This window comes from Streptomyces djakartensis (assembly GCF_014651075.1).
Classification (GTDB): Bacteria; Actinomycetota; Actinomycetes; order Streptomycetales; family Streptomycetaceae; genus Streptomyces; species Streptomyces djakartensis.
In genome coordinates, this window is record NZ_BMWE01000007.1 from 168114 (window position 1) to 224922 (window position 56809).

The following is a 56809-nucleotide window of genomic DNA, read 5'->3' on the forward strand; positions in this document are numbered from 1 at the left end:
TCAGGAGTTGAGTGCCGTGCCGTAGCCCGGTGCGCCGGCCGTGGAGATGCCCGTCGTGCCGGGGCCGAAGCTCGTCGAGCCGGTGGCCGTCGGGCCGGTCGCCGTGGAGCGCAGGGACCAGACCGCGCCGTCGCCGGAGTTCTCGCCCGGCGCGGAGACGGACAGGTCGGCGCGGCGGTCGCCGGTGTGGTCGGTGAGGGTGACGCGCTCGCCGAAACGGTCGCCGTTCTCGGAGGCGCCGGGCACGCCGGCCGTGTTCTGGGTGTACGACGTCGAGCCCTTGGTGGTCAGGCCGGACGCCGAGCCGTACAGCACGGTGACGGCACCGGCGGCGGAGTTCTCGCCCGGGGCGCCGATCGCCAGGTCGGCGTAGCCGTCGCCGTTGACGTCGCCGAGACAGACGCCGCCGCCGAAGCGGTCGCCCTGCTCGGAGGCGCCGGGCACACCGGCGGTGTCCTGGGTGAGGACGAGCGGGGCGCGGCTCGTGTCCCGGCCTCCGGGGCCGCCGTACACGACGGTGACCTTGCCGCCGAGGGCGCCCGCCGGGTCGGCGGAGGTTTCGCGGTCGTTGCCGACGGCGATGTCGGCGTAGCCGTCCTTGTCGATGTCGGCCACGGACGAGACGTATCCGGCTGGCAGGTCCTGGAGCCAGTCGGTGTAGTTGCCGATCTCCAGGTCGGCCAGGACGGTGGTGGCGTCGCCGGTGCCGCCCGCGCGGCCGTGCAGGACCACCCGGGGGTGGCCGTCGCCGGTGACGTCGCCGGAGGAGAGGTGGGTGACGCCGTGCGTGCTGGACCACGAGGAGTTGCGCGAGCCGGAACCGCCGTTGTGCGCACCGGTCTTGGTGATCGGCCCGGCGACGAGGGAGAGGACGATGGGGCCGCTGGAGCCGACCGCCACGTCCACGTCGCCGTCGTTGTCGAAGTCGCCCGCGGCCAGGGACTTGCCGTAGCGGTCGTAGTCGGTGCTGAAGAAGCTGAACAGCGAACGGGCTCCGGACAGGCCGGACTCGGAGCCCCAGACGATGGTGACGGTGCCGTCGTTGGTGTCGCTGCCGTCCTCGCCGGGCGTGCCGATCAGCAGGTCGGCGTAGCCGTCGGTGTTCAGGTCGGCGGAGGCGAGGGCGGAGCCGAAGGCGTCGTCGGCCTCGGCGGCACCGGGCATTGCGGCGGTGTCCTGGGTGAGGAGCGTGCGGGTCGAGCTCTTCGGTCCGTCGGCGCTGCCGTAGACCACGGACACGGCGCCCGCCTTCGCCTTCCCGCCGACCGTCGCGCCCGGCGCGCCGATCGCGAGGTCGGTACGGCCGTCGCCGTTGAAGTCGTACGGGGCGGCTGCGGGCGCCGCCTGGGCGGTGGGCGCGGTGAGGAGGAGGGGGAGCGGGGTGAGGGCCGCGATGAGGAGGGCGGCGCTGCGCAGACGCATGGATGTCCTTGCGGGAAAGGTGATGGGGCGGGGCGTCACTGGGCGATGGCCCAGGCGAAGTCGGCGCCGCCCTTCAGGGAGACGTCGCGGGCCGAGAGGAACGTGGAGCCGTTGGTGGTCAGGCCGGAGGCGGTGCCGCGCAGGACGGTGACCGCGCCGTGGCCGTTCTCGTAGCCGGCGCCGCTGACCAGCTCGGCCTTGCCGTTCTTGTCGAGGTCGACCAGGCGCACGGTCATGCCGAAGGCGTCCATCGTCTCGCTCGTTCCGGGCACGCCCGCGGTGTCCTGCGTGTACGACTTGGAGCCCTTGCCGCTCAGCCCGGAGGCCGAGCCGAACAGGATGGTGACGGACCCGGCGTCCTCCACCGTGCCGACGTCCTCCGCCCAGGCGCCGACCGCGATGTCGGCGTAGCCGTCGCCGTTGACGTCGCCGGCGCCGATCGCCGAGCCGAACAGGTCGCCGTGTTCGCCGGCGCCGGGGACGCCCGCGGTGTCCTGGTGGATCACGGTCGGTGTCTGGGCCGGGTCGGGGCCGGTGGGGCCGCCGTACCAGACGGTGATCTGGCCGCCCTTGTGGCCGCCGGGCTTCTCGGCGCGCGGGTCCTGGTAGTCGCCGAGGACGAGGTCGCCGTAGCCGTCGCCGTTGACGTCGGCGATGGTGCCCTCCTCGCCGTCGGCGTCCGGCAGGTAGGTGCGGGCGTACTTGGTGCCGGTCCAGCCGTGGTAGCTGATCTCGCCGCCCTCGTCGCCGGTGACGAGGAAGGGGTAGACGCGCTCGGCGTCGCCGTCCCCGTTGAGATCGCCCGCGAACACCTCGTACGTCGATCCGAACGCGCTGAGGCTGGTGTGGCCGGCGGGGCCTGTGGTGCGGCTGAAGGGGCCTCTGTAGAGGCGGGTGTGGCTCTGGCCGGTGACCGTTACGTCCGTCGCGCCGTCCCCGTCGAAGTCGCCGGTCGCGACGCCGGAGGAGAAGCCGCCCCACTCGGACAGGTCGGACGGCTGGGGCAGGCCCTTGCCGCCGGACAGGCCGGACGTGCCGCCCCAGATGACGGTGGCCGTGCCGACGCCGTCCCGGTCGCCGATGTCCTCGTACTGGGCGCCCACGACCAGATCGGAGTAGCCGTCGCGGTCCAGGTCGCCGGCGGCGAGGCTGTAGCCGAAGCGGTCGCCCTCCTCGGCGGTGCCCGGAACACCGCTGGAGTTCTGTGTGATCACGGTCTTCCTGGCCGCCGAGACGCCGGACGACGAGCCGTACAGCACGACGACGGCCCCGGCGCTCTGCACCGACCCGACGTCGGCACTCATCGCGCCGATCGCGACGTCCCGGTATCCGTCGCCGTTGAAGTCGCCGCTCAGGCCGGAGGGCGCGGCGGTGGCCGGGGTGGCGGCGGTGAGGAGGCCGGTGGTGAGGGTGGCGGCCAGGAGGAGGGTGCGCTTGCGCAAGGCGGGACTCCGGGTGGGGAAGGGGCCGGACCGGCGGGGGCCGGGTCCGAAGGGATGTGTCCGGGCTGTGGGGTCCGGCCCGCCTCGACGGGAGGGGCCGGACCGGCGGGGGACCGGACCCGAGGGCACGGGATGTGGCGCACCTACGGGAACCGGCCCCGCGGGGAGGCGGGGTGGCTCGCTAGGCGAGATCCGCCCCCGGGACAACTCGGGTGCGTCAGCCGGCGAGGTTCGCGCCGACGGGACGCGGCGGCTGCGTCAGTCGCCGAAGTCCGGGTAGCTTGCCGCTCACGGACGCGCCGGGGGCGGAGAACGCCATGTCGCCGATGCCGTCGCCGTTGAAGTCGGCCTTCGGGGTGTGCGCCGAGTCCGCGGCCGTCGCCGTGCCGGCCGTGGCCGTGAGCAGTGTGCCCGCCAGCGCGGCGGCGGTCGCCAGGGCGAGCCGCAGGCCGGGCCGCCCGAAGGGGCGAGCGCTTGCGTGCGGGCGCCCGGAGCGGCGCTCGTGCTGATGCATGCGGGGTCTCCTGCAGCATGCGGGGATGCCTGGCAGACATCCACAGTCGATGGAGGGCCGAACCGTCGCTTCTCCGCCAGGAGTTGCCCGGACGTTCACGGTGCCGGCGATCAGGAGACCGGTGTGGGGGCGTAAGGGTTGTACGTGAGTTCGGTTAATTGTTGTCAGGGGCCAGGGGTGGGCCTTCCGTAGGTATGGACCTCGTACGAGCCCGGGCTCATGGCCCGGGCTCGTACGAAGAGGCACTCACACGTTCAGCAGCTTCTTCGAAGCACCACGATGCCGGCCGCCGGGCAGAGCCGTCTTCGCCGTCAGGCCCCGGGACTGCCACGCGTTGTCGCGGAGCTTCAACAGGGCCCAGTACCGGGTGGGACACAGCAGCACGATGTTCATGAACACGGCCGTCGGCGTGCCGACGAGCCATGAGCGCCACCGCTGACGTGCCGTCATGTCCGGTCGCATGAGGACGTACAGTCCTGACTGGCCGTACCGGACCACGAGGTACACGGCGAGGTACACGAATGCCACACCGGGGTTGTGGTAGCGGCCGCCCACGGTCAGGAGCGTCATGACGACGATCCAGGCCAGCATCACCGGGGTGATGACGAGCTGGAGCAAGCCGAAGGTCGGCGAGATGAGCTGCTTCAGGGACAGCCGCGAGTACACGAACGGCAGCATCCACCACCACGACCTGGCCCAGCGCAGACGCTGCCGGTAGGTCTTCTTCAGCGTCGTCGGCATGTCGGTGACGACGCCGGCCTCGTTGACGGCCACGACCTCACCGCGCATGAGGGCCCGCAGCGCCAGCCAGCGGTCATCGCCCGTGCCGCACTCGACCTCGTAGGCGTCCAGGTGGTCGTAGAGCAGCTCGGCGCGGTAGAGGGCCAGGGCACCGGAGGTGGTCTCCAGAGCTCCGAGCATGGACCGCGAGGAACGCATCATCACGCACGAGGTGCCGATGTCGATGTCGGCGGCCCGGGAGACCCAGGTCTCCTCGAAGTTGCGGATGTAGATCATGCCGGTGGTGGCCTGGATCTTCGGGTTGCTCATGGCCCGAAGCTGCTGCTCGAGCGCGTCCGGGAAAGGCTCGCCGTCCGAGTCGATGGTGAGCACGTAGTCGAAGTGCTTGCCCTGCTCTTGGAGGTGCCGGAGCACGGTGACCTGGGCCCCTCGCTTGCCCTTGTTCTCCTGCCGGTGCCAGAAGACCCGGGGGTCGTCGAAGGGCACGACGGGGTGCTGCTTCGAGCCGTCGTCGATCACGTGGATCTCGTCGACCGGGTGAGTCTGGGCCAGCAGGGACCGCACGGTGCGGTGCAGGTTCTCGGTGGGTTCCTCGTAGGCCGGGATGATCGCCACGGTCCGGCCCGGGGCCACCGGGAGGTGGGTGAAGGACCGGCCTTTCAGGAACGAGAACAGGCAGAGGACGATCACCGTCATGCCCAGCCACCAGTAGAACGTGAGGATCGGGCTCTTCGACTGGAGGTGCACCACCACGGTGGCGACGGCCAGAGCCGCCACCACCACGGTTGTCACTACGGTGAATCTCACCCGTGACGCGCGGGCGTGCGCGGTGCTCAAGCGGTCACCCGCTTGGAGCGGGTCGCCAGGCGGAAGACCGCCACCCCGCCGATCACGAGAAGCATCGCGGCCAGCACGATCCAACCGAGAGCCGTCCCGCCCGTGGCGGCCAGGGCGGCCCCGCCCGTGGCGGTACCGATCGCGGCGCCCACGCCGTTCTGTCCGTACATGTTGTTCCCTCTTTTCCTCTGTGGCTCTCTCTAGAGCCGTTCGATGTGGGGGGCGGCGGTCATGACGCCACGGGTGTCGAGTACGTACGCGGCCTCCGCGGCGAGCCGGTCGAGGTCGAACTCACTGTGCGGGGTGAGGAGGACGACGGCGTCGAAGTCCGCGACGCGCTCCGTGGTGCTGCCGGCGGCAAAGGGGATGTCACGGCAACTTCCGGCGGCCACCGGAAGGTAGGGATCCACCACGGTGACGTCGGCGCCCATCGCCCGTAGGCGGTCGGTGACTTCGGCGGCCGGCGACTGGCGCGCGTCCGACGTGCCCGGCTTGTACGCCGCACCGAGGGCGAGGATCCGCGCCCCGTGCACACTCCGCCGGAAGCGCCGGCTCAAGGTGTCCTGCAACCGGCGCACCACATAGTCCGGCTGGCTCTCGTTGATGTCCTGGGCCAGCTCGATGAGCCGGAAGGTCTGTCCGTGCCGGGCCTTGACGTGGTGGCTGAGGTAGACGGGGTCGATGGGCAGGCAGTGCCCGCCGACGCCGGGCCCGGGCTGGAACTTGGTGAACCCGAAGGGCTTGGTCGCGGCCAGCTCCAGTGTGTGCCACACGTCCACGCCCAGGGTGTGGGCCATGCGGGACAGTTCGTTGACCAGCGCGATGTTGACGTGCCGGTAGGTGTTCTCGAACACCTTGGCCAGCTCGGCCTCTTCGAGCCCCGAGGCCGGCACGGTGACTTCGGTGACGGTGTCGTAGAAGTCCTTCACGCGCCGCAGGCAGCTCTCGGTCAGCCCGGCGACGATCTTCGGCGTGTTCTCCAGCCGCCAGTCCGCGTTGCCCGGGTCGATGCGCTCAGGGCTGAAGCCGACGTGGAAGTCGCGGCCCGCTGTGAGGCCCGAACCCTCCTCCAGCAGGGGGATCAGCACATCCCGCGTGGTGCCGGGGTATGTGGTCGATTCCAGTACGACGGTGGCGCCCGGCTCGAGCCACTCCGCGAGGGCGCGCCCGGCCGCCCGTACGCAACTCAGGTCCGGGGCCCGGTCGGTCAGCGGCGTCGGCACGGTGATGACCGCGACGTCGAAGCCCTTGAGGTCCTGCGGGTCCGAACTCGCGGTGTAGGCGCCCGAAGCGAGCGCAGACTGAAGCCGGCCGGAGTCGATGTCCTCGACGTAGGACACTCCGGAGGCCAGTGCCTCGCAACGCGTCCGGTCGGGTTCGTAACCGGTCACGGTGTGACCGGCCTCGGCGGCCCTCATGGCCAGGGGCAGTCCGACATAGCCCTGCCCGAGCACACATATGTGCATGGTGGTTCCTCACCCCTGAAATACGGCCGTCTGTTCCTGAAGCAGGCGGCCGTGGCGTGACACTGCGTGAGAAGCGGTGTGTGAACGGCGACGACACCGCATCACCGGCCTGTCCGGGCCCCCTGCCCGCACGTGCGCGAAGCGCAACCGATGATCTTCACAAACCCCCCTTATTTGTGGACCTTCATGGTTCAACAAGTATTCGCCGAACGGAACCGTCTTTACTGTTTCGATACTTGTAAAGTGTCGCGGAGGCGACCTTTGTTGAGGTGGGGCGCCAGCTCAACCGGCCGTTCCCGCTGTGGCAGTGACCTGCCGCGATGGTGTCCGAATGCCGAGATCGCGCGGGGTGATCTTCACAATTGCGAGGCGGGAAGCTGTTCGGATGGCGCGTTCGATTGATGCACTCGCGAATTCCATGCGCTTTCCGTGCGCCGCTGAATGCGCCCCCTGCGCTACCCCTTCAAGCCCCCCGGTTACCTACGGTTAGTGCAGGTCGCGGCGGTCTCGCACTGAGGCGCTTGAGTCTCCAGCGGCTGAAAGGTCCAGGATCTCGCCCATGGACGACGAACGCTCCGACACGCTCACCATCGGTCAGCTCGCGCGCCGCACCGGTCTGCCGGTGCGTACCTTGCGCTTCTGGTCGGACGAGGGGGCCGTGCCGCCTGTGGCCCGCTCCGCGAGCGGCTACCGGCTGTACGACGCCGAGTCCGTGGCTCGCGTCGAACTGGTCCGTACCCTGCGGGAGCTGGGCCTCGGACTCGGCGACGTGTGCCGTGTTCTGAGCGGGCGCACCACGGTCGCCGAGGTCGCCGACGCGCATGTGGCCGCGCTCGACGCGCGGATCCGATCGCTCAAGGTGAGCCGGGCCGTCCTGTCCACCGTGGCGAAACGGGGTTCGACCGCTGAGGAGACAGCACTGATGAACCGGTTGGCGCGGCTTTCCGCCGCCGAACGCAAGCAGATCATCGACGAGTTCAAGGAGGACGTGTTCGGCGGTCTCGACGTCGACCCGCGTCTGCGCGACCGCCTACGCGCCTTCAGCGTCGAACTGCCCGACGATCCCACCCCCGAGCAGGTCGACGCCTGGATCGAACTGGCCGAACTGGTGCGGGACCGCGGCTTTCGCACTCGGTTGCGCACGTGGATGGAGCTCAACACGCCGGCAGCGGGGCAGGACAGTCCCCCCGGGGCGTCCATCTGGTGGGCCAGGCAGGTTGTGCGGACCGTCGCGGACGTCAGAGAACGCGGGATGTCTCCCGTGGGGCCGGCAGCCCGCGAGGTGCTGGCCGAGTTGTTCGGCGACGCCGATCGGGCCGCCGTACTGCGCAGCCTGGAAGCCGGTATCGAGGCGGAGGCGGAGCGCTACCGCAGGCTCGTCGCCCGTGTGCGCGGGCAGGCCTCGTCGCCCGACGCGACCGAGGAACTGGAGTGGCTGGCGCGGGCCCTGCGCGCCGCGGAGCCGGTCTGACTGCCGTGGCCCCGGGTCCGGCGCGCCTGCGTGATCTCGTGGCGACAGGCGGGCTGCGGTTTCCGCACCGGACGGAGTGATGTGAGACGGCCGGATCACACCGGGATGTGGTGCTTCCCCGGGTGCCTCATGGCCAGCAAGGCTATGGACGGCCTTCGAAATCCGTACATGCTCCATTCTGGACGGTGCTGAGCGGCTGATTGTCCGCAACGGAGCACCCGGGAATTCGGCCGGCTCGCTTCTGGGAAGCTGCGATCATGACAACCCCGTCAACTCCGCCCCGTCCGAGACCGGAGGGCGACGGCCTTCCCTACCACCGCATGGGCCACTGCACGGGCCGTCACCGCTGGTGGCGACCCCTGGTCGGCACCGTGCTGATGCTGGGCGCCTGGCTGGTGCTCGTACTCCTGCTGTTCCTGTGCTGGTACGCCATCGGGGCGGTCGCCGGAGCCGATGAACTGCCGGACGGGGGGCCGGACTTGGGTCCGCTCCCCAACACGGTGCTGGACCTGGTGTTCATCGCGGTGGCCCTCCCCCTCGTGCTGCTGGCCGTGTTGTGGCCGGGCCGGCGGCCCATCGGCACGCTGACGTCGGTCAGCGGGCGGCTGCGCTGGCGCTGGCTGGGCTGGTGTCTGCTCGCCGCCCTGCTCTCCACGTCACTGCTGACGGCGGCCGCTTTCCTCCTGCCCGGCGACGACACCGGCCCGGGGAAGTCCGACGAGTGGGTGGGCTGGGGTTCGTTCCTCACGTCCGTCGTCGTGCTGACCGCCTTCGTCCCGTTGCAGGCCGCGGCCGAGGAGTACGTCTTCCGGGGCTGGCTGACACAGGCCGTGGGCGCCTTCGTCCGCTCACCCTGGTTCGCCCTGCTCCCGCAGGCGCCCCTGTTCGCCGCCGCCCACGGCTGGGGCACGAGCTGGGGCTTCGCCAGCCTGCTGTTCTTCGGCCTGGTGGCCGGTTGGCTGACCATCCGGACCGGCGGCCTGGAGGCGGCCATCGCCCTCCACGTCCTGAACAACCTGCTGGCCTTCGGAGCCGCGGCCGCGTTCGTCGACGGCCTCTCCTCCGACGAGACGGCGGCCGACTCCCCGTGGCAACTCGCCCTCGCGGACATGGCGTCGGTCCTGCTCTACGCGGCGATCGTCATATGGCTCACCCGCCGCCACCACCCACAACACGTCTCGCCGCCACCGCCACCGCCGCCACCGACATCGCCACTGCCACCGCCACTGGCTCCGCCCGTCCCGTGGCCCACGCCGTATCCGCAACCACAGGGCGCGACACCACCGCACGACACCCCACGGCCACCCGCCTCCTGACCCGGGCGCCACGTACCCACAGGCTCGGGTCCTCCGGAATGATCGCCGACCAGCGTCGGGGAAGCGCAGGGCATCCGCGGATCTGAGTACCTGTGCTCATGCGCGGTGTCCGCCAGAGCACCATGCTGACCGCGTGCGTTTGACGGAGCGACACCTGAAGACGGGACGGCAAGGGGCATGAGACAGGCGAAGGGTCCGTCGACCGGCCGGGAGATCGGGGTCAGCGTGGTCCTGCTCGTCCTCGACCTGATGGTCATCGCCTGGATGGTGTACGGCTATGGGATGGCGGGATGGGCCGACAGCTACGAAAGCGACAGCGCCAACGCGACGAGGGCGTCGGAGGTGGCGTCGCAGGCGTCGTGGATTCTGGGCGGCGGCGCGGTGCTCACCGGCGGTGGCCTCCTCGCCCTGGGATGGCGTATCCCCGGTGTCGTGCAGCTGGTTGTCCTGGGAGTCGGAGCGGTTCAGTTCTCCTCTGTTGCTGCCGGCGGACAGCACGCGCCGTGAAAGGACATCAGCGGTGACCGTCCGGCACCGGCCGCGATGGAGGCAACTTTCCTCGATATAGAGGAGTGTGAGGCCGTCTGTGGAGACGAACTCATATGGGGCGTAACCAGGTATGCAGTCCGCCATGAGCCGGTCCTTGATCCGGTTCCAGGTCGCGAGCCGGTCGGTTGCGGGCACGTGGCGGAATTCTCCTCCGCCGGCTTCTCCGATGATCAGCGCATCCGCTGGGGTCGCCAGACGCTGGGTGAGCCGCCGGTGGAGCGGGCCTCGGACCTTCCGCCAGAGTTGGCCCTCGTCGTCGACGAACTCCTCACGGCCGGCGGGCGACCGCACCTGCCCAGCACCACTCACGTCGAGATCAACGAGCACCCACGGCCAGCGGCGCGGCAGATCTCAAATGCGCTCTCAGGCACCTGCCGCACACCGCTCACGGTCTCTGAAAATGCGAGGCCCAAGTCCCGAGCATAATATGGAAGATGTTCCGCTCACTGAGAGCGCAATACTGGCTCTGTTATCGCATCGACCTCTGCAGCATCTCGGTTTGCTTCCTTCGGAAAGAGATCTCACTCTGAAACAGAGGGGAAAGCGATGAAGTCTACTGCTTCGCAGACTGTGGACGGCGGCCCGACCTTTACGGTCCTGCCCCCCTTGGAGCCTGACGCGGGGGAAGAAGAAATCATCGATTACACCCGGTTCAGCTTCAGGGGCCGTCAATTCTTCCAGGTGACCTGTCTCTGCGGTCCCACGGTCAACTCCGGAAGCAGGGTGTTTGTTTCGATCTGCGAAATGTTGAACGGAAGGCCGTTTCAGGGCGCGGCCAGCATGGAGGTGTTCAACGTAACTCCCCACGACAATGGAGACCTGATCGTGAGGGGAAGAATCTGGTGGGATTCGGACCTCAATGTTCAGCTCCGAGTTCTTTCGGTGAACTGACCCTCGATCCTGCGTGAGGTCCGCCGACTCGCGAACCTCATCACACGCCGACGCCCCCTGCCCGATGACTCGGAACAGGGGGCGTCGGAACAGTCGGAGCAATCCGAACTACCCGCGGGAACCGCCTACTTCACCGGCTCCGGCTCCGGCGCGTTCGCGGAGTCGGCCGTGCCGGCCGGCGGTTCGCCGCCGCCGTCGTCCTCGTCGTCCTCGCCGTCCGCGGGGACTGGGGTCTTCACCGAGTCCAGCAGCAGCTGGGCCACGTCGACGACCGTGATGGACTCCTTCGCCTTGCCGTCGTTCTTCTTGCCGTTGACCGAGTCGGTCAGCATGACGAGGCAGAACGGGCAGGCGGTGGAGACGATGTCCGGGTTCACGGAGAGGGCCTCGTCGACCCGCTCGTTGTTGATGCGCTTGCCGATGCGCTCTTCCATCCACATCCGGGCACCACCGGCGCCGCAGCAGAAGCCGCGCTCCTTGTGGCGGTGCATCTCCTCGTTGCGGACGCCCGGGACGCTGGCGATGATCTCGCGCGGGGGCGTGTAGATCTTGTTGTGGCGGCCCAGGTAGCACGGGTCGTGGTAGGTGATGATGCCCTCGACCGGGGTCACGGGGATCAGCTTGCCCTCGTCCACCAGGTGCTGCAGCAGCTGCGTGTGGTGGATGACCTCGTAGTCGCCGCCGAGCTGCGGGTACTCGTTGCCGAGGGTGTTGAGGCAGTGCGGGCAGGTGGCGACGATCTTCTTCGCCGACTTGGGCTTCGCCGACTCGGGGACGACCTTGCCCTCGTCGTCCATCTCCTCGCCGAACGCCATGTTCAGAGCCATGACGTTCTCCATGCCGAGCTCCTGGAACAGGGGCTCGTTGCCCAGGCGGCGGGCGGAGTCACCGGTGCACTTCTCGTCGCCGCCCATGATCGCGAACTTGACGCCCGCGATGTGGAGGAGTTCCGCGAAGGCCTTGGTGGTCTTCTTCGCGCGGTCCTCCAGGGCGCCGGCGCAGCCGACCCAGTACAGGTACTCGACCTCGGAGAGGTCCTCGATGTCCTTGCCGACGACCGGGACCTCGAAGTCGACCTCCTTGAGCCATTCCAGGCGCTGCTTCTTCGCCAGGCCCCAGGGGTTGCCCTTCTTCTCCAGGTTCTTGAGCATCGTGCCCGCCTCCGAGGGGAAGCTGGACTCGATCATCACCTGGTAGCGGCGCATGTCGACGATGTGGTCGACGTGCTCGATGTCGACGGGGCACTGCTCGACGCAGGCGCCGCAGGTGGTGCAGGACCACAGGACGTCCGGGTCGATGACGCCGTTCTCCTCGGCCGTGCCGACCAGCGGGCGCTCGGCCTCCGCGAGGGCGGACGCGGGGACGTCCTTCAGCTGCTCCTCGGACGCCTTCTCCTCGCCCTCCATCGTCTTGCCGCCCCCGGCCAGCAGGTACGGCGCCTTGGCGTGCGCGTGGTCCCGCAGGGACATGATCAGCAGCTTGGGGGAGAGGGGCTTGCCCGTGTTCCACGCCGGGCACTGCGACTGGCAGCGGCCGCACTCGGTGCAGGTGGAGAAGTCCAGCAGGCCCTTCCAGGAGAACTGCTCGACCTGGGAGACGCCGAAGACGTCGTCGTCGCCCGGGTCGGTGAAGTCGATCGGCTTGCCGCCGGACGTCATGGGCTGCAGCGCGCCCAGCGCGGTCCCGCCCGTCGCCTCGCGCTTGAACCAGATGTTCGGGAACGCCAGGAAGCGGTGCCAGGCCACGCCCATGTTGGTGTTGAGCGACACCACGATCATCCAGACGAACGAGGTGCCGATCTTGATCATGGCGGTCAGGTAGACCAGGTTCTGCAGCGCGGTGACCGACAGCCCCTTGAAGGCGAGCACCAGCGGGTACGACGCGAAGTACGACGCCTCGTAGTGGTCGACGTGGTGGAGCGCGCCTTCCAGGCCCCGCAGGACGTAGATCGCCAGGCCGATGGTGAGGATGACGTACTCGACGAAGTAGGCCTGGCCGGCCTTGGAGCCCGCGAAGCGGGACTTGCGGCCGGGCCGGTTCGGCAGGTTCGACAGGCGGATCGCGATGAGCACCGCGATGCCCAGGACCGTCATCACGCCGATGAACTCGATGTACATCTCGAACGGCAGGAAGGTGCCGATGACCGGCAGCACCCAGTCGGCCTGGAACAGCTGGCCGAAGGCCTGGGCGAGGGTCGGCGGCAGCGTCAGGAAGCCGATCGCGACGAACCAGTGGGCGACGCCGACGACGCCCCACCGGTTCATGCGCGTGTGGCCGAGGAACTCCTTCACCAGGGTCACGCTGCGCTGGTAGGGGTTGTCGGTCCGGGTACCGGCGGGCACGGGCTGGCCCAGCTTGAAGTACCGGACGAACTGGCCGATCGCGCGTGCGAGCAGCGCGACGCCGACCACGGTCAGTACCAGCGACACGATGATCGCGGCGAGTTGCATGGGGGCTCCTCGGGCCTGCGAGGGTTTCGTCGGGGCGACCTGTCGCTCTCGCAGGTTCCCCGAGATTACTAAGCGGTAACTTATGCAGTCCGTCTGAGACTACCCCTATCTTCCGTCGCACTGTAGCCGGGAGGGGGGTGATCTGAATCGCTGAGGGTTGCCTCAGGCGGGCCGGAAAGACAGTCTCGATCCGGTCGTGTTATTCGTACCGAATTGTCATAGTCACGAATAACTTATATCCGTGCTCTACGGGATCGCCGCCGCCGCAACCGCCCTCATCCTCACCGCCCTGCTCACGGCTCTCCTGCGGACCCCCGCCCGCCGGCTGCGTCTGCTCGACCGGCGGCGGCAGCGGGAGGTTCCGTTGTCGGGGGGTGTGGCCGTCGTGCTCGTCACGGGGCTGGTCGTCGGGGCGGGGGGCTGGGCCGGGGTCGCGCCGCCGGTGGCGGACGGCGCCCGGGAGTTGCTGGTCGCGGGGGGCGTGGTCGCCGTGCTGGGACTCTGCGCCGACGTGTGGCGGCTGCGGCGGCGCGTGCAGGCCGTCGGTACGGCGGTGGCGGCCGCGTGTGTCGTGCCGTACGGCGAGACGGGGGTGGGGCCCGGTCTGCTCGCCGTCGGCTGGGTCGTGTGGGTGACCTTCGGGTTCCGTGGGCTCGATCACGCCGACGGGCTCGCGGGGGGCGTGGGGATGGTCACCGCCTTCGGCGTGGGGGCCTGTGCGGCCATTGAGGTGATGGACGGGATCGCCGTGCTGATGAGCGTGCTGGCCGCCGCGCTGACCGGCTTCCTCATGCACAACTGGCATCCCGCGCGGGCCGGGCTCGGTGCCTGCGGCTCGATGCCCGCCGGGTTCGTGCTGGCCGCGGGGGCCGTGTACGCGCGGGCCGGGCAGGGGCTCGGGGAGAGTGCGGGCGTGTTGTTCGCGCTGACCGCGGTGGTGGGCGCCGACACCGTACTGGTCCTGGTGGCGCGGCGGTTGGCGGGACGGCCCGTCCTGCGCGGCGGGCCGGACCATCTCGCGCACCGGCTGCGGCGGCTCGGGCTGACCGTGCCCGGGGCGACCCTGCTGCTGGGGGCCGTGGCGTTGGCCGGCGTGCTCGCCGGGGTACTCGCGCACGCCGGCCGGGTCGGGGCCGACGTCCTGTGGTGGGTGGCGGGCGGGGCGCTCTTCGTCGTCCTCACGTTGTTCCGGGTCCGCGTGTACGGTCCCCGAAATCCCCGGCAATGTGTATCGTCGCAGGTCAACGGGTCGTTGCGTGTAAGGAGCGGATAAGAGTTGAGTCCGGTCGACTCAGCTCTGTTGACCGCTCGGGAGCCGTCGTGCACACTTGAGTCCGTTCCACTCAAGTCAGCTGGAGGAATCAACCATGGCACGTGCGGTCGGCATCGACCTGGGCACGACTAACTCCGTCGTCAGCGTTCTGGAGGGCGGCGAGCCCACCGTCATCACCAACGCCGAGGGCGCCAGGACCACGCCGTCCGTCGTCGCCTTCGCCAAGAACGGTGAGGTGCTCGTCGGAGAGGTGGCCAAGCGCCAGGCGGTCACGAACGTGGACCGGACCATCCGCTCCGTGAAGCGTCACATGGGCACCGACTGGAAGATCGAGCTCGACGGGAAGCCCTTCAACCCGCAGCAGATCAGCGCCTTCGTGCTCCAGAAGCTGAAGCGGGACGCCGAGGCCTACCTGGGCGAGAAGGTGACCGACGCGGTCATCACCGTCCCGGCGTACTTCAACGACTCCGAGCGCCAGGCCACGAAGGAGGCCGGCGAGATCGCCGGTCTGAACGTGCTGCGCATCGTCAACGAGCCGACCGCCGCCGCCCTGGCGTACGGCCTCGACAAGGACGACCAGACCATCCTGGTCTTCGACCTCGGTGGCGGTACGTTCGACGTCTCGCTGCTGGAGATCGGCGACGGTGTCGTCGAGGTGAAGGCCACCAACGGTGACAACCACCTCGGTGGTGACGACTGGGACCAGCGCGTCGTCGACTACCTGGTCCAGCAGTTCCAGTCCGGCCACGGCGTGGACCTGGGCAAGGACAAGATGGCCCTGCAGCGTCTGCGCGAGGCCGCCGAGAAGGCGAAGATCGAGCTCTCCTCGTCCACCGAGACGTCGATCAACCTGCCCTACATCACCGCCTCCGCCGAGGGCCCCCTGCACCTCGACGAGAAGCTCACCCGCGCCCAGTTCCAGCAGCTGACCGCGGACCTCCTGGAGCGCTGCAAGACGCCGTTCCACAACGTCATCAAGGACGCCGGCATCTCCATCAGCGAGATCGACCACGTCGTCCTGGTCGGCGGCTCCACCCGTATGCCCGCCGTCGCCGAGCTCGTCAAGGAGCTGACCGGCGGCAAGGACGCCAACAAGGGCGTCAACCCGGACGAGGTCGTCGCCATCGGCGCCGCCCTGCAGGCCGGTGTCCTCAAGGGCGAGGTCAAGGACGTCCTGCTCCTCGACGTCACCCCGCTGTCCCTCGGCATCGAGACCAAGGGCGGCATCATGACCAAGCTCATCGAGCGCAACACCACGATCCCGACCAAGCGGTCCGAGATCTTCACCACGGCCGAGGACAACCAGCCGTCCGTGCAGATCCAGGTCTACCAGGGCGAGCGCGAGATCGCGGCGTACAACAAGAAGCTCGGGATGTTCGAGCTGACCGGTCTGCCCCCGGCGCCCCGCGGCGTCCCGCAGATCGAGGTGTCCTTCGACATCGACGCCAACGGCATCATGCACGTGACCGCCAAGGACCTGGGCACGGGCAAGGAGCAGAAGATGACCGTCACCGGCGGCTCCTCGCTGCCGAAGGACGAGGTCGACCGCATGCGCCAGGAGGCCGAGCAGTACGCGGAGGAGGACCACAAGCGCCGCGAGGCCGCCGAGACCCGCAACCAGGGCGAGCAGCTCGTCTACCAGACCGAGAAGTTCCTCAAGGACAACGAGGACAAGGTCCCGGGCGAGATCAAGACCGAGGTCGAGGAAGCCGTGGGTGAGCTGAAGGAGAAGCTCAAGGGCGAGGACACGGCCGAGATCCGCACCGCCACGGAGAAGGTCGCGGCCGTCTCCCAGAAGCTCGGCCAGGCCATGTACGCCGACGCGAACGCAGCGCAGGCGGACGGCGGCGCCGCCGGAGCCGGCGCGGGTGCCGGTGACGCCAAGGCCGACGACGACGTCGTCGACGCCGAGATCGTCGACGAGGACCGGAAGGACGGTGCCGCGTGACGGAGGAGACCCCGGGCTTCGACGAGCAGCAGCCCGACGTCCCTTCCGGCGCCACCTCCGATGACGCCGAGCCGAAGGCCGCCTCCCCCTCCGCGGAGGAGGGGGCGGCCCCGGCCGGGGACACGGGCCAGGACGCGGCTCTGGTGGCCCAGCTGGACCAGGCCCGCACGGCGCTCAGCGAGCGCACGGCGGACCTCCAGCGCCTCCAGGCCGAGTTCCAGAACTACCGCCGCCGGGTCGAGCGCGACCGGATCGCGGTCAAGGAGATCGCCATCGCGAATCTCCTGACCGAGCTCCTGCCCGTGCTCGACGACATCGGCCGCGCGCGGGAACACGGCGAGCTGGTCGGCGGCTTCAAGTCCGTCGCCGAGTCGCTGGAGAGCACCGCGGCGAAGATGGGCCTGCAGCAGTTCGGCAAGGAGGGCGAGTCCTTCGACCCGACGATCCACGAAGCCCTGATGCACAGTTACGCGCCGGACGTCACCGAGACGACGTGCGTGGCGATTCTGCAGCCCGGGTACCGGATCGGCGAGCGCACCATCCGCCCCGCGCGGGTGGCCGTGGCCGAACCCCAGCCGGGGGCACAGACGGTCAAGGCGGAGGAGTCCGCCGACGCCGACGACAAGGAGAGCGGTGGCCCGGACGAGGGCTGACGTCACAGCGGACGAAGGGAAGGAGGGGCGTCGGGGATGAGCACCAAGGACTTCATCGAGAAGGACTACTACAAGGTCCTCGGCGTCCCCAAGGACGCCACCGAGGCCGAGATCAAGAAGGCGTACCGGAAGCTCGCCCGCGAGTACCACCCGGACGCCAACAAGGGAAACGTCAAGGCGGAGGAGCGCTTCAAGGAGATCTCCGAGGCCAACGACATCCTCGGCGACCCCAAGAAGCGCAAGGAGTACGACGAGGCGCGCGCCCTCTTCGGCAACGGCGGCTTCCGCCCCGGGCCGGGCGGCGCGGGCGGCTCCTTCAACTTCGACCTGGGCGACCTCTTCGGAGGAGCCCAGGGCGGCCAGGGAGCCGGCGGATTCGGCGGCGGACTCGGTGACGTCTTCGGGGGCCTGTTCAACCGCGGCGGCGCGGGCGCGGGGACGCGCACCCAGCCGCGGCGCGGCCAGGACATCGAATCCGAGGTCACGCTCAGCTTCACGGAGGCGATCGAGGGCGCGACCGTCCCGCTGCGGATGTCCTCGCAGTCGCCCTGCAAGGCCTGTTCCGGCACCGGCGACAAGAACGGCACACCGCGCGTGTGCCCGACCTGCGTCGGCACCGGGCAGGTCGCCCGGGGCAGCGGCGGTGGCTTCTCCCTCACCGACCCCTGCCCGGACTGCAAGGGCCGCGGCCTGATCGCGGAGAACGCCTGCGAGGTGTGCAAGGGCAGCGGCCGGGCCAAGTCCTCGCGGACCATGCAGGTGCGCATCCCCGCGGGCGTCAGCGACGGCCAGCGGATCCGGCTGCGCGGCAAGGGAGCGCCGGGCGAGCGCGGCGGACCGGCGGGCGACCTGTACGTCGTCGTGCACGTCGACTCGCACCCGGTGTTCGGCCGCAAGGACGACAACCTCACCGTCACCGTCCCGGTGACCTTCGCCGAGGCGGCCCTCGGCGGGGAGGTGCGGGTGCCGACGCTGGGCGGCCCGCCCGTCACGCTGAAGCTCCCGCCGGGCACGCCCAACGGCCGCACCATGCGCGCCCGGGGCAAGGGCGCGGTCCGCAAGGACGGTACCCGCGGGGACCTTCTGGTCACGGTCGAGGTGAGTGTTCCGAAGGACCTGACGGGGAAGGCTCGTGACGCGCTCGAGGCGTATCGCGAGGCGATGGCGGGTGAGGATCCGCGGGCGGATCTGTTCCAGGCCGCGAAGGGAGCATGAGTCAGATGGACGGTCGTCGACGCAACCCGTATGAACTGACCGAGGAAACCCCGGTCTACGTCATCTCGGTGGCGGCCCAGCTGTCCGGCCTGCACCCCCAGACCCTGCGCCAGTACGACCGTCTGGGCCTGGTGTCCCCCGACCGCACCGCGGGCCGGGGCCGCCGCTACTCGGCCCGTGACATCCAGCTGCTGCGCACCGTCCAGCAGTTGTCCCAGGACGAGGGCATCAACCTGGCGGGCATCAAGCGCATCATCGAACTGGAGAACCAGGTCGCCGCGCTCCAGGCCCGGGTGGCCGAGCTGGAGGACGCGCTCGACGGCGCGGCGGCGGCCATGCGCCAGCGCGAGGCGGCGGTGCACGCGTCGTACCGCCGGGACCTGGTGCCCTACCAGGAGGTGCAGCAGACCAGCGCGCTGGTGGTGTGGCGGCCGAAGCGGCAGCAGCAGTCGGACTGACGCGGGCGCCGTCACGAAGGCCGCGCGGCATACGAAAAGGGACCGGGAGGCAACTCCCGGTCCCTTTCGTATGCCTTGACCCGGTTTCGCAGGCCCTTCTGTCGATGACTGACCGGTGCAGAGCGCTTGGAGGCGATTCCGCATTGCCTTCACAACTACTTCGGAGCGTAGTGTTGCCATCTCGTTAAGTGCTTCCGCTTGACGCTGAGGGCCCGCTCCGCGTTGGCTTTTCTGTCACATGGGCCGCAAAGCTGTGCCCACGTCCGAATCACACGCGAAGTGAGCTCCCATGCGTCGTCGTATCGCCATATCCGTGGCCGCCGCCACTGTGTCCGTCACGCTCGCCGCCTGCGGCGTGCTCAACGCGGCCGGGAGCAGTGACGACGCGAGCCCGACCAAGGGCAGCGACATCACGGTGGGTCTGCTGCTCCCGGAGAGGGCGAACACCCGGTACGAGAACTTCGACTACCCGATCATCAAGCGGAAGGTCGAGTCCCTCACCAACAACAAGGGCCGCGTCGAGTACGCCAACGCCGACGCGAGCGCCGAGGCGCAGGCCGGCCAGATGCAGAAGATGATCGACGACCGGGTCGACGTGATCCTGCTGGACGCGGTCGACGCGCGGGCCATCGCCAGCGGCGTGAAGAAGGCCAAGGAGGCCGGCATCCCGGTCATCGCCTACGACCGGCTGGCCGAGGGCCCGATCGACGCCTACATCTCCTTCGACAACGAACTGGTCGGCGAGGTCCAGGGGCGCACGCTGCTGGAGGCGGTCGGTGAGGACGCGAGCCTCTCCGACAAGATCGTCATGATGAACGGCTCGCCGACGGACCCGAACGCCAAGCAGTTCAAGGCCGGTGCGATGTCCGAGCTGAACGGCAAGGTGACGATCGCCCAGTCCTTCGACACCACGGACTGGAAGCCGGAGAACGCCGAGGCCAACATGGCCGAGGCGATCGCGAAGATCGGCAAGGGCAACATCGCCGCGGTCTACTCCGCCAACGACGGCATGGCCGGCGGCATCGTCAAGGCGCTGAAGGCCGCCGGCGTGACCAAGCTGCCGCCCATCACCGGCCAGGACGCGGAACTGCCCGCGGTGCAGCGGATCATCTCCGGCGAGCAGTACATGAGCGTCTACAAGTCGTACCCGCAGGAGGCGGAGAACGCCGCGGAGATGGCCGTGGCCAAGGTCCAGGGCCGCGACATCCAGTTCGCCGCCCTGGCCCGCGACAAGGTCGACAGCCCGACCGACAAGGGCATTCCCGCGCAGCTCGTGCCGGTGGTCGCCCTGACGAAGGAGAACATCAAGGACACGGTGGTCGCGGACGACATCTACAAGCTGTCGGACATCTGCACGGCCGAGTACAAGGCCGACTGCGAGGCGCTCAACCTCAACTAGGCAGGCCGGTCCGCGTTCGGACGCTCCCGGGCGCCCGTCCCGGGCGCCCGTCCCGGGCGTCCGGCCAGGGTGAGCGTGCGGAGCAGCCACTCGGCGGGCCCGTGCCGGAGGCGACGGATCCAGGCCGTGCTGAGGGCGAGCTGGAGCGCGTAGAGGGCGCCGGCGAGCAACAGCACGGCAGCGGCTCCCCATCGGCCGTAGCGGGACAGGCCGTACGCCGTGGCCACGAACATCATGATCAGGGACTGGCCCAGGTAGTTCGTGAGCGCCAGACGGCCCGCCGGGACGAACAGCCGCTGGACGCGGTCCGTCCACGGCGAGTTCAGCAGGAGCAGCAGCAGGCAGGCGTACGCGGCCGACAGGGCGGGCGCGGTCGACATGCCCACGCCGATTCCCAGCAACTGCCACCGGTCGTCCAACGGCCCCTGGGCGGCCGAGGCGAAGAACACGGCACCCGGGACCCCGACGGCCAGTCCGAGGGCCGTGGTCCGCAGCAGCCGGGCGCGGTCCGTCCCGCCCGGGGCGAGCAGGCGCCGCTTTCCCGCGGCCAGGCCGAGGAGGAACGCGGCGAGCACGCCCGGAGCCATGAGCACGATGGCGAAAAACGCGAGGGGCAGCCGGTCCAGGTTCTCCCGCACGACCGTGCCGGCGCTGCCGCGGTAGGCGGCCACGACCCGTGCGATCTCCTGCCGGGGGACGGGCTCCTCGTCGTCCACCGCCGTCGCCAGCGCCCCCATCGCGGTGAGGAAGACGGCGAAGACCCCGTAGACCCAGGTGGCCGCCTTCACGGCGGTGGCCGGTCGGATCCGCCGCGCGCACAGCAGCACCAGCCCGAGGACGCCGTAGGTCATCAGGATGTCGCCGCTGTACAGCACCACGGCGTGCACCAGTCCGAGCAGCACCAGCCCGAGGGACCGGCGCAGGAAGCGCGCGGTGACGCCTGTGCCGTCCCGCTCGGCGGCGACCGTCTGCAGGGTGAAGCTGTAGCCGAACAGGAAGGAGAACAAGAGGTAGAACTTGAAGGTCGCCAGCGCCGACACCAGCCACGCGGCGACCTGGTCCCAGGGGGCCGCGCCGGGGTCCCGGAACCCTTCCGACTCGTAAGGGCTCATGATCTGTGCGCTGTTGACCATCAGAATGCCCAACAGGGCGAATCCCCGCAGCGCGTCGACGGCGGGCAGGCGCCTGAGGCCCGCCGGTCCCGGTAAGCCGTCCGCGGGTGTCCGTACGGGTGTCGTGTCCACTCCCCCATGGTGTGGCAACCGGCCACCGGGAGCGAGCGGATGGGGGGACCGACCGGCCCGAAACGGCACTCGGGCGTGGGGGAGCCGTGTTGCGGAGCAGGTCCCGGCCGCGCATAGTTGCGCTGCGGAAGGCGGCGAGACCGGGGGTGGGACGGGCGATGGCCGGGCGCTGGGCGGAGGGGCATCCACACGGTGCTGACCGGCTGTGCGAGGCCGGGGACCGCGTGTACTCCCGGGCCGTACGGCGGGGCCGGGTGCCGCGCCGGGACGCCGAGCCGGTGCCCTGTCTGCTGGAACTCGCCCTGCTGCACCCGGACCCCGACGACATGGACTGGCTGGTGCCGACCTCCCCTCAGGAGGTCATGACCCGGCTGCTGCGCGGGATGTACGACGAGGTCAGCGCGAGTCAGCGGCGGGTGGGCTCGGCCGTGGCGGCCGTCGAGTGGTACGCCGGGCTCGGCCGCCAGGTGCGGTCGACCCCGTCGGCGGGCGAGGGCTCGGCGATCCGCGTCCTGGACGGACTCGCCCGGATCCAGGCGGCGATGGACGAGGCGACGCAGGCCTGCACGACCGAGGTGCTCACCGTGCAGCCCGGCGGCATCCGCCGCGAGGCGGAACTCTCCGAGGGCCTGCACCGGGCGCTGGCGCTGCGCGGCCGGGGCGTGCGGATGCGGGACCTGTACACGCACGTCGCCCGGCACGGGCAGGGGTTGCTGAACTACCTGGAGCTGATGGGCGACGCGGTGGAGACCCGCACCCTGGACGAAGTCATCGACCGGCTGATCCTTTTCGACAGGACGGTGGCGTTCATCCCCGCCAACACCGACCGCACGATGGCGCTGGAGCTGCGGCACCCCGCGATCGTCGAGTACCTGGTCACGGTCTTCGAGCGGCTGTGGCGCCTCGCCATCCCCCTGACCGCGCCGCTGCCCGACACCGGCATCGAGGGCATCTCCCACCGAGAGCAGTCGATCGCCGCCCTGCTGGCGGAGGGCCACCAGGACGCGGTGATCGCGGAGCGGCTGGGGATCAGCGTGCGGACCTGCCGGGCGCACATCGCCCGCCTGTCGGAGACGCTGGGGGCGGCCAGCCGCACGCAGTTGGGGGTGCGGATCGCCCAGGCGGGGCTGGACGGAGCGTCACGGGCGGCGTCCCCGACCCTCGGCTCTCCTGCTCGCGAGCCCCGCACTGCCCGATGAGGCGACCGGGTCGCTCACCGTGCGGCGCGCTCACTGGGGCGCGCCCTCCCGCTCCAGGATTCCCGACTGCGCTATGAGGTAGCCGAGTTGTGCCCGGCTGCCGCTGCCCAGCAGCGAGGCCAGTTTGGCGATGTGGGCTCGGCACGTGCGCACGTTCATTCCGAGGCGGCGGGCGATGGCCTCGTCCACATGACCTTCCACCAGGAGTTTCGCGATGGAGTACTGGATGTCCGTGATGCCGTCCGCCACCGGCTCGTAGGGGGCGCCGGCACTCAGCGGCACGGAACGGCTCCACATGAACTCGAAGACCTTGACCAGGTACCGGACGAGCCCGGGATGACGGAGCTCCAGGGCGACCTGCTGGTCGTCGCGGGCGGGAATGAACGCCACCGTCTCGTCGCAGACGATGAGGCGTTCCACCACCTCGTCGATGGTGCGGTACTCCGCCTTGCCGTTGGCGAGTTGGGCCACGTACGCCAGCTTTTGAGGGCTGTACCGCGCCGTGTGCTGGTAGAGCGTCCGTATCCGGACTCCCCGTTCGATCAGGGCTCTGTCCCTCTCGAGTCCCTGGGTGAGGCTGCGCTCGGAGAAGCGGTCGTCGCTGGGCTGGATGGTGAGCATCTCGACCTGGCTCTGTGCCGTGGCCAGGTTGAGGGCCGCATTGATTCGGTCACCGCCCTCGAGCACGGTGATCGAGTGGTCGATCGCCGTTGCCGGGATGCCCAGGTTCATGAACGGCTCGAAGGCGTCGGCGATCCTGATGGACAACTCGCGGCGCTCCGCGATGTCGCGCTCGATGGGATGCAGCCGCTCGGTCAGCGCGACCGTCGGCGGCACCGGACGCAGCAACTCCTCGTCGTCCGGGTCCGGGTGGAGGAGGGCGAACTCCAGGAGGCACGGGGCGGTGGTCACGTCCGTTCGGGCGATCCGCCCCGCACGCAGGGCATCCGCATAAAGTCGGCTGCCCTCCTCGCACAGCTCGGTGACCGCATGGGGATGCGTCGCCTTAGTCGGATTTGCCACGAAATCTCCACCCCCCAGGGTCCTGAACATGCAGGAACATGATGCACCGATTGTGTGGCCATGAAGTGTTCGAATGAGCCATCGTCTTACATGACGGGGGAAGAGGAGACTCACAAGTGAGGACGAAGCCGACTATGCGCAAGAGACTGCTTCGCTCGGTGCTTGCTGCCGCTCTCTCTGCCGTCGCGGTCATCGGGGTGATGGGTTACTCCGGCGTGCAGGGTGATACCCGGGCGGACAGCCATTGGCCGGCGAGTGTCACGAGCGATGTCCTGGCGGACAGTCACTGGCCGGCGATCGTCGTGGACTCGGAGCGCTGACGTGACCACTCCACCCGACGACCGCTCCTTCCGCCGCGAGATGGCCACCGCCTACCGCTCCGGCTGGCACTTCATCGACCTGGTCACCGCCATCCCCCACAACGGTGACTCGCTGATGGTGACCGTGTTCGGAGAGCCGGTCGTCGTCACGCGGGACGAGGACGGAGACGTACGGGCGTACCGATGTCTGCGGCGGCCTCGGGGGGCGCCGCAGCCCGTCCGGTGCGCCGTACGGTACGGAATGATCTTTGTGAACCTGGACCAAAGGGACCACCAGCAGGTGGAGGCCGACTCCCCTGCCCCGAGGACCATCTCTGCCACCCCCCGCAGTGCCTGACGCGATTCCCCCGTCGTAAAAGATCGCTCAGGTACTTCCCCCCGCAGCGGCGTCACCGTGACCTGAACACGGTGACGCCGCTGCAGTTTTCGGCGACATTTCCGGGTATCACCGCACGCGCGCCGTGGCTGGAACCAGTCGGTCCGCGGTGTGGATATTCACTTCTGTCAACCTCGCCCCATGGCTCGCGTCAGCTGGATCTCGATGACCACGCGCGCCGGATTCGGCGACGGCGTCCTGCCGTAGCGCTCCGCGTAGCGCCGCTCCGCCTCCGCCACCCGTTCCGGGTCGCCGTGGACGAAGGCCCGGCCCTCCAGCGTCGCCCATCGGCGGCCCTCCATCTGGCAGACGGCGACAGCCGCCCCCTCCTCCCCGGCCGCCCGCACGTGCCGCGCCTTCGCGCTCGCCCTGTTGGTGATCACTCGAGCCAGACGTGCCGCGGGATCGTATGTGACCCCGACGGGTACTACGTGCGGAGTGCCGTCCGGGCGGAGAGTCGTCAGGGTGCACACGTGCCGTTCCCGCCAGAAGCTGAGGTACGGCGGGTCCGGAGCGCCCGGATCCACGGAGTACTTGGTCGCCATGCCCCGGAACTTAGCTTCCCCGGACCTCCCGGACCGGCCTTGAGTGGAATAGACTCAACTTTGTGCACGTTGACTGAGTCAGTCTGACTGCCCTGTGGACGTGACACCCCGCTGCACGCAAGGAGGAGAACGCGAACGTGGACGCCGAGCTGACCAACCGGAGCCGGGACGCGATCAACGCGGCCAGCAACCGGGCCGTGACCGAGGGACACCCCGACCTCACCCCCGCCCACCTGCTCCTCGCGCTGCTCCAGGGGCAGGACAACGAGAACATCACCGACCTGCTCGCCGCGGTCGACGCCGACCAGGCGGCCGTACGCGCCGGGGCCGAGCGCGTGCTCGCCGGGCTGCCCAGCGTGACCGGGTCGACGGTGGCGCCGCCGCAGCCCAACCGGGAGATGCTCGCCGTCGTCGCCGACGCCCAGGCCCGCGCCAAGGAGCTCGGGGACGAGTACCTCTCCACCGAGCACCTGCTCATCGGCATCGCCGCGAAGGGCGGCTCGGCCGGTGACGTGCTGTCCCAGCAGGGGGCCGACGCCAAGAAGCTGCAGGCCGCCTTCCAGAAGACGCGGGGCCAGCGCCGGGTGACCACGGCCGACCCCGAGGGGCAGTACAAGGCCCTGGAGAAGTTCGGGACGGACTTCACCGCCGCCGCGCGGGAAGGCAAGCTCGACCCGGTCATCGGCCGGGACCAGGAGATCCGGCGCGTGGTGCAGGTGCTGTCGCGGCGGACCAAGAACAACCCCGTCCTCATCGGCGAGCCCGGCGTCGGCAAGACCGCCGTGGTCGAGGGGCTGGCGCAGCGGATCGTCAAGGGGGACGTGCCCGAGTCCCTCAAGGACAAGCGGCTCGTGGCGCTCGATCTCGGCGCCATGGTCGCCGGGGCCAAGTACCGGGGTGAGTTCGAGGAGCGGCTGAAGACCGTCCTCGCCGAGATCAAGGACTCCGACGGGCAGATCATCACCTTCATCGACGAGCTGCACACCGTCGTCGGGGCCGGTGCCGGCGGCGACTCCGCCATGGACGCCGGCAACATGCTGAAGCCCATGCTGGCGCGCGGCGAGCTGCGCATGGTCGGCGCGACGACGCTCGACGAGTACCGCGAGCGGATCGAGAAGGACCCCGCCCTGGAGCGGCGCTTCCAGCAGGTGCTGGTCGCCGAGCCGACCGTCGAGGACTCCATCGCCATCCTGCGCGGGCTCAAGGGGAGGTACGAGGCCCACCACAAGGTGCAGATCGCGGACAGCGCGCTGGTGGCCGCCGCGTCGCTCTCCGACCGGTACATCACCTCCCGCTTCCTGCCCGACAAGGCCATCGACCTCGTCGACGAGGCGGCCTCCCGCCTCCGCATGGAGATCGACTCCTCGCCCGTCGAGATCGACGAACTCCAGCGCGCCGTGGACCGGCTGAAGATGGAGGAGCTGGCGATCGGCAAGGAGACCGACGCGGCCTCCCGGGAGCGCCTGGAGAAGCTGCGCCGCGACCTCGCCGACAAGGAGGAGGAGCTGCGCGGCCTCACCGCCCGCTGGGAGAAGGAGAAGCAGTCCCTCAACCGGGTCGGTGAGCTGAAGGAACGCCTCGACGAGGTGCGCGGCCAGGCCGAGCGCGCCCAGCGCGACGGCGACTTCGACACCGCCTCCAAGCTGCTCTACGGCGAGATCCCCGCCCTGGAGAAGGAGCTGGAGGCCGCCTCCGAGGCCGAGGAGGAGGTCGCCAAGGACACCATGGTCAAGGAGGAGGTCGGCGCCGACGACATCGCCGACGTCGTCGCCTCCTGGACGGGCATCCCGGCCGGGCGGCTGATGGAGGGCGAGACGCAGAAGCTGCTGCGCATGGAGGACGAGCTGGGCAAGCGGCTCATCGGCCAGACCGAGGCGGTGCGGGCGGTGAGCGACGCGGTACGGCGGTCCCGTGCCGGGATCGCCGACCCGGACCGCCCCACCGGCTCCTTCCTCTTCCTCGGCCCGACCGGTGTCGGCAAGACCGAACTGGCCAAGGCCCTCGCCGACTTCCTCTTCGACGACGAGCGGGCGATGGTGCGCATCGACATGTCGGAGTACAGCGAGAAGCACAGCGTGGCCCGGCTGGTCGGCGCCCCGCCCGGATACGTCGGCTACGAGGAGGGCGGCCAGCTCACCGAGGCCGTGCGCCGCCGTCCGTACTCGGTGGTGCTGCTGGACGAGGTGGAGAAGGCGCACCCCGAGGTCTTCGACATCCTGCTCCAGGTGCTGGACGACGGACGGCTGACGGACGGCCAGGGCCGCACGGTCGACTTCCGCAACACCATCCTGGTGCTGACGTCGAACCTCGGCAGCCAGTTCCTCGTCGACCCGATCACCAGTGAGGCGGAGAAGAAGGAACAGGTCCTGGAGGTCGTACGGAGCTCCTTCAAGCCGGAGTTCCTCAACCGCCTCGACGACCTGGTCGTCTTCTCCGCGCTGACCAAGCCCGAGCTGGAGCGCATCGCGAAGCTCCAGATCGACCGCCTGGCCAAGCGGCTCGCCGAGCGCCGCCTCACCCTCGACATCACCGAGGGGGCCCTGGCCTGGCTCGCGGAGGAGGGCATGGACCCGGCGTACGGCGCGCGCCCGCTGCGACGGCTCGTCCAGTCGGCCATCGGGGACCGCCTCGCCAAGGAGATCCTCTCCGGGGAGATCAAGGACGGCGACACGGTCCGGGTGGACCGTGTCGGGGACGAGCTGATCGTCGGGCCGGCCACGGGCAAGACGCTGTAGGGCCGTACATCACGCCGGAGGAGGGTGGTACCCCGCACCTGAGGGTTCCGGCTGACCGGATCGTGTCAGCCATGGGCTTAGCGGGGTAGTCGGGGCTTGCCACCCCCCTCCCCGCATGGGGGAGGATGGCGGAATCCGTACGAAGGGAAATTCACGGTGACCATCGACCCGTCCTCGATTCCGAACTTCGGGGGCCAGCCAGAGCCGGAGCCCCAAGGACCGGCGGGCCCCGTCGTCCCGGATCAGGACCTCGTGAAGCAGCTCCTCGACCAGATGGAGCTCAAGTACGTCGTCGACGACGAGGGAGACCTCGCGGCGCCGTGGGAGCAGTTCCGCACCTACTTCATGTTCCGGGGTGAAGGAGACCAGCAGGTCTTCTCCGTGCGGACGTTCTACGACCGGCCCCACGGGATCGAGCTGAAGCCGCAGCTCCTGGAGTCCATCGACGACTGGAACCGCCGCACCCTGTGGCCCAAGGTCTACAGCCACACCCACGACGACGGCACGGTCCGCCTGATCGGCGAGGCCCAGATGCTGATCGGCATGGGCGTCAGCCTTGAGCACTTCGTCTCCTCGACGGTCAGCTGGGTGCGGGCCGCGATCGAGTTCGACAAGTGGCTTGTCGAGCAGCTCGGTCTTGAGCAGGAGATCAACGAGGCGGAGAAGCCCGAAGACGACGAGTAGGCCCTCCCGCAGGGCCCCGCACGGCGCGTCGGCGCGTACGAACAGGTACGTGCTGCACGCGCCGTTTGCCTTTTCGTGAACGGGCGGACCCAGCCCGGCGCCGATGTTTGCGATGAGTAGAGTGAGCCGCAAACTGAAGATCGCAGGAGAAGGGGGCAGGGGGTGCGCCGGTTACTGGGCGTAGCGATTGTGATGGCGGGGATGGGTCGGAAGGAGACCGGGAGCATCCCGGCGGTCACCGACCAGGACACACCGGAACGTGACACCCCGGCCCCTGCGCCCGTTCCCCAAGCGGCGGGGTGAGGGCGATGCGCACCGTCCCCACCTGCATCATCGGCAGCTCCCACGCCGATCCGATCGTCACCGGCGGGCACGATCCCGACAAGTACGCGGAGGTGGGCTCCTTCACCAAGGTCATCACCGGAACCATCCTGCAGCAGCTGGCCGGGCAAGGTGTCCTCACGGTCGACGACCCCGTCGAACGATGGCTCGACGTCCCGTCGGGAACCGGCATCACCCTGCGCCACCTCGCCGAGCACACCTCGGGCCTGCCTCGCCTGCCTCCTGGCATCTCCCGCCGCGACCCGTACCGGGACTTCACCGCTGACCGGCTGCGCCGGCTGCTCGCCGGTCTCGACCGGCTCACCGAGGGCCCCGCCGGCGAGCGCGTGGAGTACTCCAACTTCGGCTACGCGGTGCTCGGTGCGGCGCTGACCGCGGCGACGGGACAGGAATACGACGAGCTCGTCGCGGTGCACGTGCTGTCCCCGCTCGGCCTGCCGCGAGAAGCCATGACCGCCCGGCCGCCCGAGCACAGCAGTCTGCTGCCGACCGGATGGTTCGGCCGCCGGGTGAAACCGTGGACCATGACGGGAGCCATCCTGCCCGCGGGCGGCCTGTGGGCGAGCCCTCGCACGCTGTCTCGTGTGCTGACCGGTCTCGTACTCGACCGTTCGCTCGGAGAACCCGGCCTCGGCTGGCAACGTTCGGGGCCGCTGCCCCTGATCTGGCACAACGGGGCGACCGGCACGGCGTCCTGCTTCACCGGCGCCGTGCCTGACGGCCGCTGGACGGTGGTCCACCGTCTGAGCGGCTCGCCCGACGGGACGGACCGCACGGGCCTGGAATACCTGCGCTCAGCGCAGCCCCCAGTGAATCCAGAAACGGGCACATGCGTGCACACATCCGAGCTGCCGCCGTAACGGGCATCAGCGCCGTCCTGCTCGCCACGGCGGCCTCGGCTGTCGCCGCGGAGAGCGCCGCGGCGGCGGGCCCCGTTCCCTGGTAGGCCGCGTACGCCACCGCTTCCGCCTGCCCCCTTGACTTCTCTCGGGCGCCCGCGACACCCCAAAGCGGCTGCCAGGTGCGGCACTTCAGAGCTTCAATCTTCACGTAAGGTTCACAAGTTTGCTAAGTTGACCATCGCGTGCACGACTTCCATCGATTGGCGGGTGGTCTCGTGCGCTTTCGGAACGGAAGGAGCGCCCTGCCCATGGCGTCGGAACGAATCACGCGCCCCGAGGCGACCGACTTCGCGAACAGGGCCGACTCCCGTGGTGAATGAGAGCGAGGCCCCGAGCCCCGACGAGGTCCGCAGGCGGATCAACAGCCTCTACGACCGGGCCGAGAACGACACGGGCAAGTTCAACGCGACCCGCGCCGCTTCCGCCGCCTCGATCCCGCGCCAGCGGGGCGCGTCCCCCCGCGGCCAGGCCCAGGAGGACATGGGTCCCGCGGCCGGGACCTTCACCCGGAAGTGGTTCAACGCCGCGCGTACCAACGCGGGCCCGACCCTGGCGGCGACGCTGCCGGCCGACAGGTTGCCGGCCCGTCCCGACCGCGCACTCGAGTCCGCGCTACCGGCGCGCCCGGCGGAACGCCCCGCGGAACCCCTCGCCCTCGAAGCACCCAAGGCGCCCAAGGCGCCTGCCGGCGTTGCCCGGGAGCTGACCGCCGGAACGGCTCAGGCACCGGCCACCGGATCCCTCCCGGAGATGCCCGCCCAGCGTGGATCCTTCCCGGAGATCCCCGCCCAGCGTGTCGCACCGGCGCTGCCGGGCGAGTCCAGGCCGGACGGGAGCGCCCGGCTTGACGACGGCGCACTGCCGGTCCTCGGCGGCGGCGACGCGGCGGCGTGGCCGCTGTACGAGCCCGCACCTGCGCCCGCCCCGGTGTCCAGCCCGCTGCCCGATCCGCTGTCCGATCCGCTGTCCGGCCCGCTGCCCGGTTTGCAGTCCACCGCGGCGATGCCCACCGTCCCGGACCCTGCCGCGGGTGCTCTCCAGGCGGACCTTCCGACCAGCGTGATGGAGCCGTACGGTGCCGGACCGGCGACCGACGCGACTACGACGTATCCCACGGCTCTGCCGACCGACCCCACGGCCTACTACGCCCCCGCTCCCGCGGCGGACCTGACCACCGCGACCTATGGCGCCGGCCTGCCGGACGTCGCCGCGTCCGCCCTGGCGGCTCCTGTCCCGGCGGCCCCGGCCCTGGTGGTTCCTGCTCCGGTGGCTGCTGCTCCGGCGGCTCCCGCTCCGGTGGTGCCCATCGAGCCGTCCGCCGCCGCGCCCGCCCCCTCCACCGCCTTGGCACCTGGCGCCACCGGAGGCTCCTGGCTGTCGCAGGACGCCGGCCACAGCACCAAGGCCGAGCGGGTGGTCGCCTTCGCCCGGGCGCAGATCGGCCGGCCCTGCGTATGGGGCGCAGTCGGGCCGGGATCGTACGACGCCCCCGGTCTCACCCAGGCCGCGTGGAAGGCAGCCGACGTCACGCTCCCCCGGACCACCCAGGCCCAGTGGCAAGCGGGAATGCAGGTCCCGCTCGCCGACGTCCAGGTCGGAGACCTGGTCTTCTTCCACGACGACCTCGGTCACGTCGGCATCTGGAGCGGCGACGGCATGATGATCCACGCCCCGGGCCCCGGAGCGCTCATCCGCGAGGAGTCGGTGTTCTTCGCCGGCCAGTCGGCGATCAGGGGCGCGGTCCGCCCGGCCTGACGTCAAGCTCCTTCAAGGCAAAGCTCAGCCCACACCGTCTTGCCCACCGGGCGGCGGGGCGCCGACCCCCAGCGCACGGCCAGGGCGTCCACCAGGAGCAGTCCCCGGCCGGACTCGCCTTCGGGGCACGATGTCGGCGCCGCCGCCGGAAGCCGCTTCGCGGCGGCGGCGTCCGCGACCTCGACACGCAGCAGGCCCGCTGCCCGGTCGAGGGCGAGCCGGAGACCGAACTCCCGCCCGGGGACACGGCCGTGCTGTACGGCGTTCGCCGCGAGTTCGCCGACGACGAGGGCGACGGCGCAGGAGGTGTCCGACGCCGACGGGTAACCCCGTTCCTCCATCCACCGGACGGCGTGCCGCCGGGCGAGCTGCGCACCATGCGGGGAGGAGGGGAACCGCGCAGTGAGCGGCTGGAGTTCATGCTCGTCCCCCGGGGTGGCGATTTCTGTCAGCACGGCCTGTTCGTCCCTTTCCGTCGAGCCGAAGTGTTTCGCAACGCGCACGAGTCATCACGTTCCGTACTCAAGGATCGGCGGATCGTCCTACGCTCGACAGGTGGTACAGCCTTACTTTTGAGGCAGTAAGGAACGGAAGTGATGCCTTGGCCAACGGAATTGACCCCAGTGCGTCGATGGCGGCGCTGTTCGGTGCGCGGGTGCGCAGACTCCGGACGGCGGCGGGACTGACGCAGGCCGAGCTGGGCGACCGGACACACGTGGTGAGCACGCGGATCACACAGGTCGAGCGGGCGTCCGGGGCGAAACCGACGCTGGATCTGGCGCGAGCGCTGGACGCGGCCCTCGGTGCGGACGAGTTGCTCGTTGAGCTGTGGCCGCACGTGTACCGGGAGGCGTTTCCGGACTGGTCGCGGAAGTTCATGGAGTACTCGGAGCGGGCGGTGGCCATCCGCGAGTACGCGGCTCATGTGGTGCCCGGCCTGTTGCAGACCGAGGACTACGCCCGTGCGGTGCTGCGCGTCGGTCGGACGCTCGGCAGCGAGGAGCAGTTGGAAGAGCGGGTTGCCCTTCGCATGGGACGGCAGGAGCGGCTCCGCACGCCCGGTCGGCCCGAGCTGTGGGTGGTGCTCGACGAGGCGGTGCTCCGGCGTCCCGTGGGGGGACAGGTGGTGATGCGTGAGCAGTTGGAGCGACTGCTCAGGACCAGGAGGGAACCCCACATCACCGTGCAGGTACTGCCGTTCGCCCAGGGAGAGCACGATGTCTTGGGCGGTTCGCTCACGGTGCTCACCATGCCCGACGGCTCGGAGGTCGCCTACACGGAAGGCGCGCACTACGGCCAACTCGTCGAGGATCCGGCCGAGGTCAGGAGTTTCGCTCTGACTTACGATCGGCTGCGGGCGGCAGCTCTGCCCCCGCTCATGTCGCTCGACATGATCCGATCCGTGATGGAGGACAACCACCGTGGAGCGAAGGTCCCGTCCCGATCTGAACGGCGCCGCCTGGCGCAAGAGCAGCTACAGCAATCAGGAGGGCGGCAACTGCGTGGAGGTGGCCGACGGATTCCAGGGGGCCGTCGTCCCCGTCCGTGACAGCAAGGCCCCGCAGGGCCCGGCGCTGTGCTTCGAAGCCGCCGCCTGGGCCGCCTTCATAGGCGAGTTGAAGGCCGGTCGCGGCCGTTCCTGAGGCAGCCGGCCTCCGGTCGCCGTCCGTCTTCCGGGCTCACCGGGCCCTTGTCCGCGAGGGCCCGGCGGGCCGCTGACCTCCGGAAAGAACCGGGGAAAGAACTACCCGCCCACCCACCCTCCCGGCGCCGGAGGGCGGCCGTCACCCGTGCGAGTGACCGGCTTGCAGCGGCGGGTAACGGGCCGTTACGTTCGCGGCGACAACCTCACACAGACGACGGCCCCCGGCCGGGACGGCAATCCCGATCGAGGGCCTGACCGATCAGGAAGAAAGCCCCTTCCCGATGGCTGACTCGCAGTCTAACGCGCGCCTGCGCGCCGACGCCGGAGCTCCGACCTCCGGCGTGATCCACGTACGCACCCGGCTGACGGCCGACTTCACGGTGCTCTCCAACGCCCTCGTCCAGCGACGCGGCAGCGCGGTCACGATCGGCGTCGCGGCGTACATCTCCTCCCTGCCGGACGGCTCACCCGTGAGCATCGCCGCCCTGTGCGAGCACTTCAGCGAGGGCGAGATCCTCATCTCGCGGGCGCTCAGGGAACTCGAATCCGCCGGGTACCTGGAGCGCCGCCGCGAACGGACGCCCACCGGGCAGGTCCGTACCCGGACCTACTTCTACGACGTACCCGGCGGTGCCCCCGACGACGGACCGCCCGAGCCGCCCCGGCCCCGGCCGACATCCCAGGAAACCCCGCCCCCGCAGGAGGCGGCGCCCGCACTCGCCGACCGCGACCCCGAGGCCGTCGCCGTGCTGACCGCCCTGCGCCGGATCGACCCCCGACTCGTCCTCTCCGCGCAGGAGGCCGCCCGCCTGGCTCCGGCCGTCGCCCAGTGGCTCGCGGCCGGTGTCGGACCACGGGAGATCACCGAGCTGCTGACCGCACGGCTCCCCGACCGTTTCCGCGCCCGACCGGCAAGCGTCCTCGCCTTCCGCCTCCGCGAAACGCCGCTGCCCGCACCGCCCCCCTCGCCGGGCGAGCGCCCGGCCGTCCTTCCCTTCCAGACCTGCGACGGCTGCGAGCGCGCCTTCCGAGCCCCGGAGCCCGGACACTGCCGGAGCTGCCGTGACCGCCTTGGCGAGGAACACCTGCGTGCGGCCGGTTGAGTTGGTGGAGGGGCTCCGTTGGTGCAATGACACTTTGCAGAACGCGAACCGCACGAACGGTGCGCCCTCCTCGGCAGGGCGCGGACTCCAGGCCTGCGGCCAGCAGGTTCCGCTTGGCCAGCAGGTCGGCCCGGAAGTTGGTGAAGTAGGACTCGGGGAGTGACAGCGCCTCGGTGACGGCGTACTGGAACGGGCCCCTGAGCAGTGAGCCGTTGTGTACACATGGGACACTCGGTACACTTGGGTGTATGACACAGCCCATGCCGATAGAGTCCATCCGCGATGTCCGGGCGCACCTGGCCGAGGTCGTGGAGCGAGCCGACCGAGACGACGTACCTACCGTCATCACCCGGCGCGGCAAGCAGGTCGCCGCCGTGGTGTCCATCGAGGTGCTGCGCAAGTACCAGGAGTGGGAAGAGCGCGAGATCAACCGGATCATCGACGAGCGCATGGCCAACCCGGCACCCGGCATCCCGATCGAGGACATCATGAGGGAGACGCTGGCGCGCAGTGAGTGAGTACCGCACCGTCTTCCGAGCCGAGGCTCAGGCCGAACTCCGCAAGGTCCCGCGAGACATGGCCCTCCGCATTTTGGCCAAGCTGACTGAGCTGGAGAGCGACCCGACGGGATTCAACACCTCGGCCCTCGTCTCCCAGCCCGACCGCCGCCGCCTCCGGGTGGGCGACTACCGCGTGATCTACACGATCGACAACGGCGAACTGGTGGTGTGGGTCGTACACGTCGGGCATCGCTCCACCGTCTATGACACCTGAGCGCTCCTCCGGGCGTGTGAGGCACGGCAGGCAACGAGGAGAGGAATGCGACGACCGGCCCTATAGGGCAGCGGTCAGTGCGCGAACGCCTTGCGGAGCCGCTCTGCCGCCTCCTCCAGCACCCCCGTCCGCTTGCAGAACGCGAACCGTACGAACGGGGCGCCCTCCTCGCGGTGGTCGTAGAAGACCGCGTTGGGGATGGCGACGACACCCGCGCGTTCCGGCAGGGCGCGGCAGAAGGTGAAGCCGTCGGTCTCGCCGAGGGGGCGGATGTCGGTGGTGATGAAGTACGTGCCCGAGGGGCGGTAGACCCGGAAACCGGCCTCCTCCAGGCCCGCCGCCAGCAGGTTCCGCTTGGCCAGCATGTCGGCCCGGAAGTCCGTGAAGTAGGAGTCGGGGAGTGACAGCGCCTCGGCGACGGCGTACTGGAACGGGCCCGCCGAGACGTACGTCAGGTACTGCTTCGCCGAGCGCACGGCCGTGACCAGCTCCGGGGAGGCCGTCACCCAGCCGACCTTCCAGCCGGTGAACGAGAACGTCTTGCCGCTGCTGGAGATGGTGACCGTGCGCTCCCGCATCCCCGGGAACGTCGCCAGCGGCACGTGCTCGGCGTCGTCGAAGACCAGGTGCTCGTACACCTCGTCCGTGACCACGAGCAGGTCCCGCTCCACCGCGAGCTCGGCGATCGCTGCCAGCTCCTCGCGGGTGAGGACCGTGCCGCTCGGGTTGTGCGGGGTGTTGATCAGCAGCAGCCGGGTGCGGTCGGTGACGGCGTCGCGCAGTTCGTCGAGGTCAAGGCGGAAACGGCCCTCGGCCTCGTGCGCGTGGAGGGTGACCGGCACCCGGCGCCCGCCCGCCATCGCGATGCACGCCGCGTACGAGTCGTAGTACGGCTCCAGGGCGATCACCTCGTCCCCGGGCTCCACCAGGGCCAGCAGGGAGGCCGCGACGGCCTCCGTGGCCCCGGCGGTGACCAGGACCTCCGTGTCGGGGTCGTAGGACAGGCCGTAGCGGCGCCGCTGGTGGGCGGTGACCGCGGCGCGCAGCTCGGGGACGCCGGGGCCGGGCGGGTACTGGTTGCCGCGGCCGTCCCGCAGGGCCCGTACGGCGGCCTCCCTGACCTCCTCGGGGCCGTCGGTGTCGGGGAAGCCCTGCCCGAGGTTGATGGCGCCGGTGCTCAGGGCCAGGGCCGACATCTCGGCGAAGATCGTCGTCCCGAACTCGGCGAGCCGGCGGTTGAGGAGGGGGCGCGCGCTGGAGGTCATGCCGGTCATCCTGCGCCGAAGCCCCGGCCTTCCTCAACCGACCGGTCCGGAATCCCGGCGACTACGCTACGGCGGCACCAGTGGGCCCGTGCCCTGCGCCGGTCCCGCGCTGCCCTTCTCCAGGAAGCAGAGACGGCGATGCCCCTTGGACAGCCCCGCCCGGGCGATGTGACCGCTCCCGCGCCACTTGCGATCCCCGTGCCCGAACGCGGGATCCACGACACCGCTCCCGCTGCCTCCTGGCGGGATGGTTTCCTCACCGGCAGCGGGGAGTACGGAGCGGTGGTGTACGGGGGGCCCGCGCTGGAGAGCGTGATCTTCAACTACCACCGGCTGGTGCTGCCGAACGGTACCCGCGAGGTCACGCCCCCGGTGCTGGCCGGGCGCCTGGAGGCCGTGCGGGACAAGGCGCTGGCCGGGGACTACGCGGGAGCGAACCGGGACTTCGCCGCGGGGTGGGAACTGCTCTGGACGCAGATGTACCACCCGGCGTACGAGCTGCGGATCGCCGACGCGGACGAGGACGCGGACACGGACACGGACGCGGACACGGGCGGTGTCGGCGGATACGTCCGGACCACCGACTTCCGCACCGGTGAGGTGACCTCCGCCTGGGCGGACGGCCGCGGCACCTGGACCCGCCGTCTCTTCGCCTCCCGCGCCGACCGGGTCATCGTCCACGAGATGGTGCCGCCCCCGGGCGCGACCATCGACGTCACGCTGAGCGTGCACACGGCGCTCGACGACGCTCCGACCGCCCACGGGGCGGGCGACGACCTGCACACCCGGGTGGACTTCGCCACTCTCGCCACGGTGGCCGACGGCTCGGGATGGCTCAATCTGCGCGGCACCTACCCGGAAGGGCTGGGAGCGTACGGCTACGAGGGCGTCACCCGCGTCGTGCCCACCGGGGGCACGGTCGGCGTGAGCGGGGCGGCCGTCGTCGTCACCGGGGCGGAGCGGCTGACGCTGCTGACCCGGCTGGACCGGTACGAGGAGGCGGGCGTCTGGGACGGCCGGCCGCTGCACGCCCGGCTGGCCGCGCTGGAGGCCGACTACCGGGTCCTGCTGGAGCGGCACAGCGCGATCCACACGGAGCTGTACGACCGTTCCCGTCTCGATCTGCGGATACCCGAGGCCGACCGGCGGCTGCCGGTCTCCGAGCTGCTGGAGCGGCAGAAGGCCGCCCCCGGAGTGATCGATCCCGCCCTGCTGGAAAGGCTCTACGACTCCGGCCGCTACCTCTTCCTCAGTTCCAGTGGCGTCCTGCCGCCGAGGCTGACCGGCATCTGGAGCGGGTCCTGGAGCAGTGCGTGGGCCGGGGACTTCACCACGGACGCCAACGTCAACCTCCAGGTGGCCCAGGGCAGCATGCTCGACCTGACCGAGGTCATGGAGGGCTACTTCGGCCTGGTGCTGGGGCAGCTGGAGCACTGGCGGACCAACGCGAGGAACCTCTACGGCGCTCGCGGCTACCTCGCCCCCTCCCGCACGGACGGCGAGTACGGGCACATGCTCCACTTCGACAACGGCGACTTCCCCGGCCACTGCTGGACCGGCGGCGCGGACTGGCTGCTCCAGCCGCTGCTGGAGTACTACGAGATCACCGGCGATGAGGAATTCCTGCGGGACCGGCTGGGCCCGGCGCTGATGGAACTCGCGCTCTTCTACGAGGACTTCCTGAGCCGCACCGACGCGCACGGGAAGGTGGTGTTCGTGCCGTCCTTCTCGATGGAGAACTGGCCCGGCGACACCGGCGTGTGCCTCTCGGTCAACGCGACCGGTGACATCTCCGCGGGCCGGCACGCCCTGACGGCCGCCGTCCAGGCCGCCGACGCGCTGGGGGCCGAGCAGGGCGAGGGCGAGGGCGTGGAGCGCTGGACCGCGCTGCTGGCCAGGCTGCCGGACTACGCGGTCAACGAGGACGGCGCCCTGGCCGAGTGGTCCTGGGACGGCCTGGCGGACCGCTACGACCACCGGCACATCCAGCACCTGTACGCGGCCTGGCCGCTGCACGAGATCAACCCGGAGGAGCGGCCCGACCTCGTGGCCGCCGCGCTCAGGGCGCTCGAGATGCGCGGCGACCAGAACCTGTCCGCGCACGGCAGCCTGCATCGCGCCCTGGTGGCCGCCCGGCTCAAGGACGGCGCCGGGGTGTACGCCAACCTGCTGAAGATCATCGGCAATGACATGCTCCACCGGTCGCTGATGACCTCCCACAACCCCGGTCTGGACGTCTACAACGCGGACGCCGCCAACACCCTGCCCGCCGTGCTGGCCGAGGCGCTGCTGTACAGCAGGCCGGGTGTCCTGGAGCTGCTTCCCGCCTGGCCCGAGGCGTGGGGCAGGGGCACGATCACGGGCATCCGGGCGCGGGGCGGGATACGGGTGCACAGCCTGGAGTGGGACCTCTCCGCGCGCAGCGCCGTGGTGACCCTCACCTCGGACACCGCCCAGGACCTCACACTGATCAGCCGTCGCTGGACGGCGGACGTCACCGTGTGCGCCGACGCCACCGCGTCCGTGGACGTCGCCACTTCCGCGGACGCGGTCACTTCCGCGGAGGTCGTCGCCTCTCCGCTCGGCCCGCACGCCAGGCGGGTCGCTCTGGCCGCCGGGCGGCGGACCCGGATCACGGTCTCGGGCTGACCGCCCGGCGCGGGCCGTTCCCCCGAAGGCCTGAGGGACCCTCAGAACTTGCTCAACTCTGCTTTGGGCCGCTCGGCAGGCGGGCATCTCCCGGTCACGCAAGAGCGAGGCGCCCACGGGGGGCCGCTTCGGGGGAAACGGAAGGAGGGTGGCGCCATGATCGTCGGCATCATCCTGATGGTGATCGCAGTCGTCCTGATCGGGTCGCTGGTGGCCAAGGCCCGCAGGGGCGGATCCAGCCGTTCCGGGCGGACGACGCGACGCGGGGCGGCGGCGTCCTCCGGTTCGAGCGGCGGCGGCAGCTGGTGGGCCGGCGGGGGAGACTCCGGCTCGTCCGGCGGCGGACACCACGGGGGACACTCCTGCGGCGGCGGCTCGTCCTGCGGAGGCGGGTCGTCCTGCGGCGGGGGTGGTGGAGGTGGGTGCGGCGGAGGCAGCTGACCGGCTACGCCGGCCGGCCGTCCCCGACGGGGAAGCCGCATCCATCGAGCGCGGGGTCCGCACCTGGGGCGGGCCCCGCGTTTCACGTGCCCGCCGTTCCGCTCCGTTCCTGCTTCCCGGCCAGGGGATTCACCGAACGCCAGTCGGGCGACTCCACGTCCATTCGGGCACCTTCTCGAACCGGTGGGACGACGTCGACCGAACGACGCGGGGCGCGGGCGTGACTCCGGCAACTGCGCCCGTCAAGCGGCCGCTTCGGGAACCGGCCGGAATCACGGACACCCATGTGCCACGGCTGCGCGCCTGAGTCACAACGCACCGGCGCACGCCTCCCCGGTAACGGCGCACGCCGTCGTTGAACAGTTGAGCTGTGGAGCCCTCTGAGGGATGGAAACCCTACGAACTTGGGTAAAAACGCTGTGACGGCGCCACAGTTCATGATTCCCTCTCAATCACCAACGCAGCCCCTCGGACGTCCTGCGGACATCTTCTGAAACCGGCCGACTGGGCTGACCCGGGCCGACAGCCCCCGGTGCGGCCGGGGCGCGGCGGACCCACCTCCCTCTCCTTGTGTGCTTGCGGAGCCGATCCATGCTCACGACCCTGACCACCTCCTACACCGACACGCGCGCGGCCGATCTCGCCTGGGCCCTGGGACGCGAGCCGCTTCCCGCACTGGCCACGCTCGATCTCGAACTGGCGGGCACCAAACTGCAGTTGCGGCTCCTCGGCGCGTCCCACCAGGTGCTGCTGGAGGAGGAGCGGGGCATCTGCTCGGAGACGGTGGCCTGCATCCCGGGCAGCAGCACCCCGCTTCCGCTCGGCGTCGCCAAGCGGGTGGGCGACTGGGAGTACGAGTTCGCGGCCCGGGTCGAGGCGCTCTCGCCGCGGGCCTTCGCGGACCGCGCCCAGGAGCTGCTGGCCCTCGTCTGCGACCACCCGCACGGCCTGGCCGGCGTCTTCCCCGGCAGCCCGCACGCCTTCACGGCCCTGCTGGCCCAGCACCGCGAGGGACAGCTGCACTGGCGGACCTGGCACGCCTACCCGCAGGACGGTCAGTTGGTGGCGACCCGCACGAGGGTCGGCGTACGCGCGCCGGCGGTGGCCGCCCTGTAAACCAGCACCACACGTGTGGGTGACAAAACGCAGTGGAGACGTGACGTAACGTCGCAGCGTGATCGAGCCGCACGCGCCCGCCCCGCCCGGTTCCCGGCCGCCCCGGAGCGCCCCGGGCGGCCCCGGCGGCCCCTGCGGCCCGGTCCGGCTGCCCGTCCGGCCCGGCACCGGACGGTTCCTGGTCCTCGCGGGCGTGTTCGTCTGCGCGGCCTGCGGACTCGTGTACGAACTCGAACTGGTCGCCCTCGCCTCGTACCTGATGGGCGACTCCGTCACCCAGGCGTCCGTCGTGCTGTCCGTCATGGTCTTCGCGATGGGCATCGGCTCCCTCGCCGCGAAGCGGCTGCGCCGGCTCGCCGCGGCCGGCTTCGGCGCGGTCGAGGCGACCCTCGCCCTCGTCGGAGGGTGCAGCGCCATGGCCCTGTACGCGGTCTTCGCCTGGACCGGCGACTGGGGCGGGATGTGGGCCAGCGGACCGCGCTGCCTCCTCGTCGCCTTCTCCCTCGCGACCGGACTGCTCATCGGCGCCGAGGTCCCGCTGCTGATGGAGCTGATCCAGCGCATCCGCCGGCAGGACGCGGGCGGTGCGGTGGCCGACCTGTCCGCCGCGGACTACGTGGGCGCCCTGGTCGGCGGTCTCGCCTTTCCCTTCCTCCTGCTGCCGTTCCTCGGGCAGCTGACCGGCGCGCTGCTCACCGGCGCCGTCAACGCGGTCGTCGGCGGTGCGCTGGTGCTCGGCCTGTTCCGCCGGGACCTGACCCGGCGCGCCCGCCGCCTGCTGCTGGCCGGCAACGTGCTCGTGCTCGCGGTGCTCGCCTCGGCCGCCGTCCTCGTCGACGACTTCGAGCGGGCCGCCCGGAACGCGGTGTACGGCACGGACGTACGGGTGGCGCTGCGGACCGGCGTGCAGGAGGTGGTCCTCACCGGCGGCACGGACGGCCGGCCCCTCGGCCTGTTCCTCGACGGCCGGCTCCGGGTCAGCGGGCGCGACGAGCTGCGCTACCACGAGGCGCTCGTCCACCCGGCCATGACCGGGCCGCACGCGCGGGTGCTGATCCTCGGTGGCGGCGACGGCCTCGCGGCCCGTGAGGTGCTGCGGCACCCCGCGGTGGACCGGGTCGACGTCGTCGAACTCGACGAGGAGGTGGTGCGGCTGGCCCGCACCGACCCGGCCCTGTCCGCGCTGAACCAGCACGCCTTCGGCGACCCGCGCGTGCACGTGAGCACGCAGGACGCCTTCGGCTGGCTGCGCGGAGCACCCCCGATGACGTACGACGTGGTCGTCTCGGACCTGCCCGACCCGGGCATCACGGCGAGCACGAAGCTGTACTCGCAGGAGTTCTACGGCCTCGCGCGGCGCGCACTGGCCCCCGGCGGACGGCTCGTGGTGCACGCCGGGCCGGTCGCGTCCAGCCCCCGGGTGTACTGGACGGTGGAGGCCACCGTCCGCGCCGCCGGCCTGCGCACCGCCCCGTACGGGACAGGCGGCCGCCACGCCGGTTTCGCCGTCGGGCCCGACCGCACCGCGGACCGCTCCCGGGCACCCCGGGACTGGGGTTTCGTCCTGGCCGCCCGCACGGAACCGCGACCACGGCTCGACCCGGCGGCGCCACGGCCGCACGTCCTCACGGAGGCCTCGCTCGCGGCGGGGGAGCGGGGGGCGCGCAGCACGCGGATAGCGGGACTGCCGGCGTCGACACTGGTGCACCCGCGGTACTGACGCGGCACCGCCGACGGCGCGGAGGGTACGCCTGGTGGGGGCGGATCGGAGGCGGATCGGGGACGAATTCATGAGGCACGGGTGCGATTCGGTTCGTGCTGGGTAGAGTCCGTCCCCATGGAGCACGAGGTGTTCGTTCCGGTCCCGGCCGAGCGGCTCAGGGAGGTGCTGGACGACCCGGCGCAGGTCGCCCGGGCGGTGCCCGGGCTCCAGCAGGACGCCGGCGTCGAGCCCGTCGCCGGACGGCTGAAGATCCGCGTCGGCGGCCACTCCGTCACGTACCGGGGCGCCGTACGGATCTTCCGGCGGGACAACGGGGCGTACGACGTCGAGGGCGAGGCCGAGGAGTCGCGCGGCAGCGGCTCGGTGACGCTCGCGCTGCGGATCGCCCTGCGGGAGGCGGAGGACGGCGCGACGGTCGTCTTCGAGGGGACGGCCGCGGCGGACGGGCGGATCAAGGACCTCCCGGCGGACCAGGTCGACGGCGCCGTCACCCGCCTGCTCAGCCGTTTCGCGGAGCACCTGGCCGAGGCGGCACCGGAAACCACCACGTCCCTCGCGACCCAGGACTTCGAACCCCGGGCCACGACGGACCACGAGACGACCCCCGACGCGGACGACGAGGCACCGCCGCCGGAGGGAACGGCCGACGGTGCGCGGACCGGAGCGGACGGGGCCGAGGAGCCCGGGGCCGCCGAGCCCGGGGCCGAGGAGAGGGCCGCTGACGATCCCGGCCTCGCCGAGGAGCCGGCGGCAGCCGGGCGGCCCTCCGCCTTCGACACCGGCGTCCCGGCGTCCTCGCCCGGACCCTCGGGGGACGAGGACCAGGGCGACGACGGGATCGCCGAGGCGGCGCACGCCCGGCGGACGATGATCGGGCGCAGTGCCGAGGAGGTGGACCACGCCCCGCCACGCGGCCGGTACGCGCCGGTGCCCGCGCCGCAGACCGTGACGGCACCGGCCCCGCTGCGCTGGGCGGCCCCCGCGGCGGCGCTCGCGGTGGCGTCGGCCATCGTGGCGGTCCGGGCCCTGCGCAGGCGCCGGTGAAAGCACCTCGCTGAACCGCGTGAGGCCCTCTTGATCACCCCAGTAGGGTCGTCCCCGTGAGTGACGAAGACATCACGCTGACCGCGGGCGACGCGGAGGTGACCGTGCAGCCGGGCAACGGCGGCCGGGTCGGAGGGCTGCGGATCGGCGGCGTGGAGGTGCTCCGGCAGGGGGAGCGGTTCGGCTGCTTCCCGATGGTGCCGTGGTGCGGGCGGATCCGGGACGGCCGGTTCCTGGACGGCGCCGTCCTGCGGCAGCTGCCGCTGAACGCCCCGCCGCACGCCATCCACGGCACCGTCCGCGACCACGCCTGGCGCACCGCCCGCACGAGCACGGACGAGGCGGTCATCACCTACGAGCTCGTCGACCCCTGGCCGCACCCGGGCCGTGTCACCCAGGTCGTCGCCCTCGCCGAGGACGCCCTGACCCTCACCATGTCCGTCGAGACGTACGAGTCGTCCTTCCCGGCGCAGATCGGCTGGCACCCCTGGTTCAACCGGAACCTCGGCGGCGAGGACGTGACCCTCGACTTCGACCCCGCCTGGCAGGAGGAGCGCGGCGACGACCACCTGCCCACCGGCAACCGCATCGACCCCCGGCCAGGCCCCTGGGACGACTGCTTCGGCATGCCCGGCGGCGTCGACGTCACCCTGACCTGGCCCGGGCAGCTGGAGCTGAAGGTGACCAGCCGCGAGGAGTGGGTCGTCGTCTACGACGAGCAGGAGGCGGCGGTCTGCGTGGAGCCGCAGACCGGGCCGCCCAACGGCCTCAACACCCTGCCGCGCCTGGTCACGCCCCTGGAGCCGCTGGAGGCCACCACGACCTGGAGCTGGCGCCGCCTCTAAGCTGAATGCCATGACGGACACACGCGGCGCGCTGCTGCAGCAGATCAAGGACAAGGCCGTGGTGCACGGCAAGGTGACCCTGTCGTCGGGTCTGGAGGCCGACTACTACGTCGACCTCCGGCGCGTCACCCTCGACGGGGAGGCCGCTCCGCTGGTCGGGCAGGTGCTGCTCGACCTGACCGCGGAGCTGGAGTTCGACGCGGTCGGCGGGCTCACCATGGGCGCCGACCCGGTCGCCGCCGCGATGCTGCACGCCGCCGCCGCGCGCGGCAAGCGCCTGGACGCCTTCGTCGTGCGCAAGGCCGCGAAGGCGCACGGCCTGCAGCGGCGCGTCGAGGGCCCGGACATCGCCGGCCGCCGCGTGCTGGTCGTCGAGGACACCTCCACCACCGGCGGCTCCCCGCTCACCGCCGTCGAGGCCGTGCGCGAGGCCGGGGCCGAGGTCGTCGCCGTCGCGACCATCGTCGACCGGGCGACCGGCGCCGCCGAGAAGATCCAGGAGGGCGCCGGGGTGCCGTACCTCTACGCCTTCTCGAAGGACGATCTGGGCCTCGACTGACCGGGGACTGACCAGGGCGTGGACGGTGGCCTGGACCTTCCGGCCAAGTCTGGAAAGATGGGGCCGACGACGGCGTCGAACCCCAAGGTCTAGGTCAGGGCCGTAGAGACAACGCAGTACGCCAACCCGCAGATACAAGGAGCGGACGCATGCCCATCGCAACTCCCGAGGTCTACAACGAGATGCTGGACCGGGCGAAGGCAGGAAAGTTCGCCTACCCGGCCATCAACGTGACCTCCACCCAGACCCTGCACGCGGCACTGCGCGGTTTCGCTGAGGCGGAGAGCGACGGCATCGTCCAGATCTCCACGGGTGGCGCCGAGTTCCTGGGCGGCCAGTACAACAAGGACATGGTCACCGGAGCGGTCGCGCTGGCCGAGTTCGCGCACATCGTCGCCGAGAAGTACCCGGTGAACATCGCGCTGCACACCGACCACTGCCCGAAGGACAAGCTCGACGGGTACGTACGGCCGCTGCTGGCGCTCTCCCAGAAGCGCGTCGAGGCCGGCCTGAACCCGCTGTTCCAGTCGCACATGTGGGACGGCTCCGCCGAGACCCTGGCCGACAACCTCACCATCGCCCAGGAGCTGCTGGAGCAGGCCCGCGCCGCGAAGATCATCCTCGAGGTGGAGATCACCCCGACCGGTGGCGAGGAGGACGGCGTCTCCCACGAGATCAACGACTCCCTGTACACCACGGTCGACGACGCGATCCGCACCGCCGAGGCCCTGGGCCTGGGCGAGAAGGGCCGCTACCTGCTCGCCGCGTCCTTCGGCAACGTGCACGGCGTGTACAAGCCGGGCAACGTCGTGCTCCGCCCCGAGCTGCTGAAGGAGCTGAACGAGGGCGTCGCCGCCAAGTTCGGCAAGAGCTCCCCGTTCGACTTCGTCTTCCACGGCGGCTCCGGCTCCACGGAGGAGGAGATCCGCACCGCCCTGGAGAACGGCGTCGTGAAGATGAACATCGACACGGACACCCAGTACGCCTTCACCCGCCCGGTCGCCGACCACATGTTCCGCAACTACGACGGCGTCCTGAAGGTCGACGGCGAGGTCGGCAACAAGAAGACCTACGACCCGCGCACCTGGGGCAAGCTGGCCGAGGCGTCCATGTCCGCGCGCGTCGTCGAGGCCTGCGGCAACCTGCGCTCGACCGGCACGAAGATCAAGTAAGTCCGGCGCGCACCGGGTCGAGCCCGTTCGCAACGGCTCGCATCCGGTCGCCCGCATGGAGCCCGGCACCTCCTGAGGTGCCGGGCCCTTCCGTATGCTCCCTGCATGCCCGATGTCCGGTTGGCCTCACCGCAGGGCAAATGGGTCCTGCTCACCACCGTCCTCGGCTCCAGCATGGCGATGCTGGACTCGACCGTCGTCAACGTCGCCCTGCCGCGCATCGGCCGCGACCTCGACGCGAACCTGTCCGCCCTTCAGTGGACGGTCAACGCCTACATGGTCACGCTGGCCGGGCTGATCCTGCTCGGCGGGGCGCTCGGGGACCGGTTCGGGCGGCGGAAGGTGTTCGTCGTCGGCGTGGCGTGGTTCGCGGTGGCGTCGCTGCTGTGCGGGATCGCGCCCAACGCGGGCGTGCTGATCGCCGCGCGGGCGTTGCAGGGGGTCGGCGGCGCGCTCCTGACCCCTGGATCACTGGCGCTGATCCAGGCGTCCTTCCACCCCGACGACCGGGGGCGGGCTGTGGGTCTGTGGTCCGGCTTCGGCGGGATCGGGGCGGCGGTCGGGCCGTTCGTCGGCGGCTGGCTGGTGGACGGGCCGGGCTGGCGGTGGGTGTTCCTGCTGAACGTACCGCTGGCGCTGGTGTGCGTGCCGGGGGCGCTGCGGCACGTCCCCGAGTCGGGGGACGGCTCGGCCCACGGGCGGTTCGACGTGCTCGGGGCGGCGCTGGGGGCGCTGGCGCTCGCGCTGGTGACGTACGCGCTGATCGAGGCCGGTGAGGGCGGCTGGGCGGTGGCGGTCTCGGCGGTGGCCGGGTTGGCCGCGGCCGTCGCGTTCGTGGTCGTCGAGCGGCGCCGGCCCGATCCGATGATGCCGCCGGACATCTTCGCGTCCCGGCAGTTCACGGCCGTCAACCTCGTCACGCTGTGCGTGTACGCGGCCCTCGGCGGGTTCTTCTTCCTCGCCGCGCTCCAGCTCCAGGTGGTCGTGGGCTACTCGGCCCTCGCCGCCGGTACGGCCCTGCTGCCGACGACCGTGCTGATGCTGCTGCTGTCCGCGCGCTCCGGGGAGCTGGCCGACCGCATCGGGCCGCGGATCCCGCTGACGGTGGGGCCGCTGCTGTGCGCGGCCGGGATGCTGCTGATGTTGCGGGTCGGGCCGGGGGCGTCCTACCTCGCCGATGTGCTGCCCGCGCTGGTCGTGCTCGGCCTGGGCCTGGTCACGCTGGTGGCACCGCTGACGGCGACGGTGCTGGGCTCGGTGAGTGTGGTGCGGGCCGGGCTGGCGAGCGGCATCAACAACGCGGCGGCCCGGGCGGCGGGTCTGGTGGCGGTGGCGGCGCTGCCGCTGCTGGTGGGCATGGGGGAGGAGGCGTACCGGGAGCCGGCCGCCTTCGACACGGCGTTCGGGAAGGCGATGGGGTGGTGCGCGGGGGCGATGGTGCTGGGGGCGGTGATCGCGGCCGCGGTGGTGCGCAGGCCGCCGCCGGACTGCAAGCGGCCGGAATGCCTGCGGCACGGCGGTGTCATGGCGCCGCCGCTGGAGGGGGAGCCGGTGCGGAAGCGGTTGGGGTAGCGGGACCCTCGTCATGCCGCAGACTTGAGGCATGTCCATTCACGAGAACCTTCTCGGGGGTCCGCCCCCGACCCACCTCCCCGACGACCCCGGGCCGCGGGAGATGCTCGCGGCGGGCGCCGCGTCCGTCGAGGTCGCCGGTGCGCACCCCACCTCCTCCCTCGCCTGGGCGCAGCTCGCCGACGAGGCGTTCGAGCGGGGCGCGGCCGTGGAGTCCTACGCGTACGCCCGCACGGGCTACCACCGCGGTCTGGACGCGCTGCGCCGCAACGGCTGGAAGGGCCACGGCCCGGTGCCGTGGGAGCACGAGCCGAACCGCGGCTTCCTGCGCGCCCTGCACGCCCTCGCCCGCGCCGCACAGGCGATCGGCGAGCAGGAGGAGTACGAGCGCTGCTCCCAGTTCCTGAAGGACTCCTCACCGACTGCGGCGCAGGTCCTGGGCTGACACACGGTTTGTGCACGCGAGGCCCGTCCCCGAAAGGCGGGCCTTGCGGTTCCGGGGGACGATTGCGCAAGATGCCCTCGGGGACCGGGGCCCCCGTGTCGGATTCGGCAGGGGCGGACCGCTACCCGGAGTTATACGCAGGAGACAGCGATGTCCCACGAGGCTCACGAGCCCGAGACCCCGCATCTCGACTTCCACGGCACGACGCCGTACGAGGACTACGTCAAGGCGGACGTGCTCACCCACCTCCAGCACACCCTCTCCGACGACCCCGGAGAGATGGTCTTCCTGGTGACGACCCAGGTGATGGAGCTGTGGTTCACGGTCATCGTCCACGAGTGGGAGACGGCGGCGCAGGCGCTGAGGCGCGACGACGTCCCCACCGCGACCGCCGCGCTGAAGAGGTCCGTACGGGAGCTGGAGGCGCTGTGCGCCTCCTGGAAGCCGCTCTCCCAGCTCACGCCGGCCCAGTTCAACTCGTACCGCAGCGCCCTCGGCGAGGGATCCGGCTTCCAGTCGGCGATGTACCGGCGGATGGAGTTCCTGCTCGGCGAGAAGTCCGCGTCCATGCTCGTCCCGCACCGGGGCGCCCCGCGGGTGCACGCCGAGCTGGAGAAGGCGCTGCACGAGCCGAGCCTGTACGACGAGGTCGTGCGGCTGCTCGCGCGGCGCGGCCACGACATCCCGGACTCCGTGCTGCGGCGCGACGTGTCGCAGCGGTACGAGCCGTCGCCGGAGGTGGAGGCGGCCTGGACGGCCGTCTACTCGGGTGACGAGCAGCACGAGATCGCCCGCCTCGGCGAGGCGCTGAGCGATGTCGCGGAGCTGGTGTGGCGCTGGCGCAACGACCATCTGGTCGCCACCCGCCGCGCGATGGGCGCCAAGACCGGCACGGGCGGTTCCGCCGGGGTGGCCTGGCTGGAGAAGCGCGCGCAGAAGAACGTGTTCCCCGAGCTGTGGACGGCGCGGTCCTATGTCTGAACGCGAGGCGGAACTCGCTGCCGAACTCGGGTCCGAGCTCGCGGTGCGCGCCGAGAAGCTGGACGCCGCCGACGAACTGCGCGGCAAGCGGGACGCGTTCGTCCTCGACGACGTGGTGTACCTCGACGGCAACTCCCTCGGCGCGCTGCCGGCCGTCGTCCCCGGGCGGGTCGAGGACGTCGTACGCCGCCAGTGGGGCGAGCTGCGCATCCGGTCCTGGGAGGAGAGCGGCTGGTGGACGGCGCCCGAGCGGATCGGTGACCGGATCGCCCCGCTGATCGGGGCGGCGCCCGGACAGGTCGTCGTGGGTGACTCCACGAGTGTCAACGTGTTCAAGGCACTCGTGGGCGCGGTACGGATGGCCGGTGAGGGCCGCGACGAGCTCCTCGTCGACGCGACGACCTTCCCGACCGACGGGTACATCGCCGAGTCGGCGGCCCGGATGACCGGCTGCGCGCTGCGGCCGGTGACACCGGGGGAGGTGCCGGGCGCCCTGGGCGACCGTACGGCCGCGGTGCTGCTGAACCACGTCGACTACCGCACCGGCCGGCTGCACGACCTGCCGGCCCTGACGGCCGCCGTGCACGCGGCCGGGGCGTACGTCGTCTGGGACCTGTGCCACAGCGCCGGCGCCCTGCCGGTGGGACTGGACGAGCACGGGGTGGATCTCGCGGTCGGCTGCACCTACAAGTACCTGAACGGCGGGCCGGGTTCACCCGCGTACCTGTACGTGCGCCGGGAGCTGCAGGACCGTTTCGACTCCCCGCTGCCCGGCTGGAACTCGCACGCCGAGCCGTTCGGGATGCGCGCCGGCTACGAGCCGGCCCCCGGCGCCCTGCGCGGTCGCGTCGGCACGCCGGACATCCTGTCCATGCTCGCCCTGGAGGCGGCCCTCGAGGTGTGGGACGGAGTGCCGGTGGAGGCCGTGCGCGCCAAGTCCCTCGCGCTGACGGACTTCTTCCTGGAGTGCGTGGCGGCGTATGTGCCGGAGGGCAGGGTCGAGTGTGTGACGCCGGTGCCGCACGAGGAGCGGGGCAGCCAGATCGCCCTGCGCTGCCACGACGCCTCAGACGTGATGAAACGGCTCGTCGAGCGGGGTGTGGTCGGCGACTTCCGGGCGCCGGACGTGTTGCGCTTCGGCTTCACCCCGCTGTACGTGGGCTTCGCCGACGTGGAGCGGGCGGCGCGGGTGCTGGCACGGACGCTGGCATGACATCTGTCGTTTGAGTCTCAGCTACACGCCGGGCGTACGGCGTGTCGCTGAGACTGAGCGGACACCTGCCCCTCGCTGCACGGATTCGCCCACAACCACCCGCGGGAGCAGGGGCAGTTCGTCGAAGCGAAGGCAGGCAGCGCCGCCGCTACCCTTCCGCCTTCACGGCCAGGACCGGGCAGCCCACGCCCAGGAGGATCTGCTGGGCCGCCGAGCCCATGATCAGCTTGCCGACCGCGCTGCGGCGCCGCAGCCCGATCACGACCAGGGACGCGTCCGTCCGCTCCGCCAGGTCGATGATCTCCTCGGCGGCGTCCCGGGCCCCGAGGACCTGGCGGATGTCGAAGTCGACGTCCAAGGCCGCGAGTTCCTGGCGTACGTGGCTCAGGTCGGGCTCCTGGGCGAAGCGCGTGTCCACGTACGCGTCGCCCCGGGTGGTGTTCACCACCAGGAGCTTCTCCTCGCGCCGACGGGCCTCGTCGATCGCCGCGCGCAGTGCCGCCTCGCCCTCGGGGGAGGGGACGTAGCCGACCAGGATGGTCATCTCGATGTCTCCAGATGTCTCAGGCGGCGCTTCGCGCGCGCAGGGGACGTACGACGAACCGGCCTATCAGCGGCCACACCAGGACCAGTGCGACCGACGCGTAGACGATGTACGACACCGGGCCGCCCAGCAGGCCCGACAGCTCACCGCCGGAGAGCTGGAGGGAGCGCCGGCCCTGCAACTCCGCGCGGGGGCCCAGGATCACGCCGACGATCAGCGGCAGGACCGGCAGTCCGAAGCGGCGCATGCAGAAGCCGAGGAGGCCCAGGACGAGGAGGATGAACAGGTCCAGGGGCTGGGCGTTGACGGCGTAGGCGCCCATCGAGGCGAAGAACAGGATGCCCGCGTAGAGGTACGGGCGCGGGATCCGCAGCAGCTTCGCCCACGCCGGGGCCAGCGGGAGGTTCAGCAGCAGGAGCAGCAGGTTGCCGATGAACAGGCTGGCGATCAGGATCCACACCAGGCTCGCCTCCCGTTCGAAGAGCAGGGGGCCGGGCTGGATGCCGTACGACTGGAAGGCCGCCAGCATGACCGCCGCCGTGGCGTTCGTGGGGAGGCCGATCGCCAGCATCGGGACCAGAGTGCCCGCCGCCGAGGCGTTGTTCGCGGCCTCCGGACCCGCCACGCCCTCGATGGCGCCCTTGCCGAACTCCTCGGGGTGCTTGGCCAGCCGCTTCTCCGTGGCGTACGACATGAACGTCGGGATCTCGGCGCCGCCGGCCGGCAGCGCGCCGAACGGGAAGCCGAACGCCGTGCCGCGCAGCCAGGGCTTCCAGGACCGGCGCCAGTCCTCCTTGCCCATCCACGGGCGCCCGACCGGGATCACCTCGGCCGGCCTGCGCCGCAGATGCGCGGCCACCCACAGCGCCTCGCCGACGGCGAAGATGCCGACCGCCACCACGACGACGTCGATGCCGTCGGCCAGCTGCGGGACGCCCAGGGTCAGGCGCTGCTGACCGGACACCGAGTCGATGCCGACCAGGCCGATCGTCAGGCCCAGCGCCAGGGAGATGAAGCCCCTGACGCGGGAGGATCCCAGCACGGACGTCACCGCTATGAACGCCAGCAGCATCAGCGCGAAGTAGTCGGGCGCGCCCAGGCTGACCGCGAAGTCCACCACGAACGGGGTGACCAGGACCAGCAGCAGGGTGCCGATCGTGCCCGCCACGAAGGAGCCGATCGCCGCCGTGGCGAGGGCCTGGGCCGCCCGGCCCGCCTTCGCCATCCGGTTGCCCTCGATCGCGGTCACCACGGACGAGGACTCGCCGGGGGTGTTCAGCAGGATCGACGTCGTCGAACCGCCGTACATGCCGCCGTAGAAGATGCCGGCGAACATGATGAACGCCTGCACCGGCTCCATGCCGTAGGTCACCGGCAGCAGCAGCGCCACCGTCATCGCCGGGCCGATGCCCGGCAGGACGCCCACCGCGGTGCCGATGACGACGCCGATCAGGGCGAGCAGCAGGTTCATCGGGGCCATGACGTCCGCGAAGCCCTGCATGAGGTTGTTCAGGTTGTCCATCGCCCAGGCCTCACAGGATTCCTTGCAGGACACCGGCGGGGAGGTTCACGCCGAGGCCGATCGCGAACGCGTAGAACGTCGTCAGGGACAGCGTCACCGCGATCAGGAGGTTGCGGATGTAGTGCCGGTTGCCGAGGCAGAACGCCGTTCCCCAGAACAGCAGGGCGCCGCTGATCACCCAGCCGAGCCGCTCGATGAGCAGCGCGTTCGCCAGGAACACGCCGACCAGCAGCAGCACGGTGCGCCAGTCGCTCCCCTGGGACAGGTCGACGTCCTCGCCGGCCTCCGGCTCACCGCGGCCGCCCCGTGCCACGTCGACGGCGTACAGCACCGCGAGCAGGACGAGCAGGCCGCCCAGGATGAGGGGCACCGAGCGCGGCCCGACCGGGTCGGTGCCGCTGGTGACGTGCGGGATGCCGAGGGCGTCCACGATCACGGCTGCGCCCAGCAGGGCGAGGAACGCGCACACGCCGTACTGCGCGCGGTCCCCGCCCTCCGGGGACGGACGGGAGTCCTCCACGGTCCGTTCGTTCGCCTGGGAGCTCATGCCAGCCCGAGCTCGGCCAGCAGGTCGGCGACCGCCTTGTCCTGCTCGGTCAGGTAGGTGCGGAACTCGTCGCCGGTCTGGAAGGCGTCGACCCAGCCGTTCTTCTCCAGCTGTGCCTTCCACTCCTCGGAGCCGTGCATCTTGGTCAGCGCGTCGACCCAGGTCTGCTTCTGCTCCTCGGTGATGCCCGGAGGAGCGACGATTCCACGCCAGTTGGTGAACACCAGGTCGATGCCGGAGTCCTTGAGGGTGGGCGCGTCCTTCAGCGCGTCGACCGGCTTCTCGCTGCTGACCGCGAGCACCCGCACCTGGCCGGCCTCGACCTGGTCGAGGAACTCACCGAAGCCGCTCGCCCCGAAGGCGATCTTGTTGCCGAGAAGGGCGGGAAGCAGCTCGCCGCCGCCGTCGTACGAGACGAAGTTGACGTCGGCCGGCTTGATGCCGACCGCCTTCGCCAGCTGCATGGGGAGCAGATGGTCGGGGCCGCCCGGCGAGGAGCCGCCGCCCACGGCGAGCTTCTTGGGATTCTTCTTCCAGGCGGTGACGAGGTCGTCGATCGTCTTGTACGGGGAGTCCTTCGGCACGACGATCGCGCCGGCCTCCTCGATCAGCCTGGCGATCGGTGTGGTGTCGGTGAGCGTCGCCTTGGACTTCTGGCTGTGCGAGGCCCCGACGACACCGAGGCCCATCTGCATGGCCATCTTGCCGTTGCCCTTGTCGTTCACCAGGCGCTGCAGGCCGACCGTGCCGCTGGCGCCGGGCACGTTGAACACCTGGGTACCGGTGGCGGCCTTGGTTTCCTGCATCACCTGGGAGACGGTGCGGGCGGTGAGGTCGTACCCGCTGCCCGGGGTGTTGGGGACCATGAGGCGGAGTCCGGTCGCAGGCTTCGAGGACCCGCCTTGGCCCCCGGATTCCTGCTTCTCGGCGGTGGCGCCACAGGCGCTGACCGCGATCATGGATACGGCGGCAAGAGTTCCGGCAAGTGCGGCTCGTCGCGTTCTCATGGCTCATCTCTTTCGCTCGGCCCGTTCCGGCGCCATGAGTGTGCGGTTCCCGGGATACCCTGTCTCGGTTGTGTGACCATTGAAGGTTGCGTTCATTGTGGTCACGACGTCACGCGGCTGTCGTTGGTGCCCGCCCTCCGTCTCGGATAACCCAGCGTGACATCCCCATGTCCGCGCATGTCGCGCGCCCTGATACCGTCCCGGCCAACGACCGGGCCCCCACCTGGTCGGCCATATACGTGTGAGCGCTGAGAGGTTGGAGCATGACGGACGACGTCGCAGCAGCCCGGGCCGCTGCCGAGGAGAAGTCGCTGTTCTCCCACGCGCCCGTCGACCCCGATGCCACCGTCGCCTACGGTGACCATCCCGACCAGGTGATCGACTTCTACGCCCCGCGCGGCGAGACCGGCCCGGGCGGGCCCGCCCCGGTCGTCGTCGTGCTGCACGGCGGTGTCTGGCGGGCGCCCTACGACCGGCGTCACATCAGCCCCTTCGCGGGCTTCCTCGCACGTCACGGATTCGCCGTCGCCAGTGTCGAGTACCGGCGCGGCGGTGACGACGACTCGGTCGCCGGCCGCTGGCCCGACACCCTCGACGACGTCGCCGCCGCGCTGGACGCCCTTCCGGCGTTCGTACGGGAGCTGCTGCCGCAGGCCGACCCGCGCCGTACGGTCCTCACCGGCCACTCGGCGGGCGGGCATCTCGCGCTGTGGGGCGCGGCCCGGCACGTCCTTCCGGCCCACTCGCCCTGGCGCACGGACATCCCGGCGGCCCTGCGCGGTGTGGTCGCGCTCGCCCCGATCGCGGACTTCACAATCGCCGACAAGCTGGACGTGTGCGGGGGCGGCGTGCGCCAGTTCCTGGGCGGGGACGAGCACTTCGCCGAACGGCAGCCGTACGCGGACCCCGCGCTGCTGCTGCCCACCGGCATCGCCACGACCCTCGTGCAGGGCCGTGCCGACCTCGACGTGCCGCAGGCCGTCACCGAGTCCTACGCGGAAGCGGCGGCGAAGGCGGGGGAGATGGTCGGCGTGACCCTGCTCGCGGGCGTCGGGCACTTCCCGCTCATCGACCCGGCGGCGGACGCGTGCGCGGTGGTGGTGGAGGAGATCGCCCAACTGGCCTGGTGAACGGTCCTTCTGCCCCCTGGGGGCAGCCCCCCGGGTCATCCCCGTAGTACCTGAGAGCTACGCCGCGGATGAGTCCCGAGGCGGGACGCGGACGACGAGGTCCGCTCCGTAGTTTCCCTTTCACGCAGCCCCGACGGCCGGGTGCGCTGGAGGGGGACGACCATGGGGCTCGCACCGAACCACCGCCGTGCCAGGCGCCGTTCAGGCCGTTGGCGGCGGGCCGCGCTCGCCGTCCTCGTCGCCGGTGCGGTGGTCTTCCCGCTGTCCGCGGCGGGGCGCCCGGAGATCCCGGCACCACCGCCCGCCTCCCTCCCTCCGCTCGACGCCTCGACGCTCGACGAGGCGTACGCGGCCAACCGCGCGGGCGCCGCCGAGGCCGCCCGCATGGCCGCCGCCCACCACGACCGTGACCGGGCGGCGGCGGACCGGTACCTCGCTTCCCCGGCACGGCAGCTGCTGCGCTTCGACGGCCGGGGCTCCGGCCGGGTGACGGAAGTCCTGGGCGACCTCGCCCGCGCCGACCGCGTCGCCGTCCTGGTCCCCGGCTCCGACACCGGCATCGACACCTACGGCCGGTTCCACGCGGCGGCCGCCGCACTGCACGAGCGGCTCACCCGGCAGGCCCCGGCGGGCACGCGCACCGCGGTGGTCGCCTGGCTGGGCTACGAGACGCCGGGCACGGTCAGCGCCACGGTGACCACGACCGGCAGAGCCGAGCAGGCGGCCCCGCACCTGCGCGCCCTCGTCGCCGACCTGCGTGCCGTCGCGGGCCCCGGGCCACGCATCTCGCTGCTGTGCCACTCGTACGGCTCGGTCGTCTGCGGCCGTGCCGCCGCCGGGCTCGCCGTCGACGACATCGCCCTCCTCGGCAGCCCCGGCACGGGCGCCGACACCGCCGCCGACCTGCGCACCCGCGCCCGCGTCTGGGCGGCCCGGGGCGGTGACGACTGGGTGGAGAACGTCCCGCACCTCAGCGCGGACCTGTTCGGCACCACCGTCGGCTTCGGCACCGACCCCGTCACCCCGGCCTTCGGCGCCCACGTGTTCGCGGCGGGCGACGGCGGCCACAGCGACTACTTCCGGCCCGGCTCGGCCTCCCTGACCAACCTGACCCGGATCGTCCTGGGCGAGACGAAGGCGGTGACCCATGACTGACATCGGTGTACGAGCCCTCCGCACGGGCCTGAGGCGCGGTGCCGACCGCATCGGCGCGGCCACCCCGGCCGACCGGGACCGCGCCGTGGACGCCCTGCGCGCCGCCGCCGTCCTCGGGGTCGTCCTCGGCCACTGGCTGGTCACGGCCCTGGTCGCCGACAGCGGCACCCTGCGCACGGACAGCCCGCTGCGGCACCTGCCCTGGCTGACGCCGGTCTCCTGGGTGTTCCAGACGCTCGCCGTGTTCTTCCTGGTAGGCGGTCACGTCGCCACCCGCGGTCATGCCTCGGCCCGGGCCCGCGGCATCCCGTACCACCGCTGGCTGACGTCCCGTCTGACCCGGCTGTTCACACCGGTCGCCGCCGTCCTCGGCCTGTGGACGGTCGCGGCTCTCGGGCTGCTGCTGTCGGGTGCCGAGTTCGGGACGGTGCGGACACTGGTGAAGCTGGCACTGTCCCCGCTGTGGTTCCTCGTGGTGTTCGCCGCGCTGACGGCGGCGACGCCGCTGCTGGCACGGCTCAACCCGCTCTGGCCGCTGGCCGTCGTCCTCCATGCGGACCTGGTGCGCTTCGGCCTCGGCGGCCCCTCCTGGCTGGGCTGGGTGAACGTGGCGGCCGGCTGGATGGTGCCCTTCACGCTGGGCGCGGCCTGGACCCGGGGCGAGCTGGAGGGGCGCCGCGCGGGCTGGGTCCTGCTCACCGGCGGGGCTGCGGCGACCGCCGGGCTCGTCGCGTGGGCGGGCTACCCGGCGTCCATGGTCGGGGTGCCGGGTGAGGGCGTGTCCAACCTGGACCCGCCGACGCTGGCCGCCGTCACCTTCGGACTGGCCCAGTGCGGTCTCGCCCTGCTGCTGCGCGAGCGGCTGCGCCGGGCGACGCGCCGGCCCGTGGCGTGGGCGGCGGTGGCAGCCGTCAACCTCTTCGCGATGACCGTCTTCCTGTGGCACCAGACCGCCCTGATGGCCACCACGGCCACCGGCCTCCTCGCCGGCCGGCTCCCCGGGCTGCACACCCGGCCCGACGATCTGGGCTGGGTGGGGGCCCGGCTGCTCTGGCTGCCGGTGTTCGCCCTGGTTCTGGTGGTCTGCTGGGCCGCCTTCCGGTTCTTCGAGCGGGGCCGTGGCCGGAGCGGTGGGTCGCGGGTGGTGCGGGCACACCGTCCGTCCGGCCGGGGCACGGCGGTGAAGG

Annotated in this window: 51 protein-coding genes and 2 pseudogenes (1 of these 53 running past the window's edge); 36 read left to right on the top strand and 17 right to left on the bottom strand. The window is 71.0% G+C overall.

From position 1 onward, the window contains the following. From IE212_RS14125 to IE212_RS14150, 6 genes and pseudogenes are all read right to left on the bottom strand, one after another. Positions 1 to 1422: an FG-GAP-like repeat-containing protein gene (locus IE212_RS14125; protein WP_190198153.1), complete on the bottom strand. Its 1422-nt coding sequence runs from the start codon at positions 1420 to 1422 to the stop codon at positions 1 to 3. 35 nt (positions 1423 to 1457) lie between these two features. Then, the gene (locus tag IE212_RS14130; RefSeq protein WP_190198154.1) at positions 1458 to 2864 is read right to left on the bottom strand and encodes an FG-GAP-like repeat-containing protein; all 1407 of its coding nucleotides are present in this window, start codon (positions 2862 to 2864) and stop codon (positions 1458 to 1460) included. Between the two features lie 283 nt (positions 2865 to 3147). Next, positions 3148 to 3378 (bottom strand): annotated as a pseudogene (locus IE212_RS14135) (hypothetical protein); the annotation flags it as partial. A gap of 246 nt (positions 3379 to 3624) precedes the next feature. Continuing rightward, positions 3625 to 4911 (bottom strand): glycosyltransferase family 2 protein, encoded by a 1287-nt coding sequence (locus tag IE212_RS14140; protein ID WP_229864297.1) that lies wholly within the window; start codon positions 4909 to 4911, stop codon positions 3625 to 3627. A 41-nt stretch (positions 4912 to 4952) separates the two neighbouring features. Further along, positions 4953 to 5126: a hypothetical protein gene (locus IE212_RS14145; protein ID WP_190198156.1), complete on the bottom strand. Its 174-nt coding sequence runs from the start codon at positions 5124 to 5126 to the stop codon at positions 4953 to 4955. 30 nt (positions 5127 to 5156) lie between these two features. Then, positions 5157 to 6422 (bottom strand): nucleotide sugar dehydrogenase, encoded by a 1266-nt coding sequence (locus IE212_RS14150; RefSeq protein WP_190198157.1) that lies wholly within the window; start codon positions 6420 to 6422, stop codon positions 5157 to 5159. Positions 6423 to 6981: 559 nt separating this feature from the next. Here IE212_RS14150 and IE212_RS14155 point away from each other — a divergent pair. The 4 genes from IE212_RS14155 to IE212_RS14170 all read left to right on the top strand — a co-directional run bounded on the left by IE212_RS14155 (position 6982) and on the right by IE212_RS14170 (position 10649). Beyond that, complete coding sequence (locus IE212_RS14155; protein WP_190198158.1) at positions 6982 to 7893, top strand: helix-turn-helix domain-containing protein; 912 nt, start codon at positions 6982 to 6984, stop codon at positions 7891 to 7893. Between the two features lie 257 nt (positions 7894 to 8150). After that, positions 8151 to 9209, top strand: coding sequence for a CPBP family intramembrane glutamic endopeptidase (locus IE212_RS14160; RefSeq protein ID WP_229864299.1), 1059 nt, complete (start codon positions 8151 to 8153; stop codon positions 9207 to 9209). Positions 9210 to 9386: 177 nt separating this feature from the next. Continuing rightward, a complete protein-coding gene (locus IE212_RS14165) occupies positions 9387 to 9716 on the top strand; it encodes a DUF6234 family protein (RefSeq protein ID WP_190198159.1) in 330 nt (109 codons plus the stop codon). Positions 9717 to 10304: 588 nt separating this feature from the next. After that, entirely contained in the window at positions 10305 to 10649 is a 345-nt protein-coding gene (locus IE212_RS14170; RefSeq protein ID WP_190198160.1) for a hypothetical protein, read from the top strand. Positions 10650 to 10774: 125 nt separating this feature from the next. Here IE212_RS14170 and IE212_RS14175 read toward each other — a convergent pair whose 3' ends face one another. Then, a complete protein-coding gene (locus IE212_RS14175; protein WP_190198161.1) occupies positions 10775 to 13099 on the bottom strand; it encodes a (Fe-S)-binding protein in 2325 nt (774 codons plus the stop codon). A gap of 241 nt (positions 13100 to 13340) precedes the next feature. Between IE212_RS14175 and IE212_RS14180 the strand changes: the two genes are divergently transcribed. From IE212_RS14180 to IE212_RS14205, 6 genes are all read left to right on the top strand, one after another. Next, positions 13341 to 14372, top strand: coding sequence for an MraY family glycosyltransferase (locus tag IE212_RS14180; protein ID WP_190198162.1), 1032 nt, complete (start codon positions 13341 to 13343; stop codon positions 14370 to 14372). 94 nt (positions 14373 to 14466) lie between these two features. Next, positions 14467 to 16320, top strand: a complete 1854-nt coding sequence (gene dnaK, locus IE212_RS14185; RefSeq protein WP_190198163.1) for a molecular chaperone DnaK — start codon at positions 14467 to 14469, stop codon at positions 16318 to 16320. Continuing rightward, positions 16317 to 16973: a nucleotide exchange factor GrpE gene (gene grpE / locus IE212_RS14190; protein WP_190198164.1), complete on the top strand. Its 657-nt coding sequence runs from the start codon at positions 16317 to 16319 to the stop codon at positions 16971 to 16973. The genes dnaK and grpE overlap by 4 nt, the downstream gene beginning before the upstream one ends. 36 nt (positions 16974 to 17009) lie before the next feature. After that, entirely contained in the window at positions 17010 to 18188 is a 1179-nt protein-coding gene (dnaJ, locus tag IE212_RS14195; protein ID WP_190198165.1) for a molecular chaperone DnaJ, read from the top strand. A 5-nt stretch (positions 18189 to 18193) separates the two neighbouring features. Further along, complete coding sequence (locus IE212_RS14200; protein WP_086844021.1) at positions 18194 to 18646, top strand: heat shock protein transcriptional repressor HspR; 453 nt, start codon at positions 18194 to 18196, stop codon at positions 18644 to 18646. A gap of 289 nt (positions 18647 to 18935) precedes the next feature. Then, entirely contained in the window at positions 18936 to 20045 is a 1110-nt protein-coding gene (locus IE212_RS14205; protein WP_190198166.1) for a sugar ABC transporter substrate-binding protein, read from the top strand. On the opposite strand, the gene IE212_RS14210 is transcribed toward IE212_RS14205, so the two are convergent. Then, on the bottom strand, positions 20042 to 21289 hold the full coding sequence (locus IE212_RS14210; RefSeq protein ID WP_190198167.1) for a DUF418 domain-containing protein: 1248 nt from the start codon (positions 21287 to 21289) through the stop codon (positions 20042 to 20044). The genes IE212_RS14205 and IE212_RS14210 overlap by 4 nt on opposite strands. A 158-nt stretch (positions 21290 to 21447) precedes the next feature. Between IE212_RS14210 and IE212_RS14215 the strand changes: the two genes are divergently transcribed. Further along, the gene (locus IE212_RS14215; protein WP_190198168.1) at positions 21448 to 22488 is read left to right on the top strand and encodes a helix-turn-helix transcriptional regulator; all 1041 of its coding nucleotides are present in this window, start codon (positions 21448 to 21450) and stop codon (positions 22486 to 22488) included. A 30-nt stretch (positions 22489 to 22518) separates the two neighbouring features. Here IE212_RS14215 and IE212_RS14220 read toward each other — a convergent pair whose 3' ends face one another. Beyond that, entirely contained in the window at positions 22519 to 23541 is a 1023-nt protein-coding gene (locus IE212_RS14220) for a helix-turn-helix domain-containing protein (protein WP_190198169.1), read from the bottom strand. A 291-nt stretch (positions 23542 to 23832) separates the two neighbouring features. On the opposite strand from IE212_RS14220, the gene IE212_RS14225 reads away from it, so the two are divergent. Continuing rightward, positions 23833 to 24168, top strand: coding sequence for a Rieske (2Fe-2S) protein (locus IE212_RS14225; protein WP_190198170.1), 336 nt, complete (start codon positions 23833 to 23835; stop codon positions 24166 to 24168). A gap of 167 nt (positions 24169 to 24335) precedes the next feature. Here IE212_RS14225 and IE212_RS14230 read toward each other — a convergent pair whose 3' ends face one another. Then, entirely contained in the window at positions 24336 to 24752 is a 417-nt protein-coding gene (locus IE212_RS14230; RefSeq protein WP_190198171.1) for a pyridoxamine 5'-phosphate oxidase family protein, read from the bottom strand. Between the two features lie 137 nt (positions 24753 to 24889). Here IE212_RS14230 and clpB point away from each other — a divergent pair, with 137 nt between their 5' ends. From clpB to IE212_RS14250, 4 genes are all read left to right on the top strand, one after another. Beyond that, positions 24890 to 27487, top strand: coding sequence for an ATP-dependent chaperone ClpB (gene clpB / locus IE212_RS14235; RefSeq protein WP_190198172.1), 2598 nt, complete (start codon positions 24890 to 24892; stop codon positions 27485 to 27487). A gap of 156 nt (positions 27488 to 27643) precedes the next feature. Next, positions 27644 to 28171: a YbjN domain-containing protein gene (locus IE212_RS14240; protein ID WP_190198173.1), complete on the top strand. Its 528-nt coding sequence runs from the start codon at positions 27644 to 27646 to the stop codon at positions 28169 to 28171. Positions 28172 to 28479: 308 nt separating this feature from the next. Continuing rightward, positions 28480 to 29373: a serine hydrolase domain-containing protein gene (locus IE212_RS14245; protein WP_190198174.1), complete on the top strand. Its 894-nt coding sequence runs from the start codon at positions 28480 to 28482 to the stop codon at positions 29371 to 29373. A gap of 351 nt (positions 29374 to 29724) precedes the next feature. Beyond that, a complete protein-coding gene (locus tag IE212_RS14250) occupies positions 29725 to 31170 on the top strand; it encodes a C40 family peptidase (protein ID WP_229864301.1) in 1446 nt (481 codons plus the stop codon). Positions 31171 to 31172: 2 nt separating this feature from the next. Here the strand turns inward: IE212_RS14250 and IE212_RS14255 are convergent, their stop codons facing one another. Then, complete coding sequence (locus tag IE212_RS14255; RefSeq protein WP_190198335.1) at positions 31173 to 31625, bottom strand: ATP-binding protein; 453 nt, start codon at positions 31623 to 31625, stop codon at positions 31173 to 31175. Positions 31626 to 31801: 176 nt separating this feature from the next. On the opposite strand from IE212_RS14255, the gene IE212_RS14260 reads away from it, so the two are divergent. The 3 genes from IE212_RS14260 (at position 31802) to IE212_RS14265 (ending at position 33918) form a co-directional block, all read left to right on the top strand. Further along, positions 31802 to 32719, top strand: a complete 918-nt coding sequence (locus IE212_RS14260; protein ID WP_190198334.1) for a helix-turn-helix domain-containing protein — start codon at positions 31802 to 31804, stop codon at positions 32717 to 32719. Beyond that, positions 32679 to 32813, top strand: coding sequence for a DUF397 domain-containing protein (locus IE212_RS34930; RefSeq protein ID WP_229864324.1), 135 nt, complete (start codon positions 32679 to 32681; stop codon positions 32811 to 32813). Before IE212_RS14260 ends, IE212_RS34930 begins: the two co-directional genes overlap by 41 nt. Before the next feature lie 283 nt (positions 32814 to 33096). After that, a complete protein-coding gene (locus IE212_RS14265) occupies positions 33097 to 33918 on the top strand; it encodes a hypothetical protein (RefSeq protein ID WP_190198175.1) in 822 nt (273 codons plus the stop codon). A 79-nt stretch (positions 33919 to 33997) separates the two neighbouring features. On the opposite strand, the pseudogene IE212_RS34935 reads toward IE212_RS14265, so the two are convergent. Then, positions 33998 to 34114 (bottom strand): annotated as a pseudogene (locus IE212_RS34935) (aminotransferase class I/II-fold pyridoxal phosphate-dependent enzyme); the annotation flags it as partial. 52 nt (positions 34115 to 34166) lie between these two features. Here IE212_RS34935 and IE212_RS14270 point away from each other — a divergent pair. Both IE212_RS14270 and IE212_RS14275 read left to right on the top strand, forming a co-directional pair. Further along, positions 34167 to 34436, top strand: a complete 270-nt coding sequence (locus IE212_RS14270; RefSeq protein ID WP_107466709.1) for a type II toxin-antitoxin system Phd/YefM family antitoxin — start codon at positions 34167 to 34169, stop codon at positions 34434 to 34436. After that, positions 34429 to 34692, top strand: a complete 264-nt coding sequence (locus tag IE212_RS14275; protein ID WP_190198176.1) for a type II toxin-antitoxin system RelE family toxin — start codon at positions 34429 to 34431, stop codon at positions 34690 to 34692. The genes IE212_RS14270 and IE212_RS14275 overlap by 8 nt, the downstream gene beginning before the upstream one ends. 74 nt (positions 34693 to 34766) lie before the next feature. Here IE212_RS14275 and IE212_RS14280 read toward each other — a convergent pair whose 3' ends face one another. Beyond that, positions 34767 to 35966 carry a pyridoxal phosphate-dependent aminotransferase gene (locus tag IE212_RS14280; RefSeq protein WP_190198177.1) on the bottom strand — a complete coding sequence of 400 codons (1200 nt, stop codon included), beginning with the start codon at positions 35964 to 35966 and terminating at the stop codon, positions 34767 to 34769. A 129-nt stretch (positions 35967 to 36095) separates the two neighbouring features. Between IE212_RS14280 and IE212_RS14285 the strand changes: the two genes are divergently transcribed. The 12 genes from IE212_RS14285 (at position 36096) to kynU (ending at position 49717) form a co-directional block, all read left to right on the top strand. Next, positions 36096 to 38606, top strand: a complete 2511-nt coding sequence (locus IE212_RS14285) for a glycosyl hydrolase family 95 catalytic domain-containing protein (protein WP_190198178.1) — start codon at positions 36096 to 36098, stop codon at positions 38604 to 38606. Positions 38607 to 38762: 156 nt separating this feature from the next. Further along, positions 38763 to 39047: a hypothetical protein gene (locus IE212_RS14290; RefSeq protein WP_190198179.1), complete on the top strand. Its 285-nt coding sequence runs from the start codon at positions 38763 to 38765 to the stop codon at positions 39045 to 39047. Between the two features lie 591 nt (positions 39048 to 39638). After that, positions 39639 to 40163: a DUF2617 family protein gene (locus IE212_RS14295; protein WP_190198180.1), complete on the top strand. Its 525-nt coding sequence runs from the start codon at positions 39639 to 39641 to the stop codon at positions 40161 to 40163. A gap of 58 nt (positions 40164 to 40221) precedes the next feature. Then, positions 40222 to 41883, top strand: coding sequence for a polyamine aminopropyltransferase (locus tag IE212_RS14300; RefSeq protein ID WP_190198181.1), 1662 nt, complete (start codon positions 40222 to 40224; stop codon positions 41881 to 41883). A gap of 117 nt (positions 41884 to 42000) precedes the next feature. Next, positions 42001 to 42930, top strand: a complete 930-nt coding sequence (locus tag IE212_RS14305) for an SRPBCC domain-containing protein (protein WP_190198182.1) — start codon at positions 42001 to 42003, stop codon at positions 42928 to 42930. 56 nt (positions 42931 to 42986) lie between these two features. After that, positions 42987 to 43775, top strand: coding sequence for an aldose epimerase family protein (locus IE212_RS14310; RefSeq protein ID WP_190198183.1), 789 nt, complete (start codon positions 42987 to 42989; stop codon positions 43773 to 43775). Positions 43776 to 43785: 10 nt separating this feature from the next. Then, positions 43786 to 44334 carry an orotate phosphoribosyltransferase gene (gene pyrE, locus IE212_RS14315; RefSeq protein WP_190198184.1) on the top strand — a complete coding sequence of 183 codons (549 nt, stop codon included), beginning with the start codon at positions 43786 to 43788 and terminating at the stop codon, positions 44332 to 44334. A gap of 149 nt (positions 44335 to 44483) precedes the next feature. Next, positions 44484 to 45506, top strand: a complete 1023-nt coding sequence (fbaA, locus tag IE212_RS14320) for a class II fructose-bisphosphate aldolase (RefSeq protein ID WP_190198185.1) — start codon at positions 44484 to 44486, stop codon at positions 45504 to 45506. Between the two features lie 105 nt (positions 45507 to 45611). Further along, positions 45612 to 47078, top strand: coding sequence for an MFS transporter (locus tag IE212_RS14325; protein WP_190198186.1), 1467 nt, complete (start codon positions 45612 to 45614; stop codon positions 47076 to 47078). Between the two features lie 31 nt (positions 47079 to 47109). Then, a complete protein-coding gene (locus IE212_RS14330) occupies positions 47110 to 47523 on the top strand; it encodes a DUF3151 domain-containing protein (protein ID WP_190198187.1) in 414 nt (137 codons plus the stop codon). A gap of 150 nt (positions 47524 to 47673) precedes the next feature. Further along, positions 47674 to 48504, top strand: a complete 831-nt coding sequence (locus IE212_RS14335; RefSeq protein ID WP_190198188.1) for a tryptophan 2,3-dioxygenase family protein — start codon at positions 47674 to 47676, stop codon at positions 48502 to 48504. Then, the gene (gene kynU, locus IE212_RS14340; protein WP_190198189.1) at positions 48497 to 49717 is read left to right on the top strand and encodes a kynureninase; all 1221 of its coding nucleotides are present in this window, start codon (positions 48497 to 48499) and stop codon (positions 49715 to 49717) included. Before IE212_RS14335 ends, kynU begins: the two co-directional genes overlap by 8 nt. A 148-nt stretch (positions 49718 to 49865) precedes the next feature. Here kynU and IE212_RS14345 read toward each other — a convergent pair whose 3' ends face one another. The 4 genes from IE212_RS14345 to IE212_RS14360 are packed head-to-tail and all read right to left on the bottom strand — an operon-like array spanning position 49866 to position 53337. Beyond that, positions 49866 to 50261 (bottom strand): universal stress protein, encoded by a 396-nt coding sequence (locus tag IE212_RS14345; RefSeq protein WP_190198190.1) that lies wholly within the window; start codon positions 50259 to 50261, stop codon positions 49866 to 49868. A 19-nt stretch (positions 50262 to 50280) separates the two neighbouring features. Further along, positions 50281 to 51783: a tripartite tricarboxylate transporter permease gene (locus IE212_RS14350; protein WP_190198337.1), complete on the bottom strand. Its 1503-nt coding sequence runs from the start codon at positions 51781 to 51783 to the stop codon at positions 50281 to 50283. Positions 51784 to 51793: 10 nt separating this feature from the next. After that, positions 51794 to 52330 carry a tripartite tricarboxylate transporter TctB family protein gene (locus tag IE212_RS14355; protein WP_190198191.1) on the bottom strand — a complete coding sequence of 179 codons (537 nt, stop codon included), beginning with the start codon at positions 52328 to 52330 and terminating at the stop codon, positions 51794 to 51796. After that, the gene (locus IE212_RS14360) at positions 52327 to 53337 is read right to left on the bottom strand and encodes a Bug family tripartite tricarboxylate transporter substrate binding protein (RefSeq protein WP_190198192.1); all 1011 of its coding nucleotides are present in this window, start codon (positions 53335 to 53337) and stop codon (positions 52327 to 52329) included. The genes IE212_RS14355 and IE212_RS14360 overlap by 4 nt, the downstream gene beginning before the upstream one ends. 263 nt (positions 53338 to 53600) lie before the next feature. Between IE212_RS14360 and IE212_RS14365 the strand changes: the two genes are divergently transcribed. From IE212_RS14365 to IE212_RS14375, 3 genes are all read left to right on the top strand, one after another. Further along, positions 53601 to 54467, top strand: coding sequence for an alpha/beta hydrolase (locus IE212_RS14365; protein WP_190198193.1), 867 nt, complete (start codon positions 53601 to 53603; stop codon positions 54465 to 54467). Between the two features lie 162 nt (positions 54468 to 54629). Beyond that, positions 54630 to 55622: an alpha/beta hydrolase gene (locus IE212_RS14370; protein ID WP_190198194.1), complete on the top strand. Its 993-nt coding sequence runs from the start codon at positions 54630 to 54632 to the stop codon at positions 55620 to 55622. Continuing rightward, positions 55615 to 56809, top strand: the 5' portion of a protein-coding gene (locus IE212_RS14375; protein ID WP_190198195.1) for an acyltransferase family protein. The gene runs 14 nt beyond the window's last position; only the first 1195 of its 1209 coding nucleotides appear in the window; the start codon lies at positions 55615 to 55617; its stop codon lies beyond the right edge, outside the window. Before IE212_RS14370 ends, IE212_RS14375 begins: the two co-directional genes overlap by 8 nt.

Bases quoted from the DNA above. Each gene is read 5' to 3' on its own strand.
- IE212_RS14125 (WP_190198153.1), bottom strand. From the start codon at position 1,422: ATGCGTCTGCGCAGCGCCGCCCTCCTCATCGCGGCCCTCACCCCGCTC.
- IE212_RS14145 (WP_190198156.1), bottom strand. From the start codon at position 5,126: ATGTACGGACAGAACGGCGTGGGCGCCGCGATCGGTACCGCCACGGGC.
- IE212_RS14150 (WP_190198157.1), bottom strand. From the start codon at position 6,422: ATGCACATATGTGTGCTCGGGCAGGGCTATGTCGGACTGCCCCTGGCC.
- IE212_RS14155 (WP_190198158.1), top strand. From the start codon at position 6,982: ATGGACGACGAACGCTCCGACACGCTCACCATCGGTCAGCTCGCGCGC.
- IE212_RS14160 (WP_229864299.1), top strand. From the start codon at position 8,151: ATGACAACCCCGTCAACTCCGCCCCGTCCGAGACCGGAGGGCGACGGC.
- IE212_RS14165 (WP_190198159.1), top strand. From the start codon at position 9,387: ATGAGACAGGCGAAGGGTCCGTCGACCGGCCGGGAGATCGGGGTCAGC.
- IE212_RS14170 (WP_190198160.1), top strand. From the start codon at position 10,305: ATGAAGTCTACTGCTTCGCAGACTGTGGACGGCGGCCCGACCTTTACG.
- IE212_RS14175 (WP_190198161.1), bottom strand. From the start codon at position 13,099: ATGCAACTCGCCGCGATCATCGTGTCGCTGGTACTGACCGTGGTCGGC.
- dnaK (WP_190198163.1), top strand. From the start codon at position 14,467: ATGGCACGTGCGGTCGGCATCGACCTGGGCACGACTAACTCCGTCGTC.
- dnaJ (WP_190198165.1), top strand. From the start codon at position 17,010: ATGAGCACCAAGGACTTCATCGAGAAGGACTACTACAAGGTCCTCGGC.
- IE212_RS14200 (WP_086844021.1), top strand. From the start codon at position 18,194: ATGGACGGTCGTCGACGCAACCCGTATGAACTGACCGAGGAAACCCCG.
- IE212_RS14205 (WP_190198166.1), top strand. From the start codon at position 18,936: ATGCGTCGTCGTATCGCCATATCCGTGGCCGCCGCCACTGTGTCCGTC.
- IE212_RS14215 (WP_190198168.1), top strand. From the start codon at position 21,448: ATGGCCGGGCGCTGGGCGGAGGGGCATCCACACGGTGCTGACCGGCTG.
- IE212_RS14220 (WP_190198169.1), bottom strand. From the start codon at position 23,541: ATGTTCAGGACCCTGGGGGGTGGAGATTTCGTGGCAAATCCGACTAAG.
- IE212_RS14230 (WP_190198171.1), bottom strand. From the start codon at position 24,752: ATGGCGACCAAGTACTCCGTGGATCCGGGCGCTCCGGACCCGCCGTAC.
- IE212_RS14245 (WP_190198174.1), top strand. From the start codon at position 28,480: ATGCGCACCGTCCCCACCTGCATCATCGGCAGCTCCCACGCCGATCCG.
- IE212_RS14260 (WP_190198334.1), top strand. From the start codon at position 31,802: ATGGCGGCGCTGTTCGGTGCGCGGGTGCGCAGACTCCGGACGGCGGCG.
- IE212_RS14265 (WP_190198175.1), top strand. From the start codon at position 33,097: ATGGCTGACTCGCAGTCTAACGCGCGCCTGCGCGCCGACGCCGGAGCT.
- IE212_RS14270 (WP_107466709.1), top strand. From the start codon at position 34,167: ATGACACAGCCCATGCCGATAGAGTCCATCCGCGATGTCCGGGCGCAC.
- IE212_RS14280 (WP_190198177.1), bottom strand. From the start codon at position 35,966: ATGACCGGCATGACCTCCAGCGCGCGCCCCCTCCTCAACCGCCGGCTC.
- IE212_RS14285 (WP_190198178.1), top strand. From the start codon at position 36,096: ATGCCCCTTGGACAGCCCCGCCCGGGCGATGTGACCGCTCCCGCGCCA.
- IE212_RS14290 (WP_190198179.1), top strand. From the start codon at position 38,763: ATGATCGTCGGCATCATCCTGATGGTGATCGCAGTCGTCCTGATCGGG.
- IE212_RS14295 (WP_190198180.1), top strand. From the start codon at position 39,639: ATGCTCACGACCCTGACCACCTCCTACACCGACACGCGCGCGGCCGAT.
- IE212_RS14305 (WP_190198182.1), top strand. From the start codon at position 42,001: ATGGAGCACGAGGTGTTCGTTCCGGTCCCGGCCGAGCGGCTCAGGGAG.
- pyrE (WP_190198184.1), top strand. From the start codon at position 43,786: ATGACGGACACACGCGGCGCGCTGCTGCAGCAGATCAAGGACAAGGCC.
- fbaA (WP_190198185.1), top strand. From the start codon at position 44,484: ATGCCCATCGCAACTCCCGAGGTCTACAACGAGATGCTGGACCGGGCG.
- IE212_RS14325 (WP_190198186.1), top strand. From the start codon at position 45,612: ATGCCCGATGTCCGGTTGGCCTCACCGCAGGGCAAATGGGTCCTGCTC.
- IE212_RS14330 (WP_190198187.1), top strand. From the start codon at position 47,110: ATGTCCATTCACGAGAACCTTCTCGGGGGTCCGCCCCCGACCCACCTC.
- IE212_RS14335 (WP_190198188.1), top strand. From the start codon at position 47,674: ATGTCCCACGAGGCTCACGAGCCCGAGACCCCGCATCTCGACTTCCAC.
- kynU (WP_190198189.1), top strand. From the start codon at position 48,497: ATGTCTGAACGCGAGGCGGAACTCGCTGCCGAACTCGGGTCCGAGCTC.
- IE212_RS14345 (WP_190198190.1), bottom strand. From the start codon at position 50,261: ATGACCATCCTGGTCGGCTACGTCCCCTCCCCCGAGGGCGAGGCGGCA.
- IE212_RS14350 (WP_190198337.1), bottom strand. From the start codon at position 51,783: ATGGACAACCTGAACAACCTCATGCAGGGCTTCGCGGACGTCATGGCC.
- IE212_RS14355 (WP_190198191.1), bottom strand. From the start codon at position 52,330: ATGAGCTCCCAGGCGAACGAACGGACCGTGGAGGACTCCCGTCCGTCC.
- IE212_RS14360 (WP_190198192.1), bottom strand. From the start codon at position 53,337: ATGAGAACGCGACGAGCCGCACTTGCCGGAACTCTTGCCGCCGTATCC.
- IE212_RS14365 (WP_190198193.1), top strand. From the start codon at position 53,601: ATGACGGACGACGTCGCAGCAGCCCGGGCCGCTGCCGAGGAGAAGTCG.
- IE212_RS14370 (WP_190198194.1), top strand. From the start codon at position 54,630: ATGGGGCTCGCACCGAACCACCGCCGTGCCAGGCGCCGTTCAGGCCGT.